The following is a 55974-nucleotide window of genomic DNA, read 5'->3' on the forward strand; positions in this document are numbered from 1 at the left end:
CGATATTTTTAAAACTTATTCAATCAACTTAAAAATTTAACTCTTTCGCTAAATCCTTGTTAATCAACAAGTTTTTATCTGCATCACCGCCGATGGATGTGCATTCTACAGCATTTCAGATCCGTTGCAACCCCCTTTTTTAACTTATTCTTCTGAGTGGACGTTTTTTAAACTAAAATGGGTTTTTTCTTTATTTTTTGAGCATAAAAGGTACAGAAGCCGCTAAATTATCCCATATTTTTTCATTTTGATTTTTCTCCTGCCACTTCAGCGCACGACAATCTACGTATTCACAATAGCCTGACTCACCGCTTTCTTCTCTCGCGTTAATTTTGATTTGGTATTGAAAACTGCCGACATAGCCCGCAGCCAAACCGAATTTAAAATCGCCACGACTTTGTGCCTGTACCTGAATTACATCTCCTCGCTTATTTTGATAATGCCATTCAAACTCACGCGGTAGATACATGCTCTGTCCATTTGGAGTCACAACTTTAGGATAAACACGATGCACATGAAATTGCACATTTGCATCAAACAACTCCGTACGTTCTACATTGGCATATTTGAGATACATACGTGATTGCACAATACGGTTAAAACTGTCCCGTGTTTGCGCCATCAGGAGTTGATCACCATTATGGAGTTGAATAATTTGATAGGTAAAGAATGCCAAGGGTAAATAGGGAAACTGGATGGCACGTGCAAATTCAAACACACCTTGATGTGCAATTTTATAGGTCTGCTCTTTATAGACCAGATGTCCTTCACAATAGCATCGTGTAGACCAGTGCTCTCCCAAGCCCATGCGCATTTTATTAAAGTAACTCACATGTTGAGTCGTATGCACTTGAAGCTGAAAACTTAATTCACTGTCTTCGCGTTGTATTTCTAAGTGTGGCAAATTTCCAGAGATATGCTCAACACTGGAAAATTGCAGTAAATTTTTAGTTAAAAAGCAATCTTGATCAATCGAGTAGCTACGTAACTGTCCAACCATATGCGGACTACAACTACTGAACAGGATGGCTGTATCTGCAATTGAGGTTTGAATAGCACTGTCATTGCGTAACATCGGTGCATGTGTGGCAGCAAATAAGCCAATGAAATTCAAATAATGTAAAGGAGCTGGCAGATTGGGAAGAATAACCCCGAAGTAAATGAGTTTGTATTGTCTGGTCGGGGCATGAAAATGAAGCTGCGGCTTTTTGAGAGCCAGATTCAATTGTTTGGAGCGATCTAAAAAATCTTGAAACAATTGCATAACCTAGCTCCTCATCACAGCTCAATCCATAATTAACTCACACTCTGCTTGCGAGCTAAAAAGGTGGTAACAAAACCTGAAAGTGCATAAATGATCGAAATCACTAAAATGCCCACAGGAATGTTATAGGTCATTGCCGCCAAAATAAAAACGGCTATCGGCAAGACGGCGAATGGCACTCGACGACGGTCTACTGTTTTAAATGAATAATATTTGATGTTAGAGATCATCAATAATCCAACAGACACAATAATGGCTGCATTCACAATCTGAACACCTAATTCATTCAAATTGAAAATTGCTGGGAAATCACGCCCGACCCAGACCATGGAAATAATCATCACGGCCGCCAATGGACTAGCAACCCCAATAAAATAACGTTTATCAACCACACCAATTTGTACATTAAAGCGCGCCAAACGGAATGCCGCACAAGCGGTATAAATAAAACAGCAGGCCAAACCAATACGGCCTAAATCATGCAGACTCCAGCTATACATCAGAATTGCTGGTGCAACACCAAATGCCAACAAGTCTGAGAGCGAGTCAAATTGCTCGCCAAAGGCACTTTGCGCACCAATAGCACGGGCGACACGACCATCTAAACCATCAAATAATGCGGCAAGAAAAATCGCATAAATGGCTTGGGTAAAATCACCATTCATACTGGCAATAATAGAATAAAAACCAGACAGCAATGCCGCAGTGGTAATTAAGTTAGGCCACAGATAAATACCACGACGCTTGACCTTATGCCCTTCTTGAGTATGCTCCTCCTCTACGACTTCAAAGGTAATCCCATCGTAGTCATGTTCCGGAGCATTTAACTCTCTTTCAGGTTTCGAGCTGTTTGTCATTGTTTTATATCCTAATCTGCAACCTAACTTATTTTATATTTAGTAATTATTCGCCAACTAACCAACGCACGGCAGCATGACCACCATGTTCTTGCATGCGTAGGTGTGGGAATAACCATTGTAATGCTTCATCGGCATCTTGCGAGAATTTCCATGGTGGGTTAATCACCAATAAACCACAACCATTTAGACCGACTGGCGTATCATCTGGCCATACGCAGACTTCACAGATCAACTGACGGCGAATACCCGTTTTGAACATTTTCTTCTCAAAACGATCAATCATGGCGCGGTCTTTAATTGGATACCAAACAGCGAACACCCCTGTTGGCCATTTTTTATAAGCCGCAACTAAGAGTTCAACCAATTGCGGGAAGTCTTTACGTTCTAACTCATAGGGTGGATCAATCATTACCAAGCCACGCTTTTCTTTCGGAGGAATGACCCCCAATAGACCTTCATAGGCATCGCGCTCATGCAAGCCTGCGCGTTTGTCATGAATGTTATGACGCAATTGCTGAAATACATCACGCTGCATTTCAAAAATGGTGGCTTTATCTATCTCACGCATGCCTTCCAGTGCAAACCACGGTGAACCAGGATATGCACCTTTACCAAAATTCCCCCGCATTTTTTCAACAATTTTTAAATATTGCTGCACGCCTTCAGGCGCAGTGCGTTTCACAGAGTCATCCAGCTTAACTAGACGGTGAATACCATTTAAGAACTCACCTGATTTTTGTGCTTCAGAGGTAGATAAGTCATATTTACCTGCACCACCATGCGTATCAACATAGCGATATGGTTTATCTTTTGCATTGAGTCGAGTCAAAAGCTGAAGCAATAACACATGCTTCATGACATCGGCAAAGTTGCCTGCATGGAAATGGTGACGGTAATTCATTGCTGTTTAATTCCTAAAATCAATGGGTATTTTAGCATGAAAAATAGTTTCATTCCGATGGATATGTTGTTCTAGAATAAAGCGGTTCTGTTTTCTTGTTTTGAGTTGTGCTTTTATGCTTGCTTCCAAGCTTCCTATCTCATGGAATATCGATCAAGTCCTAAATGATCTTGATCAACATGGTTTTGCACTGATTGATCAAGCCTACCCTGCTGAATATGTGGCTGATTTGGTGCAGGAATGCAGCTCACACTTAAATCAGTTTCGGGAGGCTGCCATTCAAAATGGCGTGGTCAGTAAAATTCGCAGCGATCATATTTTATGGATTCAACCCGAATTAAGCATTGCCCAACAACATGTCGATACGTTATCTCTCTTGTCTGAAGCACTGAACCAAGCTTTTTATTTCGGTATTCGCGAAGTCGAAGCCCATTTCGCTTGCTACCATGCTGGCGAGTTTTATGCTCTACACCGTGACAATCCACAACAAAAAAATGATCGTGTCATCTCTGTCGTTTACTATCTACATGAAACCTGGCAAGACGACTGGGGTGGTCAGCTACGCTTGCAAGATAAAAATGGCGAATGGCACATTATTCAACCTCAGCCGAATCGGATTGCGTTATTCCAAAGTGATTTGCTGCATGAAGTAGTTGAAGCCAAACATCAGCGTTTATCCATTACGGCATGGTTAAGAAGTGGTAACTCCATCTGGTAGACCTTTAAATTCTGCGCACTGACCACATATACCCAACTTAACCCAAGAGGACAGCACCAATGCTTAAAGATGCAAAGCAAATCATTGCACGAATTGGCGAAACTGACCAAATGTATTTGGAAGGTAATACCCCTGATTTAGCTTTAGAACGTGCAGATTTGCGTTTAGCATTAGTCACGCTGAGTCGTGTACGCCAAGAACAATTACATTTCTTACAAGAAGCTATTGTGTTACTAGAGCAAGGGCGGATTGAATTTGAAGAAATGCCATTACGCATGTATTTAAATTTGTCTTTGCATTTGGCCAAAGCCTATATGCTGTATTTTGAAATTACCAAAGAGCTGCGCTTTGCCCTCATTACCCAGCAGATTTTAAAACCGCTGACCGTGCATGAACATGGTGATGTGTATTTCTTCCTTGCTTATGCCAGTGCCTGTAAAAATGAAACGGCTTTAAGTCGTCATTGGTTAAAAAAATATAGCCAAACGGCTGAGTTTGATTCTTTCCTATTACATCAACACCCTGCATTTGAGCCGTACCGTGAAACCTTATGGTTTGTACAACTGACCCAGCAAAAATTGCATTAAAAAAACAACCCACTAAAAAGCGCCAATACAGGCGCTTTTTTTATCGGTCACGGGGCAATTAGATTCGCAATTTGCTGACTGTTTTAAGCCATTTGTAATTTAGAGGCATCCATATGCAGTTGTTGGTTGAGTTCATCAATCCAAATCGCCCAATCATCATCCTGAACCAGATGGCTGATCAGAAAATCGCGCTGTGACTTATTCCAAAACGGTGCTTCATGCAAGGACAAGTGTGCAGGAAGCTGATGTGTACGCACGTATAACTCTATTGCCGCCAAACTATTGGCTAAACCTAATTGTGAAAACAGTAACTCTAAGGATGGATTGTTCTTCATGATCGCCCTACCCCTTATCAATTCATCTGTAATTTATTATTTAATTAACTTATAAGAATTACACAGACAAAAAAAGAGGCTGTAGAGACTTTGTTGTAGCTTTTTGTGAACTACGAAAAATCACTACAGCCTGTATTAGCCACTAATATTCATGGTTCCAGTATCTTCATGCAGCTGTTCATTTAGGGTGTCAATCACAATGGCCCATTCATCATCTTTGTCCCAGTGACTGTGTAGAAATTCTCGCTGCGAATCTGTCCAAAAACTGGCTTGATGTAGCTCGACATCAGCGCCCAATTGATGCTCACGGATAAATTGATCGATATCACTTTCACTGGCACTTAAACCTAACTGTTCAAATAGCAGTTCTAGGGTGGGTTGTACATCAAACATTATTCTGCCCTCACATTGGTTCTTGTTCTCTTTTCAAAGTAACGGAATGGCACAATAAAATCATTCTGTATATTTTTTCAGCATGTTATTTTTTGTTGATTCTATTCAGCCATAAAAAAAGCACCCTCAAGGAGGATGCTTTTTTAACTTAATCAATGAAGATTAAATTAGTTCACCATGTCAGCAACTGCTGCACGCTCTTCTTCTAACTCATTAAGAGTGAAGTTGATACGCTCACGGCTGAATTCGTCGATTTCAAGACCTTGAACGATTTTGTATTCGCCATTTTCAGTTGTAACAGGGAAACCGAACATTACGCCTTCAGGAATACCATAAGAACCGTCAGAAGGAATACCCATAGTTACCCATTTGCCGTTTGTGCCAAGAGCCCAATCGCGCATGTGGTCGATTGCAGCGTTAGCAGCAGACGCAGCAGAAGACAAACCACGTGCTTCGATGATCGCAGCACCACGTTTACCCACTGTAGGAAGGAATACGTCTTTGTTCCAAGCCGCATCGTTGATTTTGTCTTTTAAGCTTTCGCCGTTTACAGTTGCAAAACGGTAGTCAGCATACATTGTTGGAGAGTGGTTACCCCAAACTGTCATGTTTTCGATGTCAGAAACAGCAACACCCGCTTTTTGAGCAAGTTGAGTTAACGCACGGTTGTGGTCAAGACGTAACATTGCTGTGAAGTTTTTCGCTGGAAGATCTGGAGCAGATTTCATTGCGATGTAAGCATTCGTGTTCGCAGGGTTACCTACTACAAGAACTTTAACGTCACGGCTAGCAACTTCGTTAAGTGCTTGACCTTGACCAATAAAGATTTCGCCGTTCACTTTAAGCAAGTCAGCACGTTCCATACCAGGACCACGTGGACGTGAACCAACCAATAACGCGTAGTCTGCATCTTTAAATGCAACTTTAGGATCATCAGTACCGATCATGCCAGCCAATAATGGGAAAGCACAGTCATCTAATTCCATCATTACGCCTTTAAGCGCAGCTTGAGCTTTCTCAAATGGAACTTCTAACAATTGCAAAATAACGGGTTGGTCTTTACCAAGCATTTCACCGCTAGCGATACGGAATAATAAGCTGTAACCGATTTGACCAGCTGCGCCAGTAACGGCAACGCGAACAGGTTGCTTCATGTAATTATCTCCAATTGAGGATCGTTAATATGATTAAACGGGTCTGTCCGTTTTCATCGAATTATCATAAACGGCAAAGATTGTACTCCAATCCTTAAGGATATGCATAAAAAAGAGCGTCAATTTCAACAAAAGTCTGATAGAAAATATAAATCGCCAGTCACAAAAAAATTAATACGACCCTTTAATCGTGATCTGGGTTGGGCAATTGCCAATCACGGCAGATGAGCATTGTTTATACTGTCCATTAGTTTTATAACAAACGTTGACTTTGGTCAGATAGTTTTCACCCCGATAACTCTGACAGCCTAACTGAATGCCGCCATTCGGCAAACGCGGATTCAGACGTAAAAATTGCAACTTGATATGATTTTGCGTCACCGTTTTTGTTTCAGGACTGGACAGTTCCGCAGGAATTTTTAGCCGTTCGGCATAATTAATAATGGTACGAAAATATTGACTGGCCCCCATCGGCACACAACCACCAATAGAACGCCAAAGTTGCACACGCGCATTTTCATCGGGCATGACTCTGGCCACCACCTTGGCTTGAAGCGGGGAAAGAGCTGCTGAGCTTGATGTTTCACAATTGCGTTGTGCTGTTTCAGGCAACAGTCCAACAATATTCAGTGAATAGCCTTCCAAGCATTTCCGTTTTTTGCTTCTTTGGCTATCCAACATACACATGGCCGGGGTCATTTGAATTTCCATGACATAGCCCAACGGCGTAGAGGGTGATGCGGCACTAGCTGCAAGTGAACAAACAGACCAGCCTAGACCACCGATAAACAGCAGTACTATTTGAATCCCTGTTTGTTGAACTTGTTTAAACCACATCAATGCTAAACCTTTTCGCACATCTATTTTATGGGGTACCACGATACGGGATCAGCTGCATACGATTGGTAATCGACTGTGCACCTTGACCTAACAACACACCATAATGGGTCGCATTGGTCATGACATGTTTGACATAGTCCCGCGTTTCATTCAATGGAATCGATTCAGTATATTGGTCTGCAGCCAGTGGACGATCATCCGGTTGCCAGCGACGAGCACGATTCGGCCCCGCATTATATCCCGCTGTTGCCAGCACAGGATTACCGCTTAATTGGCTATTAATCATCGACAGATAGAATGTCCCATAACGAATATTGGTATTCATATCCGTTAACGCGGCAGGATTATAGGTTTCCCCCATCTGCTTCGCAACCAGTCGTGCCGTATCAGGCATAATCTGCATTAAGCCCCCCGCTCCAACATGAGAGCGTGCGCTAGAAACAAAACGACTTTCCTGACGCATCAGTCCATAGGCCCAAGCTGGGTCAATACCTGCATTTTGACTGTGACTCACGACATAGCTTTGGTGCGGCATGGCATAACGGTAGGCGTAATTATGTTTACGCTCGGTACGGTCCGCCGCATAGATGGCCCGATCATACCAGCCCATATCCGTTGCCCGTTTAGCAGCAGCCAAAAGCAAACCATCATCATGTTTTAAATAGGCTTGTCGCACCGCCCAATTCCATTCGCGATTGACGTAACTGTCTGGAGCATTCACATTTCGCAAAGTAAAAGCACGATTAAAATGAATATCCTGACTCAAGCGTTGAATATCGCTATTGCTTGGCTGAACATTGGCAGGAATGGAGCTATAGCGCTGTCCAACATGATCTTTCGCCAACAAGTTATGATAATCATCGCCTTGGGCAAGCTTGTGAAATATTTCCTGTGCCGCACGCTTTGACTTGGCATCATTACGTTGCTCATAAGCACGTGCCAACCAATACTGCCAACGGTCTTCTTGTTTTTGATTGACACTCATGGCATCAATGGCACGAATCACACTTTCCCATGCACCAAAGCGAATGGCTTGACGTGCATAAATTTCAGCTTCTTCTGGGCTAAATGGCAATCCATAACTGGCATCCAGATTATTTAGTACTTCGCGTTTAAAATTATTTTTCATGACCGTGGTGCCACCCACATAACCCACCGCACGGTACAAAGCTTTTTGTGCCTGTTCGGGCATCCCTTGTGCCGCTCGCTGAACAGAGGAAATGGCCGCATCCAAATCACTATCAGCCATGCGACCCATGGCAAAAATTAGGTAGGCTTGATCTTCTGCTGTCGCTTTTGGTGCAGACCAAACATAATTTAAAGGATCGGCCTGAATTTGATTCAACTGTGCCAAGCTCAAATTCAGCCCGAGAGTCTGTGCGGTCGCAACAGCTTGTCCCGACTGTCCTGCCCGTAATAAAACCCATAAACGCTGCTGTTTGTCTTGTTCGGTCATTAACGGGCTAGACAGCATCATGCGTGCCAAGCCGGTACAGGACTCTGGTTGTGAATTGGTGGTAAGCCACACATCTTTATATTCAGCAAATACTAATGCATCCCCAGTTTTTGCCCGAACCTGTGCCACTGCACAGCTCTCGGCTTGATCGGCATTGGTGACATAAGGCAGTATAGGTTGTGCGCTATTAAAATCAGCCTGTTTAACTTTTTCTTCGACATAATCTGCCGCCAATTTTTCCGCCATAGCCGATTGCGGATAACGTCGCGCAAAGTTAATGATGTTATTGGCTGGCTGAAAACCTAGATTGGCATTCAAGGTCCAGTATTCTGGGTAATAGCCCAAAACATCATTTTGCATTGACGCTTGGTACTGTTGTAACAGTTCAACATTGCCCGAATTCGCGGCTTGTAAGGCATCATTGAATTGTTCATCTGCTGCATAGGCCTGACCCAGCAGACCCATTGAAGCCACACTCCATGCAAGTACGTGATAATAATTTTTTTTATCGAACCACTGATTTAACATACGTGTGCCTTCATCCTGTATTTTTACCTAGTCGACCTAATCTCAATGCGAACACCTCATTCTGCTGCTAGTGTAGATTATTCTCTCAGCATGCTGTTGTTGTGTTGTGTAACCTTCTGATAAGGCAATATTAATTTTCAAACATTTTTGCTTCATAAATCAATATTTTTGCGTTGATATTTAAAGCTGTCCGTTTTTCTGTAAATCCTGCTAAAATATGCGCCTTCATTAATTTTCATCGTGTTTTCTCCTGTTTCCCTGCTCGCCCGTGTTGAAAAACACCATGCCAGCTTAATTCAGAGACAGTGGATACACGTTTCTCCGCTTTACCCTTAGGAGCCTACATGACGGTTCAAACCTTCATTCCAGATGGTGCCAACGCTGCCTCAGAAAACACTGTTACCCAGCCACAGCACACCCCAGCCGACGGTTCAGTTAAAAAACTGTATATCGAAACGCAAGGGTGTCAGATGAATGAGTATGACAGTCATCGTATGGCAGATTTACTTGGCGATTCACATGGTTATGTGCTAACTCAAGATCCGAAAGACGCCGATATTCTACTCATGAATACCTGCTCGATTCGTGAAAAGGCCCAAGAAAAAGTATTTTCCAAGCTGGGTCGTTGGCGCAAACTGAAAGACAAAAATCCTGATCTGATTATTGGTGTGGGTGGTTGTGTTGCCTCGCAAGAAGGTGACAACATTCAAAAGCGTGCCAACTATGTCGACATGATTTTTGGTCCACAAACTTTGCACCGTTTGCCACAAATGCTCGATCAGCATTTTGCACAAATTGAAAAGCCCAAGAAAGACAAAATCAAACTGGTGGATATTTCTTTCCCAGATATTGAGAAATTCGACTTCTTACCAGAACCACGCGTTGAAGGTTACAAAGCCTTTGTGTCAATTATGGAAGGTTGTTCAAAATACTGTTCATTCTGTGTCGTGCCCTACACCCGTGGTGAAGAAGTTTCTCGCCCACTCGATGATGTATTGGCAGAAATCGCGACGCTAGCTGAAAAAGGCGTGCGTGAAATCAGCCTCTTAGGTCAGAACGTGAATGGCTACCGCGGTGAAACCTTTGAAGGCAATATCTGTACCTTTGCTGATCTGTTACGTCTAGTCGCAGAAATTCCAGGGATTGGTCGTTTACGTTATACCACCTCGCACCCGCTTGAGTTTAATGACGATTTAATTCAATGCTACCGTGACTTGCCGCAAATGGTTTCACACCTGCATTTACCAGTGCAAAGTGGCTCGAATGCTGTATTACAAGCCATGAAGCGTAACCACACCATTGACGTGTATATCGAGAAGATTGCCAAGTTACGCAAAGTTCGTCCAGATATGCATTTATCCAGCGACTTCATCATCGGCTTCCCAGGTGAAACGGATGAGAACTTTGAAGAAACCTATCAATTCATCCAAGATATGGACTTTGACCATTCCTATAGTTTCGTCTATTCAAAACGTCCGGGGACACCTGCGTCTGAACTAGAAGACACCACGCCTGAAGATGTGAAAAAAGAGCGTTTAGCCAAGGTGCAAAAGTGGATTAAGCAATCGAGTATTGAAAAGACTGATGCGATGCTGGGTACAATCCAACGGGTGTTAATTGAAAAAGTTTCGGATAAAGATCCGAACTTATTAATGGGTACAGCCGACAATACACGTTTCGTAACATTTATTGGTGATGCGGCGTGGGTCGGACGCTTTGCAGAGATTGAGATTACCGAAATTAAAACTTTGAATTTAGTTTATGGTGAACTCTTGAATCTTGAGCCTGACGTGGCGTAATGTAAGGGTATAGACCCAAGCTACCATAAAGGAACTCACTTGACTGCAGCGATTCGACGTACAGTAACTTTTCCTGGTATTTCAATGGAGCGTTTAAAGAGCATGCTCGGTGCTTATAACGGTCACTTGAAACAAATCGAACAACGTCTAGATGTCCAAATTTCCCATCGAGGTGATTATTTCTACATCGATGGGGAGATTGATGCAGTCGAGAGAGCCGAGACACTCTTGCAACGTCTGCATGAAGAAGCTGAAACCTCTCAACAAATTACTGCCGACGTCATCCACATGATGATTCAAGGCAGTCAGACTGACCGTGAAATTCAAGCAGATTTTTCTGACAATGAACACACGGGTTTAGAAGATGTCTATCTCCAAACCCGTAAAGGTCGGATTAATCCACGTGGTGCAAACCAACGCCGCTATGTGCAGCGGATTCTACAAAGTGATATTTCATTTGGTATTGGTCCTGCAGGGACAGGTAAAACCTATCTTGCGGTTGCTGCCGCTGTGGACATGCTCGAACGCAATGAAATTCAACGGATTTTATTGGTGCGTCCAGCAGTTGAAGCCGGTGAAAAACTCGGTTTCCTGCCAGGTGATTTAAGCCAGAAAATCGATCCCTACTTACGCCCTTTGTACGACGCCTTGTATGAAATGCTCGGTTTTGAAAAAGTGGCAAAGTTGATTGAACGTCAAGTGATTGAAGTTGCACCGCTAGCGTATATGCGTGGTCGTACCCTCAATCATTCTTTTGTAATTCTGGACGAAGCACAAAACACCACGCCTGAACAAATGAAAATGTTCCTGACGCGTTTAGGCTTTGGTTCGCGTGCCGTGATTACGGGGGACATCACGCAGGTCGACTTACCGCGTGGTCAGCAATCTGGCCTTGCACATACACTTCGTGTGATTGAAAACATTAAAGAAATTCATATTACCCGCTTCCATTCACGTGATGTGGTGCGTCATCAACTGGTACAAAAAATCGTAGAAGCTTACGAAGGTTGGGACAGCGAACAACAACGCCTGAGTGCTGAAGCACGTGCAGAGCGCAAAGCCCGTCAAGAAGCGTTAATTGCCGAAAATGATGCCGCTGCGGATGCACAAGATTAACCGCCTTAAGGACTCCTTTTGAAACTTAGCCTCTCCTTACAACAATCGTTTCAGTCACCCGAGTTGGTGCTGAAACGTGCTTATATCAAAAAAGTCGTCGAAACCAGCTTACGTCATATCGATACCCAAAGTGATTGTGAAATCGGTATTGCCTGTGTCGACAATGATGAAAGCCATAAACTGAATTTAGAATATCGTGGCAAAGACAAACCGACCAATGTGTTGTCTTTTCCCAGTGATTTGCCAGATGAGATGGCACAAGTCCTTGAGGCATTCCCGATCGGTGACTTGGTGATTTGTATACCTGTTGTGCTGCAAGAAGCGCAAGAGCAAAACAAGGCACCTCTAACCCACTTCACCCATATGTTGGTGCATGGCACGTTGCATCTGATGGGCTATGACCATGAAACCTCTGAAGCAGATGCGGAAGAAATGGAAGCCTTGGAAATCGAAATCCTCGCCAAACTGGGTTTTGAAAATCCGTATTTAGAACAAGACTAAATCTTAAAAAGCGAGCCTCGGCTCGCTTTTTTATGTCATCGGGCATCACAGTACTGAGCAAAATCAGAAGGGACAGCGATGAATTATGTGGTTATTTTTAAAGCTAAAACCAAAACCTTAGATCACGCATATTATGCAACCGCACAATTGCTACGAGAAAAAGCACTCACCCAGTTTAATTGCCAAAAATTTGAAACCATTTCAGAGCAAAATTTTGAAATCGCATTGTCTTATTGGTATAGCTTGAGTGACATTCAGGCGTGGCATCAAGATGCAGAACACCAAGTCGCACAGCAGTTTGCTAAAGAACACTGGTACCAATTCTTTAGTGTCGAGATTTGCAAGGTTGAGCGTCGTTATGCCTTTGTACCCTCCTAGGTGTGTATGAGACCCAACAAAAAAGCCCTCAGTGATTCACTTGAGAGCTCAATTTGGTTTAATGGTTTTTATTTAAATTAATGCACTTCAAACTCTGCTTCAGCAGGATCAAAACGCCAAGTACGTACAATTCTTAATTCCGAAATATCCTTCATCTGACTGTCAAAAGCTGTAAATGGCGCCGCCTTACGCACTGAAGCTTTCGCCGCCTCGTCTAGCAATTCATGCCCTGAACTTTCAATCAAACGGATCGCGCGTATGCCGCCATTACGATTCAGAATCACCATCAAACGTACCTCTCCCGCTAAACGCTGTTGCTTGGCCTGCTCTGGATAATAGCGGTTCCCGTAAAATTCGACTTTTTGTCTGAATTTTTCCATATAGGCTGCGGTCACATCTTGCTTGGCCTGAATTCCATCGACCGTTTTAATTTTCTGTTGGCGACTAAAGTTTTGCTGACGTTGCAGATACTGGGCCTCTAAACTAGCAACCATCGCGGCTTTGGCTTGAAACTGGCTATTGAGCTCTTCCATGGCTTTTTTACGGCGATTTTTCTCGGCTTGCTTTTGCCAGCTGAGCGTCGTCATTAAGACTTTTTCTTCAAAATTCAACTCACGCTTTTGTTGTGTCTTTTGCAACGTTTCCATTTGCTGCTCACCCGCACTTTGATCTAGCATAGGTGCAGGCATATCACTCGACATACGATGTGCTTCACGAAAAGTTCCCGAACCTTGCTGATCGGCCTGTGCCAAGAAGTCAGCATGTTCAATTTTCTGTTCGCTGGGGCGTAAAGTCACGGCGATTTCTTTGACTGTGGCATCTTGTTGTGTCGGTGCCGCGAATTGAATCGCCAAAATCAACACATGTAAAACCAGTGCCAGAATAACCGCTGTTGTAAAAATCGGATCTTTCCACCAAGCGCGCAATAAAGGCGTATAATTTATTCTATTCAGTATCATATGTAAGCGACAAACTGCCTTCCCCAAACTGCATGCACAGTAAAATTTTGACTTGGTTGCTATTATTTTGATAAAACCTGAAGTTCATCAATACAACAGAATCACTGCATTAAAATACTGAAAATGGTGCAATTAATTTTGCTAAACTGCAAGATTGAATTTTTGTATTTTAAATACAATTTGGCAAAATTAATCGAAAGCCTGTAGATTCACTTGCTAGGATGCCTTTATGCAAACGCTACTTTCCAATATTTCTAAACGGCTACATCAAGTGTACCAAAAAGCTGAGGGCTTTATTGAGGATGAGCGCGAATTTCCCCTGTCGCAAGTTTTCCTGAACGCCACCTTTCAGCGCTTTGTGACCGACAATGTGAAAATGCTGAAAGATTTACATGCCGATTTGCATGATGACTGGCTCCGACTATATGCCACTTTAGAATTTAAAGGGCTGTATACCACCCTGTCGGTGGATCTTAAGCTTGTGCAAATGGAAATGAATAAAGACATGCAGCTGATTGTGTTTGAGCAGATCAGTGACACGCAAGTGATCGAAGCGAAATTTCAAAATGTATTTCAAAAAATAGGCTTCAAAGCAGCCCTGTATTTTTATCAAAAAATTCTCAACAAAGATCCGTTGGGCATGATTTTAGAAAAATTGAATGTTATTAAAGTCAAAGATGATTTATTACATTTAGACTTAAACCGCTGGCTCGGCAAGCAACGTTCAATTATTGATACCTTAAGCAAAGTCCATGTCAATCATGCCGTGTTACGCGAAGCCGAATTGGTGGTTTTGGGTAATGTAAATCTGGCCGCCTTGTTTGGCAAAATGTCGGAAGATGAAATTGACGATTGGGCGCACCAAGGCATTCCTGAGACCCAAGTCACACCGATTAAACAAAAAAATAGATAAGCTGACGCTCTGTAAAACAATGTGCTGTAGCCATAAGTAAAAGACTACAGTACAGATACATTTTGCACTGAAAAGCAGATTTTATCTTCATAATGCTGCGGCATAATAAACTGGTGTAATCTTTAGATACACTTATTTCAAACTTCATAGGAACACTTTCAGCAATGGCTAACAATGTTTTAAAAACAATAGCAATGACCACAGGCATTGCCTCTACATTGCTATTTACAGGCTTCTCGAGCCAAGCATTCGCCATGAGTCCATTCCAAGCAAGTTATCAATTTAACTACAATGGCAAAAACATGGGCTCGGCAACTCGTACCTTAAGCAAGTCTGGCAATAACTGGACCTATGTTTTTGCGGCCAAAGCAGGTGCCATCGCCTCTGCTTCTGAAACCAGCCGTTTTAGCTTTAATGCCGGTAAAATCAATTCGAACAGTTTTAGTCGTACCAGCAAAATTTTAGTGCATAACAACACCATGAGCATTAAATTCAATCCAAGTGCAAAAACCATCAACACCAAAAAAGACGATAAAGCACGCTCTTTTGCTTGGAAGGCAGGTACTCTGGATGAACTCAATGCTGAATTGCAAATCCGTGAGGACTTAAAGGGTGTAGGCATGAAATCGTCATATTTAATTGCCGATGCCAAAGAAGTCGAGTCGCGCCAGTTTATTAAACAAGGTTCAGAAAAAGTCAAAACCGCTTACGGTACCTTTGATACCGTGAAAGTGGTGATGAAACATGATAAACCTGGCCGTGATACCACATTCTGGCTCGCACCGAAACTGGATTACCTCCCTGTTAAAGTCAGCCACCAAGATGGGAAGTCTTCTTATGGTTTATTGCTAACTGACTATAAAGGCCCCATGAATTAAGCCATTTTGATGATTTCTACTTGATTTTTTTCAGGTGCTTTTTAAAATACGCTTTTGCTTGAAAAAGCACCTGCCCCCGAGGATTCTCCCGTGCACGCACTAGAACAAAAAATCTTAGCAGAAGGTATCGTTCTCTCTGATCAAGTTCTGAAAGTCGATTCTTTCTTAAATCACCAAATTGACCCAGTTATGATGCAACAGATTGGTCAAGAATTTGCGCGTCTATTTAAAGATGCGGGCATCACCAAAATCATTACGATTGAAGCTTCAGGAATTGCGCCTGCGGTGATGGCTGGTTTAGAACTCGGTGTGCCTGTGATTTTTGCACGTAAGTATCAGTCTTTAACTTTAAAAGATGACTTATACCGTTCTAAGGTGTTCTCTTTTACCAAACAGATTGAAAGCACCATTGCGATTTCAAACAAACACATCAGTGCAACCGATAAAGTTTTAGTAATTGATGACTTCTTGGCCAATGGTCAAGCCGCTTTAGGTTTGGCTGATTTAATTCATCAAGCCAATGCAGAAGTTGTCGGGATTGGAATTGTGATTGAAAAATCATTCCAGCCTGGTCGTGCTTTATTGTTAGAAAAAGGCTATCGCGTAGAGTCTCTTGCTCGCGTGAAATCTTTAGCGAACGGTACAGTCGAGTTTGAACGCGACTAAGCCTTGCAAGCTGATTTAAAAAGAGCGCTGTTGCGCTCTTTTTTATGGCTACAATTTTAAGAATAACAACTCGATCTGCTTATCCTGACCGGTTTCACAATTTTCCTGAAAAAGTCACAAAAAACACTTACTATAAAAGCCGGGTTTAAGCTCGTTATGATCAACCTTCGTGATTCGCCCAGTCACTGACCATAACGCATGCCTGAGTACTGCAAAATAATACCCAATACTGACCATTTAATTCAGAGAACTATGTGTCAATGAACAACAATCACGATGCAGAGCGCGCCTATACCCCCAGTCAACTCAACCAACTTAGCCACAATCAATATATTCAGTTGCCTGCCAATTTTATTCACGACCTTGCACAAACAGATTCCCTACAAAGTCTTCTCGACAAAATCGCATTTTGGATTTCCCATGTATTTCAGGCCGAACGCACCAGCATCACCCTGTACGATGACCATGACTTTCTAAAACTCTATTCCATTTCAGGTAATCATGCGATTCCGCTCAATTTTCAAATGCCAATTCAGAATACCTTCGTTGGACGCGTATTTCGGACCGCCTGTTTGCGAATCTGTGACGATCTAAGCCAGTTTGAGGAACTAGATTGCCAAATACTGGCCCAACATGGCATGGGGTCTTGTATGGATGCGCCTTTACTGCATAACGGCATCTGCTTGGGAACCTTAAATGTTGCCGATCAGGCCAAGTTCCATTACAGCGAAGAGCAAGCCATGCGCTTACAATGTTTAGCCAACTGGATTGCCCTGAATATTAGATTACATCTGCAAATTCAGGATATGCAAAAACTCACCTCGACCGATGAGCTGACAGGCACATTCAATCGACGCATGTTTGCTCAGGAAAGCGACCAAAATATGCTGCTGTTTTTTAGCAACAATACCCCGTTCAGTATTGGAGTGCTTGATATTGATCATTTTAAAACCTTGAATGACTTTTATGGTCATCAGGCTGGAGATTATGTGCTACAGCGCATGTGTGAAAATATTCAAGCCTATTTGGGTGAACATGATTTTCTGGCGCGTATTGGTGGTGAAGAATTTGCCATTATTTTGCCAGCACGCTTACCGAAAGACGCTATTAGACTGTTTAAACAACTGCGGATGGCCATTGAAGCGATGCAGCTCCCCTATCAGAAAGAGGTCATTTGTTTTACCGTCAGTATTGGTGTTGCTGCCGCACAAACATCGGATCACGATGCAGAAGCCGTATTAAAACGCGCCGATAAAGCCTTATATCAAGCCAAACAAGCAGGACGTAATCGGGTTCATTTTGATCCTCCTGTGTTTAAGGATGCCATCGGACGACGATAAAACACATCAACAGATTTCATGCTCTCTTCATGATTGAGGTCGGTTTGGTTTATTTTTTACAACTCCTATAAACACATCAGTCTGTTTTTTATTTAGAATTTACTCTAGATCCATATACTTACCCTTTTTAGGATAAGTGCAAGCAATACAGGGTTGTCCTGCTTGCCTGTGTGATCTTCATAAAACTATGCTGTGACCCTTTATTTGAAGTTACAGTACGCAAAGGCAAATCATCTATGGAAAATACGATTCTCTGTCCCAAATGTGGCTCTAGCGAAATTGAAAAACGCGACCACGATCAACACCTGAAAAAAGCCAGCGGTCTTTTACTGGGTTCTGCGGGTGTCGCAGCGGGCACCGTGGGTGGAGCTGCAACAGGAGCTTCGACGGGAGCTGCAATCGGTGCCGTCGCGGGGCCACTCGGAGTAATTGTCGGAGGAACCGTCGGAACCTTTATTGGGGGTATCAGTGTCGGCATTACCGGCGGCTTTTTGGGCAACTATTTTGGCAAAAAAGCGGGCGTCGTGATTGATAAGAATATTTTTCTCGATTTTAAATGTTTAAAATGTAAACATCGTTTCAAAGCACAGGTAGAAAAGTCATAGCAAGCTTATTGCGATGACTTCTGGCAAATTTACATTTTTCTAGCTTAAGCAGACTGTAGTTGCTGCACCATGGTCGCCAAACGGCGGCCCTGCGCCTCACATAAGATTTTCTCATCCTGACTCAATTGCTGGTCATGGCGTGGTCCACTCACATGACTAACACCATAGGGCGTTCCTCCAGTTTTGGTATTCGATAAAGCCGCATGCGCATTGGTCAACCCCATAATCATCATGCCGTGATGAAACAGGGGGGGCAGCATAGTCAACAACGTACTTTCTTGACCGCCATGCATCGACCCAGAAGCCGTAAAGACACACGCAGGCTTGTCATGCAATGCACCACTTAACCATAAACTGGTGGTTTGATCCCAAAAATATTTCATTTCAGAGGCCATATTGCCAAAGCGCGTGGGCGAACCTAAAGCTAAACCCGAACAATATTGCAGATCTTCCAAACTACAATAAATATCCCCTTCAGCCGGAATACTCGCCTCGGCTTCGGTCACCACTGTGGCTAAATTGGGTACGGTACGAATCTTGACCGCCATCCCTGTTGACTCTACCCCGTTAGCAATTAAATGTGCCATTTCTTTGGTGGAGCCATATTTGCTGTAATATAAAACAAGGACATAAGGTTGCATAATCGTGATGTTCTAAGCAGAAAATGAAAACTATACGGTATTTTTCCAACTTTTTGGTTAAGCTTGGCCGTGAATACACTATAAAATGATGAAGAATTGAGACTAGAAACGCATGATAGAAAAGTATTTAGTACGACTGCCTTTTTACAGCAAGACTTGGTTTCAGTTTGTTTTATTTGTCCTTCGACGTTTTGAAGCAGACCGATGCCGCGAACAAGCAGGTTCTCTTACCTATACGACGCTGTTTGCAGTGGTACCCATGCTCACCGTTTTTTTGGTTATTATTTCATCAATAAAAGCATTAGAACCAGCTCGGCAACAACTTCAGCAGTTAATCTACAGTAATTTTTTACCCAAAACCACCATCGCATTTGACAAGGTCCTGTCCGCATTTACCGATAAATCCAGTAACTTAACCATCATCGGGGTTTTATTTCTCTTTATCACCACAGTGATGATGCTGACCAGCATTGAAAATGTCTTTAATCGGATCTGGCGGGTTAAAGAAAAGCGGGGGGGAATGATTGGTTTTATGCGCTACTGGACCATTATTTCACTGGGTCCGATTATTTTAGGCAGTGCCTTTGTGCTGTCCTCTACCGTGGCCTCCATGAATATTTTGAGCAATAACTTTGCGGGCTATGAAGTTGATGGCGCCTTTCTGCTTTGGCTGATTTCATTTTCGCTGTCTATTTTGGGATTTTTTATCTTGTATTGGACTATTCCCAATCGCAGTGTTCCTGTCAAAGCGGCAATGATTGCAGGCATATTTAGTGCCAGTATTTTTGAATTATTGAAAAACCTGTTTGGGTTTATCATGACCAATTTCACCAGTTACGAAATCATTTATGGTGCATTTGCTGCGCTGCCGATTTTTCTACTGTGGATTTTCTTGTCTTGGAACATTGTGCTGCTAGGGGTAGAAATTAGCTATGCCCTAACCGCCTTCTACACCGGTAAAGAACAGAAACGTCATCCCGTGATTATGCTGCTCGATTTACTCCAGTTGTTTTATCTAAAACAACAAAGTGGGGAAAGCATGTCCGACAAAGAAGCCTTAGATGTGCTTGGGCGTGAAGAAATTGGACATTGGCCAATTTATGTATTACTGCTCGAACAGCAAAACTTGGTCAAGCGCACCGACAATAATGAATATGTCTTGGTTCGTAATCTTACTCAGGTTGATTTCTGGAGCTTTTATAAACAGCTCCCCTACACCTTGCCACGCCGAACCGATGTAAAAAATATTCACCCCGATGATCATGAGTGGATGCAACGCATTGGCCCAGCCTTTGAAGAAGCGGATGACTATTTATCGGCAAAACTGGCCATGCCCTTAGCCAGTATTTTTGAACAACGCTAAGTGACTATAAAGATGACCGAGATCACTGCTATTGATCTCGGTACTTTTGCAACTGAACGCTGAACTGCTGCATTTTTTCGGCCGCTCCTCGCACCGGCTTTTGCAATTTTGATTACGTAATTCTCTCAATTCCACGCTATAAAATGATCAAATAAGCATCTAAAATAACAATTAAACCAAATGATAAAATGACTCAAACCACAAGATTTAAAACAAGAACCCCCACAAGTACTGCTTTTGTTAGCGTGATTCAGTTGAGAAATCGCCATGACAGACAAAAAAGAAACCCCAACCATCATTATTGATGAAGACAAGCCCCAACAGGAACAATTCGAGCATCTAAAAGAAAAGCTGCGCTATCAACAAGCGATGCGAGAAAATTCTAAAATTATCGACCATAAGCAGGTTCGTCTCAATATTCAAGCAGATGCTCTTCCGAGTAAAACCTTTTTCATTATGAATGCGTTGGCAGCCATTATTGCTGCCTACGGCTTACTCAGTAACTCTACAGCGGTGGTTATCGGTGCAATGTTGGTGGCGATGATGCTGGGACCGATTGCTGGGATTTCACTGGCCTTGATTGATAGCCGCTGGATATTGTTCAAAACCGCCTTTAAAACCTTGGCGCTCGGTATCATCATGATTTACGGCATTGGCTTTGTAATCGGGATTATTCACCCCAATATTGCCATTACCGATGAAATTTTGGCGCGTACCCACCCCAACTCACTTGATCTGATGATTGCGTTGGCAGGCGGTGCTGCCGGTGCATTTGCCTCGGTCTCACCCCGACTGTCCGTTGCCGTAGTTGGGGTCGCAGTGGCAACCGCTTTGGTTCCCCCTCTGGTGGCCAGCGGTATTTTATTATCCCGAGCTGAATTTACCCTTTCAGCCAATGCCTTTTTACTAACCTTTACCAATATTATTGCTATTCAAGTCAGTTCAGCCATGGTGCTGTGGATTGCAGGCTTTAGACGCGGATCAACCGAAGAAGTCCGAAGCAAATATCTTGAATTTGCGAAACGCAACTGGGTCAGTTTAATCATTCTGCTTATATTGGCCGTCTATCTGACTTTTAACTTAATTTATTCTGTTCAAAATGAACTGTATAAATCCAAAGTTTCCGACCAGCTGGCACAAGAGCTGAACACCGAAACCAATATTATTGATACCGTGCAATTTGACTCCCAACAGGATTTCACCTTAGCCCGAGTGTTCATTCGTGGTGTAGCACCGCCCTCCACCGCAAAAATTGACGAACTCAATCGCAGTATAAGTCCTGACCGAAAAGGACATCCCACCTATGTACAGATTCGCTTTATTCCGGTTCAAATTATTCAAACCCAGCCCACTAAAATTGTTCCCTTAGATATAGCGAAAGCAGAAAAGCCCTCCCTAAAAATATTAAAACAACAGGATGAATCATGAGCAAAGCTTTACTTTTCATGGCAACCATCAGCGCTGGCTTATTACTGGATACCTCTGTTCAAGCCTGCACCCGAGTGGTCTATCATGGTGATCATCAAAATGTCATGACCGCTCGCTCCATGGACTGGAAAGTCGACGTTGGCACCAATTTATGGATTTTGCCGCAAAACATTTCCCGAAGTGGCTTAGCGGGACCACAATCGATACATTGGAAAGCCAAATATGGCAGTGTGGTGGCTACAGGCTATGACATCTCCACCACCGATGGCGTCAATGAAAAAGGACTTGCTGCAAATTTACTTTGGCTGGTCGAATCGCAATATCCTGAAATTAAAAATAAAACTCAGCCCACCTTGAGTATTTCACTGTGGGCACAATACGTTTTGGACAATTTTACGACGGTCAAGGAAGCCATTCAAGCCCTAGAAAAAGAACCCTTTATTGTGGTGACCGACCATGTTCCTGGGGAAAATCGACTTGCCACCTTGCACCTGTCGCTTTCCGATGCATCGGGGGATAGCGCCATTATTGAATACATTAATGGCAAGCAAATCATTCATCATAGTCCTCAATATCAGGTCATGACCAATTCACCAATTTTTGCTGAACAACTCGCATTAAATGAATATTGGAAACAGATTGGCGGAACCACTTTCTTACCCGGCACTAACCGCGCCTCAGATCGTTTTGCCCGTGCTGCCTTTTATATTAACGCCATTCCGAAAAATGCCAGTAGCAAACACAGCCTTGCCAGCGTCTTCAGCGTGATTCGCAATGCCTCTGTGCCTTTTGGTCTAAATACCGAAGAAGAACCCAATATTTCATCAACCCGTTGGCGCACGGTTGTTGACCACAAGAATTTGCTATACTTTTTTGAATCGGCAGTTTCACCGAATACCTTCTGGGTCGATTTGAAGACGATTGATTTTAAATCTTCACCTGTCCTGAAACTCGATTTAGGTGCAGATCAAGCCAGAGTTTATGCTGGGGATGCCACGAGACACTTTAAGACAAGCAAAGCATTCCAATTTTTAGGAACAGAATAATGGGCTAAGTCAGTTCATTTTCTTTGGGGAAATACTTTAGCACGACAAACTATTTATATTTAAAAGGGTTAAACATGAAAAGATTAAACACCGCATTACTTGGATTTGCGACCATGCTAGGACTCGCAGGCTGTGCATCTACACCTTCAACACAAACGTCCAATATTGCCTCTACGGGACTCCTCATTTGTGCACAAAATGAACTTTGCCCTGCAATTAAAGTCACGTGGAACGAGCAAGAACGCAGTAACTTAAAAATTACCGCTTATCTGCCAAGTGCCAAGGAAGACTACGACATTCAGCAGTTTGTCTTCTTAATTGATCAGAAGCCGTATAGTTATACGCCAACGGCGGCCACCACGCATGAATATATCAACCGCATGGTTCCGCATCGTTCATCGAATTACATTGTGGTTCCGAGTTCATTCTTAAGCACTTTTAAAAATGCCAAAAATATTGAACTGAAATTAGTCACCGATAAAGGCAATATTACCCGTGCCGTCTATCGGAATGGACAAGAATCCTCTGCCTATCGTGCTTTCATCAATTTATATCAGCCTTAATCTGACGCTCAATCAACATAAAAAAGCCTGTCATATACAGGCTTTTTTATGTTATTAGCAAGCAAATAGCACACTCAAATTACGACGGGTCTGCTTTTAAGGCTTTGGAGAAATGACGTGACTGCACCCAACCTTGCAAACTCACCACCAGAATACCAAGCATCACCAAAATGGTCCCAATAATGAAATTCAATTCGATTGTTTCATCCAGCAATACCACACCAAATATCACGCCAAACAATGGGGTTAAAAAGGAAAATACCCCTAAGCGCGATGCTAAATAATGCTTCAGCAGCCAAAACCAAATTAAATAACTGGCAAAAGACACAATAATCGTGTGAAACAACAAACTCCCAATCGCAAAAGACGTCCAATGAATCGTCGCCTGCCCCATGGCAAATGCCAACGGGAATAACAGCAAAAATGCGATCAGCAATTGATAAAATAAAGTTTGTGTTGCTGGGGCTTCAGCCAGCTTGGTTAAACGCACAGCAATGGTGGTGGCAGCCCATAAAATACCGGCCAGCAAAGCCAAAGCATCGCCCCATAATGCCGTTGCAGAGGCCGCTTGCGATCCTGCGGGATGCAATAAAAATGCAACACTGATGCCGAGAAAGGCAAGTCCAATACCACTCCATTGAACAATATTGAGTCGCTCAGAAGGCAGTTTCCAGTGTAAACCTAGGGCCACAAAAATCGGGGCGGTATACAGCAGCACCACCGTATGTGAAGCAGAAGTAAAACGTAAAGCCTGCGCCACCAAAAAGAATTCCGACGCAAAGAGCACCCCCACCAAAATTCCTGCGGGTAGATAATCACGACTCCACAAAGAAGCCCCATCTGCCAACTTAATCATGGGGTAAACCATCAGTGCAGACAGACCTGAGCGCAAGGCAATTTGCATAACGGCAGAAATATCTGGTGCAGCCATTTTCAAAATCACTTGCTGCAAGCCCCAAATAATACACAGCACAAACATGATGCTTGCGGCCTTACTGTCTAGTGCCTGACGATTACTCACGCTCTACTCCACCTAAATTCAAGTGCAATCACTATAGCTCTGTCATTTTTATAAGATATACTTCAAAACAGACAAAATATGCTATTTTTCAGGCAAAATCTGGTGGAGGTGATCTATGCATACGCGTGCGCAACATGACTATTATCCAATGCCCACCAATGATGAAATACCCGCCCCACTCTGGTTGCGTATTTCCGATGCACCTGCGGAATCTTGCTATCCTGTGCATGAACACGCTTGGGGAGAGTTTGTCTATGCTTTGAATGGTGTATTGGAAGTTAAGGTTGATCAGCATCATTTTCTAACGCCACCGCCGTATGGTATTTGGTTGCCCCCAAATTTAAAACATGCAGGTATTAACCGGACTGATGTGACCCATTCCACCTTGTACGTGCATGAAAGCCTGTGTGCAGCCCTACCTAAACAGGCTGGTATTTTACTGACTTCAGCTTTAGTGCCGGCGTTGCTACATCATTTACGGCAGCATCCTCTGCCCGATCATGATCCAGAGCATTTACGTTTATTACATGTGCTTTTAGATCAGCTACGGCATGCTGAATGGGTTGGCAGTTACTTACCCACCACCCAACATCCTGCCTTACACAGTTTGTTAAGTTATCTGCAGCAATCTCCTGCCGACCAGAGTACGCTGGCACAGTTGGCGCAACGGATTAATATGACTGAACGCACACTGGCGCGGTATTGCCAGCAAGAGCTGGGCATGTCTTTAAATGAATGGCGACAGCGCTTTAAAGTCATGAAAGCCATGTCGATGCTGAATGAAAATAGAACCGTCGAAAGTATTGCGCTGGATCTTGGCTATGCCAATGCTTCCGCGTTTATTAATTTATTCAAACGCTGGATGCGTTGTACGCCCGATCAATTTCGTAAAGAATATGCAGCGGAGCATTCCCCAAAATAAAAAAGGACTGTATCAACAGTCCTTTTTTATCGTTATCTCACACTTAGGCTTGAACAAAGGTGTTCCAAACATAGTCTTGTTGCTGACCTTTGAGTGTCATTTTCAGCTGATCCCCTGCTTGTAGTGCCGCCACGCCTGCTGGTGTCCCTGTCATAATCACATCCCCCACTTCTAGGGTAAAGACTTGACTCATATCGGCCAATAATGTGCCGATATCAAAAATCAAATGTGAGGTATTGCCCTGTTGGCGCAGTTCATCGTTCACTTGCAAGCTGTAATGCACAACGTCCCAGTCTTGCACCACATCGGAAACTGGAATCCAATCTCCGAGCATACACGAGCCATCAAAGGCCTTGGCACGTTCCCACGGTTGACCTTTTGTCTTCAGATCATCCTGTAAATCACGCAAGGTTAGATCCAAACCTAAGGTCACTGCCCCGATGGCTTGCAAGGCTTTCAGCGGATCAGTCTCCGCTTTCAGTTCACGATCAATGCGCAGTGTCAGTTCACACTCATAGTGACAACTGCCCCAAGCCGAATTCCACGAAATTCCATCTTCCAATGCCTTTAAGCTGCTCGGTGGCTTTATAAACAATACCGGACGATCGGGAATGGCATTTCCCAACTCTCTCGCATGGTCTGCATAGCTACGACCCACACAGACAATTTTAGATGGACGTGTACTCATGATCTTCCCTTCGACTTGTTGTGACAATAAATCTTATTATTTAAAATGCTTAAAGGTATTTTCAAATATGCTTTGATCTTCAGGCGCTGCAAAAGCCCGTTTCGGTACAATCACTACGGTACGATTTTTTAATTCAAGCATATAGGTCAGTTTACCGACCGCAAAATTCTGTACTTCGTGGTAATGCACCACTTTTTTACGACCATTGGCATAAATATCCGCATGTTCCTGATACAAATCTATGCCTTGCTCGCTTTTTCCAAATTGATATTTCACAAACTGACGCTTAAACATCATCGGCAAAAACCAATAACGTAAAACCAGCTGCAACACCAAGAAAAATACGCCGAGTGCAACGTAATAGCGCCCCACGCCAGTCAACCCTAAATAAATGCCCCAACCAATAATTGCAATACTAATCAATGGGGTAATAAAACGGGTAAATAGTTTTTTACCGAAGGTGGCTAAGGCAAAGCCATCCTGAGATTCTTCAAGGTTTAAATAGTAACGTAAAGATAAGGCAGGCTTGCTGTCTGACATAAATCCATCATCAATCTGAAAACGAGACTGCACCATAGTACACCAAATTACAGCTTTTCTTTATGCTTTTCACCACGTTTCAGCGAGAACAGATTTGAGCGTTGTCATGAAATCGACATGCTTTTGAATTATTTTAGGCACAAAAAAACCGCAAAAAATGCGGCTTCTTTTTTGGCATAGTATTGTTTCAATATCTATGCAATCAAGTTGGTGCGCTCAGAGAGATTCGAACTCCCGACCCCTTAGTTCGTAGCCAAGTGCTCTATCCAGCTGAGCTATGAGCGCGGCGTCTTGATGGAGCGAATTATACGTGTTTTTTTCATTTTGATAAGTCTTTTTTCACAAAATTGCAAACATATGCCTAGATAATGGACGATTCAGGCCTAAAAGTGCAGTTTTAATACAGATCAGATTATGATGTAGTACATTGAGTCGCATCATTGCCAAAATTTAATTGACCGAAATGCTCTGTAAACGCTGTTGGCAACCAGAACATAACCAAACATATTCCTGACTCTGCATAATTTTAAACAAACCCGCTTCACCAATCAGTTCATCAAAGCAGGTATCGCAATCATGTTGCCCCATCCAATAGGCATTTTCTAGCCATAAATATTGGTAGTAACCATCACTGAATATCATGCTGCCTTCCTGTTCTTGTTATTTCACAGACTATACAAAGCCATGTGATTCAGGAAAAGAGTTCCGTGCAAGCATGACGACAACGGTTGTCGTATTAAAGAAATGCATTAAATTTCAGACACAAAAAAACCGCAACATGTGCGGTTTATTGTTCAAGTTGGTGCGCTCAGAGAGATTCGAACTCCCGACCCCTTAGTTCGTAGCCAAGTGCTCTATCCAGCTGAGCTATGAGCGCATTACTTGTGTGCCAATTCAGGCGATACGTTACATACAGTTTACTTATTGGTGCGCTCAGAGAGATTCGAACTCCCGACCCCTTAGTTCGTAGCCAAGTGCTCTATCCAGCTGAGCTATGAGCGCGACATAAGTAAAGTTGGCGGTGAGAGAGGGATTCGAACCCTCGATACAGTTGCCCGTATGCATCCTTAGCAGGGATGTGGTTTCAGCCACTCACCCATCTCACCGTAACGTGCCGCCATAATACAAACTTAACCCTAGTACTGCAAGCACAGCCGCTCTTTTTTTTTCATTTTTTTGCTCAATTAAATACTTTTTAAACAATTCACTCCAACTTGAACAGAATTTACCCTGTATCTGCGCTTATCACACGCAGAATTTCGTCTTTCACCGCCCATTGCCTGCGGAAAAACACATTATTGCAATCATTTACGTGCAGTCTGACGCAGCATGTCTTATGCTAATCCTATCTTCTGACACAAAACCAAATCCATGATGAAAAATTGGGTCGATCCTGAAGCCAAGGCAGAAGCCGAACGCTACGAAAATCCTATTCCGAGCCGTACGCTCATTTTAGAAACCATAGAACAATTAAACGCGCCACAATCTCATGCTGACTTAGTGGAACACTTCCAAATTGCCGATCAAAAAAGTATTGATGCCTTAAGTCATCGTCTCATTGCTATGGTACGTGATGGCCAATTGATGAAAGATGGCTTTAAATTCCAGCGTATGGCTGATCAACCGAGCCATGAAGCTACGGTCTATATTAATAGCAAGGGTTTTGGTACAGCCAACATTGCTGGACATGACGATTTGCTCCTGCCTGAGCGTGAACTGCGCCAAGTCTTTAATGGTGATCGCGTAAAAGTGCAGCAAACTTCGGTAGACCGTAAAGGTAAAGCTTGGGGCTTCATCTCAGAAGTCGTGCAACGTCGTGTGAAACAAATCATTGGTAAAGTTGCTCAACATGAGGGCGAATACTTTATTCAACCTGGCAATCCGAATGCGCATCAGCCGATTACTTTGGAAAAAGAGCTGATTGAGCATGCACAGCTGAAACTGGGGGATTCGGTCCGTGTGGCGATTGATGACTATCCAACCCGTGAAGAATTTGCGACTGGCCATGTAGTCCAGTCCATGGCTGACAAGGCAGATACGGAAATCATTATTCCGCAAACCATTTTAGAATTTGGTTTGCCGTATGAGTTCCCTGAAGAGGTACTCAAAGAAGCGGAAAGTTTTAAAGAGCCCAATGCCCAAGACCGCGAAGGTCGCATCGATTTACGTGATCTACCTTTAGTCACCATTGATGGTGAAGATGCACGTGACTTTGACGATGCCGTATATGCAGAGAAACGTGCAGGTGGGGGCTACCGTGTGGTGGTAGCCATTGCAGATGTCAGCCATTATGTGCGGATCGGTAAACCGCTAGATGATGAAGCACAAGAACGTGGGACTTCAGTCTATTTCCCACACTTTGTCTTGCCGATGCTGCCTGAAGCCCTTTCCAATGGACTGTGTTCTTTAAATCCACATGTGGACCGGTTGTGTATGGTCTGTGATTTAAAACTTTCCCGTTCAGGTCGCGTGACTGGTTTTGAATTCTATCCTTCGGTCATGCATTCCAAAGCCCGTCTAACCTATACCCAAGTGGCACAATATTTTGATGGTGACAGTGCTGCGGTGCCTGAAGATCGAGACGTCCGCAAATCCCTCAATACCTTATTGCAGCTTTATCAGGTACTGAAAGATTTACGTGGCAAGCGTCATGCCATGGAGTTTGAAACGGTCGAAACCTACATGACCTTTGATGACTTGGGCGGTATTAACGAAATTCTGCCGCGTACCCGTAACGATGCGCACAAACTAATTGAAGAATGCATGTTATTGGCGAATGTGGCTGCAGCTGAATTTGCACTCGAGCATGACATTCCAATGCTGTATCGCGTGCATGAGCCACCTGAGTTTTCACGCATTCAAAAAGTCCGCGATTTTGTCAAACTGTTGGGACTGAAATTCCCAGACCAGCCGACCCAAGTCGACTATCAGGCGGTAATTGAAGCCACCAAAGACCGTATTGATGCGCCAAGTATTCATGCCGTGTTACTGCGTTCCATGATGCAAGCCTATTACGGCGCCAAAAATGCCGGACATTACGGTTTGGCCTATGAAGCTTATACGCACTTCACTTCACCAATTCGTCGTTATCCAGATTTATTGTTGCACCGTGCCATTAAAGCTAAATTGGCTGGCAAACCGTTCCCGCTTTCAGGGGCGGCACTGGATGATGCAGGCGAGCATTTCTCTCAAACCGAACGTCGTGCTGATGAAGCCTCTCGCTCGGTGACCATGTGGTTAAAGTGCCACTATATGCAACAGCACTTGGGCGATGAATTTGTCGGTGTCATTTCAGCAGTGGCTGAATTTGGTTTATTTGTGACCCTGAAAGACCTCTATGTCGACGGCATGGTACATGTCAGCCAATTAGGGGATGACTTCTTCGTATTTGACCAAGTCAGTCAAAGTCTGGTTGGGCAAAATCGTGGTCAAACCTTTGGTTTAGGCGATGAAGTTAAAATTAAAGTGGCTGGGGTGAATCTGGAAGAGCGCAAAATTGATTTTGAACTCGTTCAGCAACTTACCCATGCCGGACGCGCTGTACGCAGCCGTGCTCCGCGGGTCGCTAAGACAGCACCGGCACAAGTGAAAGAAGAAACCTTTAACCCTCGTGCCGCAAAAGCCCCAACGGAAGCGCGAGAATCAGGCGATCAAGCTGTTGCGAAAAAGAAAGCCAAGCCTAAACCAAGCGCTTACGGCAAAAAAGCCGACAAGAAAACATCGGATAAGACCGATGTGAAAAGCAAGGATAAGGCCAAGAAAAAGAGCAAAGCCAAAAAGAAAAAAGCCAACGCTAAATCGCGGAATGAATAATATTGCATAGGTGTTAAGACCCAAGGTCTTAACACCTTTTATATCCACGCTTATGAATATTTTTCGATTATTTCTCAACAAACCCATCAGCCAGTATCATCCGCTGTTTTACTTTTTATCAACGCGTAGCCGACGTGCACTACGCTATTGGCAATGGAAAACCGATGGCAAGGCTTATGCCCAAGAAATCTGCCAAAACCCTTTACCCTATCGGGTTAAAAAACATCAATCGGTCTTGATCCGTAAATTAGGCGACAGCGAACAACACTGGCAGCACAACAAAGTCATCAACCTGAAAATTGCCAGCCCCTGTATTTCGGGCATCTTGATTCATCCCCAGCAAACCTTTTCCTTCTGCCAATTGGTCGGACAGCCCACACAGGCCAAAGGCTATGTTGAAGGCATGGAACTCAGTTTTGGACAAGCCCGTGGCGGGATTGGCGGTGGCATTTGTCAAATTGCCAATCTGATACATTGGTTGGTGCTACATAGCCCCTTGCAAGTAGTACAACGGGCACAACACTCCTTTGACCCCTTCCCCGATCAAGGGCGGGTTTTACCGTTTGGCAGTGGGGCGGCCATCTTTTATAACTATATCGATTATCAATTTTATAATCCAACGCCACATAGCTTTCAAATTCGATTGTGGTTTAGTGGAAAATGTCTGGAAGGTGAACTGCGCTGCTCGGTAGATTTGGGCTATGTCTATCATGTGTTTGAGCAGAATCATGCTTTCCTGAGCATCGGTCAAGATTATTATCGTCAGAATGAAATTTGGCGGCATCGCAAAGAAAAGTACAAAAGTGGCGAGATTCTCTCGATCGAATGTATGACCAAAAATTTTGCCAAGGTTCTATATACCCCGCAGCAGATTGACCAATCTTATGCCTCTTGGGCTGAATTTGAGTCAGATGTGAAAACTAAAGCAATTAAACCTTGATTTCCGCGCTCATCATCCCTACATCTAGAGATAAGTTCAAAATCATATGGCGATTATAAATGCACTTAGATCAAGCAACCCTTCCTGTTCCTCAGTTTGATCACATTCAGCTTAGCGAATTAAAACAAAAAATCGAACAAGCCATTCAACACGGTCAGCAGTTTTTAGCAGAATTAAGTACGGTTCCCGCTCAGCATCAAGCGCAACTTGATGTCTTAACTGAAGTTGATGAACTGGAAAATAATATGAGCGAGTCATGGGGTATTTTGTCCCATCTCAATGCGGTAATGAACAATACTGAAACGCGCGAGCTGTATCAGTCCTTACTCCCTGCCCTCAGTGAATATTACACGGCTCTAGGACAACACACCGTACTGTATCAGACCTATCAACATGTGCATGATGCCCCCGAGTTTGCGCAACTTGCTGTAGCACAGCAAAGTGCCATCAAGCTGGCATTACGTGATTTCAAACTGTCAGGGGTGGCGTTAGAAGGTGAAGCGAAAAAACGCTATGCTGAAATTTCAGCTCGCTTATCGCAACTGTCTTCCGACTTTTCCAATCATGTCTTGGATGCTTCTCAAGCCTATTTTAAACCTTTAACCGAAGAACAGCTTAAAGGTTTACCTACAAGCAGCATTGAACTATTAAAACAGTATGGTCAGCAACGTGAGCTCGATCAGGCCGTAGCCACTTTGGATATTCCCGCCTATTTGGCGATTATGACTTATGCGGAAGACCGTGCCCTGCGGGAAGAGTTGTACCGTGCCTACACCACGCGTGCCTCAGACCAAGCCGAGCAAGCTGAATTTGACAATACTCCAGTGATGGAAGAAATCCTGAGCCTGCGTCAGGAGATGGCACAATTGCTCGGTTTCAACAACTATGCCGAACTCTCCCTCGCCAGCAAAATGGCACCTGATGTCGATAGCGTAGCCCAATTTTTGGTTGAGCTGGCACAACATGCCCGCGCACCTGCAGAACGTGAAATTGCAGAATTAAAAGCCATTGCCCTGCAAGATGGCATTCAAGCATTACAGCCATGGGATACCAGTTACTATTCAGAAAAACTCAAGGTGCAGCAATTCAATCTTTCGCAAGAAGATTTAAAACCGTATTTTCCAGCCCCGAAAATCATTCAAGGTTTATTCAGCATTGTCGAACGTTTGTATGGCATTCAAATCATTCAACGTGAAGCCCCTGTCTGGCATCCTGATGCCCAGTATTTTGAATTAGAAGACCAAGGCAAAGTGCTGGGTGGCTTCTATTTCGATTTATACGCACGCAATGGCAAACGTGGTGGTGCATGGATGAGCGGCTTCCGTTCCCGTATGCAAACCGCACAAGGCTTACAAAAACCGATTTGCTACATGGTCTGTAACTTTACCCCTCCGATTGCAGATCAGGCAGCCTTACTCACCCACGATGAAGTCACGACTTTATTCCATGAATTTGGACACGGCTTACACCATATGCTGACTGAGGTCGACCAGATCTCTGTGGCAGGGACCCATGGCGTGGCTTGGGATGCAGTGGAATTGCCAAGTCAGTTTATGGAATTTTGGACATGGGACAAGGAAAGCTTAGATTTACTCAGTGAGCATATTGAAAGCAAAGCGGTTTTACCGGACTCGTTACTCAAAGCGTTACTCGATGCCCGCTTCTTCCAGTCAGGTATGCAGACTCTACGTCAAATCGAATTTGCCTTATTTGATCTCAATATTCACCGCGCCCATCTGGCCCTGAATGCTGCTGGGATTCAAACAACGCTCGATCAGATTCGACAGCAATATGCCGTTGCTCCGACTACGGCTTATAACCGCTTCCAGCACAGTTTTAGTCACATTTTCGCAGGTGGTTATGCAGCGGGCTATTATTCTTATAAATGGGCGGAAGTTTTAGCCAGCGATGCCTTTGATCGTTTCGAACAAGAAGGCATTTTTAATACTGCGACTGGCAAAGAGTTCCGTCAGTTTATTCTAGCAGTTGGCGGAAAAGATACAGCACTTGATGCATTTATCAATTTCCGCGGACGTGAACCAAAAATAGATGCATTATTACGTCATCAAGGTTGGACGAACGCTGATAAAACCGCTTAAACTACGTCATTATTGTTCACAGGGTGTAATTAACTGACATGAAAAGACAGTTCATCGCGGGCGCAAAATGCCCTAAATGTGGTGCGTTAGATCGTGTGGTTAAGTTCACTACTGTGGATGACGAGTGGATTGAATGTATCGACTGTGCATATTCAGAAAAGCGTCCGACCCATGTCGAACCTGCTGAGCCTGAACATCCAGACGAAATTGGGGTCATTCAATTCCAACCTCGTCAGCCCAAATAACGACAAGGTTTCAGTCATGACGCTAGATCAAAGACAAAATTCAAAACTTTTAATGGGGATCATTGCAGGACTCACCGCAGTGGTGGCAATTTTTTTAGCCTACCAGTGGATGACTTCGGCTCAACCAAAGCATGAAATCGAACAGCCACCTGTGGCTAGAGCCGCTCAGCCCGCCGAGAAACAAGCTGTGCCTGTAGCGGAACAGGCTGCGTCTACAGCAAGCGCAATAGGAGCTGAACCTCCTGCTCAATTGGTCGATGAAGCCATTCTCAAACAAGATATTCCGCAAAATACGTCTTTAGCCAAAGAAGAAATCGCCAAACTGGATGACATTCAGGTCCAACTGAATGAGCAAGAACAAATGCTCAAAGCTCAACATAAAGATGCTGATGATCTGATTGCCTTAAAAGAAGAACAAATTAAATTGCTGGAAACACAGCTGGCACAAGCCCAGTAACCTCCCTTCAAAATTCGGTTAGCTTTGCATAGAGCTAACCGAATTGAAGCCAAAAATCGGTCTGAGATCGCTTTCAATACCAGTCCCTCCTTAAGTCACCCACACACCTGTTTTTACCTACTTGCTTTACAGACCAGTCTACTAATCAGGATGGCTGTTGGAAATATGCCGACATGCAGCGGTACGCAACCGCTTCAATCCATTGGTTAAAGTTCATTTAAGCTTGGTCACTATGCTTGATTTAGAGCTGGCCGTTATAGCCAGAAAGCATTTAAGATCGGTACAAGGATAGACACAAGTTCACTTCCACCAATAGTCTAAGTGCATGTCTTAACTCTCGACTTTTTCTATACCAATCACTGCTGAGCATTCTTTGCCCATGCTTTTGCATCAATTGAGGACTTGAAAACCGAGCTAATGTTTTTAAGCGCCATTTTTTTTAAAACCTCAAAAAAATAAAGCACCCTAGGGTGCTTTATGGCATCGCAATTGACTTTTACTGATACCAGCCAAACAGTTTAAATAGGTAAGGCACATAGGCAATAATCAGCATGGCAGGGAATAACACCAGCAATGGCAAGATCCAGCGTTCATAACGATAATAGAAAGATTGATGTCGTACTTCTGCATCTGCCTCTGCTACTTCTGCATCACCAATCGACTGACGTGCCAACAAATGATTGAGAGCTACAGGCGGGGTCACATAGCCCAGCTCAAAACCAATTAAGGTAATCATCCAGAAATGCACTGGATGAATGCCATATTGATAAGCCACAGGAGCAACCGTTGCCGAGATCAGAATCACGGCGCCAAACGGATCCATAATCATCCCCACCACAATCATCAGCACCACAATCAGGCTAATCACCAAATAGATACTGGCAATATCGGTTGGGAACATACTCATGACTTCTATGCGTTCCAAGAAGCCTCCCACACTAACCGACAACGCCATCAGAATGACTAACGCGCCAATATGTCCAACTGTCTCGCTGGTGGAAATATGCAAAGCTTTCCAGAAACCAACTTGACGCATTGGATCAAGTTTTTCTGAATGGGCAACCGCATGATTAACAGCGAGTTCATCTGCCGTGGTCGCCGCATGCATACTTTCACGATACTCAACGCTCCCTGATAATGCTGCCCCAGCCAATGCTGGTGGAGTTTGCGTACGATAAGGAACATCAAGCGTTTCATCCCAATGTCCCACGGCCTGAATAGGTGCAGGTTCATGACGTAATTTATCGTAGAGCACCATAATCAATAAAATAATTGGCATCATCACAGGCGCGGTAAATTCATTGAGATCTGTAGATAATGCATATTTATAAAACAGCCAGATCAGTACAAAAATCAAAATATACGGCATGACTGGTGCAAGCGCACGGAATGATTGAGGTGCTGCTATAGACAACGGTGCAATCCGGAACTTTTGTTCCGCTAGGAATAATGACACCACTAAAAATAAGGTAGAGGTTAATAAGAAGGTATAACTACCGTACTGATAGAGCCAATCTGTAGTGACTTCCTTGTTCAACGAAGCCACCACCACAATGAGTAAACATGGTCTTAACACCACGCCCAGTGAACCCGACATTGCCGTCGCTGCCAAAGCAAATTGGCGACGTCCACCCGCATTCCAGACTTCTTTATAAATAATTGCCCCGGCTGCAATCACGAAAATCCCAGATGCACCGGTATAGGCGGTCGGGAGTGCGGCAGCAATCAGGATTAACCACGTCAGAGTTTCAGGTGCCAGATTCCATGGACGAAGAATATTTAAAAACAGATCCACAATTCGTGTTTGCTTTAATAGCATCCCTGCCCAGATGAATAAGGCAAGATTCAGAAAAATACTGGAGAACTCAACCAGTTGTCCCAAATAAATCCCTTGCCCCATCGGGTAATCCATAAAAAAAGTAAAGGCCACACCGGTAATCACGGCCATATAGGCATACAGCGGCACACTCAGAAAAGCCATGCCCAAACGACCACCATCTTGCGTTACTTGAGGCGGTTTAAATAACTGGAACACACTGATGATCGTCAACAGGCTAAATAAAACCATCCACATCCAGTAAATACTGAACATCTCAGCAGTCATCGGTACACCCGAGTTCTTAACGGAAGAGTACTGACTCAAACTGGAACTCACCAAAAACCCATTGGCCAGTAGCATCAAGACACCATAAACACGGAAATCGATCTTGGTGGTCGGGCTGCGCAAGCCAATATGATGGGTTTTTAAGGTTGTACTGATCGCAGCGAAGACCACCATCAACACCAATAAGATGGCACGATTTTCACTGCCGAATTTGAAAACACCAAAAAATGTGGTCTCAACCGTGCGGTATGCCCTTAAGGTTGGATGTTCTTGCATATGCTGCTGAGCTTTATCATAAAACTGATACTTTTCTTCGCATAAGCCCTGCGCGGCAACAATTGAAGCCCGGACATCCGACTCAGAAGCCGTGCCAAAAATATCTGCAAATTCATCTGCTGCATTGGTTTGCATTTGTGCTTGTACTAAAGCATCAATATTGGGCTGCCGATTACAATCAGGTGGTGTGGGTTCCGCACGAAGAAAAGAATATTGCATGCCTTTTGCTGGGTCACCGTACAGGCTTTCCCCCATACGCAGCAATTGACCATGAATCATTTCTCCTGTGCCGATAATCAGTGTCAGAATCAGCAACACCAAGATCACAAAGGCGGAAATCCATTCAGTCCAAATATATTTAATCTGATCTAGTCCAGATCGTTTCTGTCCGGCATCGTACATGTGCGTTCCTATTTTTTATTTTAATCATCTTCAACAGTGATGTTGTCTTCCTGAATGAATAGGACATCTCCATCTCCTATTCGTATCTTTATTTTCTTTTTCACTCTGCATGTTTTCTGGACAGAAAATAATGACTACTTTGTTTTTCTTTCTGCTTAAAATGTCAACTGCTTAAGGTCGGTGCTTCACAGCCAGTAAATAATACAACCCAGCAATCAACGCCCCCCAAACCGCCCCTAAAAGATGTGCTTCAACCAATACTGGACTGCCGATCAGCTCTGCGGTTCCCGTATTACCGATGGTATTTTCCCAGACCAACTTGATGAAAATTAAGCCTAAAACCCCAGCAGCAAATTTGCGTTCTTTACGGTAGCAGAGATGAATGATGGCAACCGCAACATAGGCCCCATGCAGTACGCCAGATAACCCTGCATAGGCTTCAATGCTGGGATAAAAATAATAAAAGCTCAGACTCATACAGATAGGAAGCAGCAAAAGTAATGCAGCAAAATGCCACACCCTGACATGTGGAAAAATAAAGGGGAAACAAGCAAAGGCCAGCATATTCAACAGATAATGCACCCACCCTACATGCACCCAATGGGCAGTCCAGAGTCGCCAGAATTGAGCCAGCAAGTCGGGACGCCAATAAATAAAATAATCAGAAAAAATCTGTAAACTGGCTGATATTGAAGCGACTAGCGCAATAAAAACCACTTTCCGGGTTAAATCTGGATCATGCATTTTCTTACCCCTCTATGCTTACTTCATTTTAGGGAATAGCAAATATCACATTGATAGATTAGTGATCCGTGGTGCTCGCGGTATCTTCGCTGGCATTAAATAAATCGTCTAATCCTGTGGCATCCTCCTGCTCATCCCAGAAATGGCTCATGCCCTCATCACCAGTGCGTTTACCTGTATGTTCAGTCCAGTAGCGATCGGAAATCCCTTGCACCATACTGGCGGCCATACTATCAATCAGCTTGAATTGAGGGTTGACTGGTTTTTCATCTGAACGAGCGGCTGCAAATTGTTTTAACGCATCTCGAATTTTGGCATCATCCCCACTCGCTTGGGCTGCAACCGCATACAGGGCATGAGGTAATCGCACCCCTTTTTGTTCTCCAATTCGCATGGATTGTTTCAAGGTTTGATACGGATCTGGTTTGCCATCACCCGCGCCTGGCAATAAAGTCCAAATTGCGGCACGTGTTGCTTCGGGTGTTCCCCAGAATTTTTCATTGTTTAAACACACCATACCACGCTCAACAATCGCCGCAATATCTTTAGGTACATTCATCGCACCACCTGAGTTAATGTCATTGGTCATGGCTTGCAAACCACTGAGCATCCCCAGCAAATACACGGTCTGATCTAAATCACTTTTCATTTTTGGGCAGCTTTCACCCAAAGCTTGCTGATACTTCGCTTGCCAGCGCTTTTCTAGCAACTGATAGCCTGTATATTGACGTTGAGCGGCAACCGCAGACCAGCGCTTTTGTTCAATCCGCGCATCTTGTGCTTCCGTAACCTGGCCCGATTTTGATGCCCGTAGATAACGCAATTCTGCCTCAAGCGCTTTATTTTCAGCACATGTTCCAGCCGCAGAATATAATAAAATGGCAATACGGGTTGGATCTGCTCCCATATCTTGGGTAGCCATAATCGCAGGGGTTAAAGCAGTGCCTGAATTGCACACCATGTCTGCATCATCCATGGCTAAAATGGGTGGTACAACGTGCTTTTCACTGAAGCCTAAAGCGACATTTGCACCCGACTTCACCACATGAGAACATCCTGTAAAAACGGTAGTTGTAATCATTAAAATCGCCATACCTTGGCCAATTTTCTGGACTTGCGACATTTTCCTGTCCTCTATCTTTTATTGTTTGTGTCCTTCGCAGTAAACATAGCAGAAGCAATTTGCGAATTAAAGAGTATTTACTCTAATAACAATCTGTACTTTGCCATGAAAAATAAAGAGAAAAATTGACTGTACTCAAACGATTCAGAAATTTTAGGCAAAAAAAAGTAGCATTGCGACGGTTCAGCACATGCTACCTATTAAATGAACGCCCGTAGGGGCTTTATGTTTGTGCAAATCGATCCTTCAGCACTGTTCCTAAATGTCCTATCACAATTGCCAAAACAATCGCGACCATTAGAAACATCCACGTTGGAAACATCATCTCAATTTCCTCGTTTGCTGTTTGGTGGTTTTAATGTACAAAGAAAAGCGAAGGGATGACCAGAAAATTGTCTAACAATTTATACTTTACGCCAATTAATTCAGAAGCTGTCTAACAATGAATTTTATTAATTATATTAATATATTGATTTTTATAAACTTAAACCAAAGTAAACAATCACAAGCTGTCTAACAATCAGAGCATTTTTGCCAATACTTTTAATCTTTTCCAGTCCTGTAAGGACAATTGATCACGCCAAATTACACAGGAATTCGAATGATTCGCTTGAAAATACAAGACAATGTAGTAGTGATGATCCACCACGCGTTGTAAATTGAAACGCTGGACCTCATGTTGCAGATACCCCACTGACCACTCCGTCATCGAATAGGGTTCGAGATAATACAGCCGTGGCTGTTTAAAATGAAATCGCGTTGAAAGCAGCAATAGCATGACAGCGAGCACTGCAAGCCACACTGGCAACAGCATTAGGCAAAAACTCAAAATCAAACTGAGCAGCCCCATTTGAACCGCAATCGCTATACGGCTGCGGTTCAAATAAAAGGCATTCTCAGCCATGTACATAATGCTTTAATTTTACAATCAGGCTTTTAATTTCTGGGCGTGGCGGTTCACCCACTTCCATGAACCAGTCCAATAAATCAGGATCTTCTTGATCAACCAATTCAGCAAATAATGCCTTTTCTTCAGGAGATGCTTTTAAGTAGTAATTTCTGACATAGGGGTCAAAATACACATCAATTTCTTTTAAGCCACGACGCGCACGATAAATTACTTTACGCTCTTCTAGTGTCATTTCTTCGCTCATTGTTAACCCCTTTAGCCAAACAAAACTGACCTAGTTTAACCGAATCACCAATCCTTTTTCGAGCCTTTTGCATGGAATGACGAAATCTATCATTTTTAATATGGAATTGAGCATTCAGCACATTGTTCCCGCCAGCGCATTCTTTTAATTTCAATCTCACAATTATAATTCAAGGATATTATTCACATGCAATCTGCCGCGATTCGACCTTTAGCCCATATGCTGCCACGCCAGTTATTTAACTCAGAACATGAGGCATTTCGTGACACTGTGCGTAAGTTTTACCTGCAAGAAGTCATCCCAAACACTGAAAAATATGAGCAACAACAACATGTTGATCGTGATCTTTGGAACAAGGCAGGTGCACTGGGCTTATTATGTGCCACAATGCCAGAAACCTATGGTGGCTCAGGTGTCGATCGCCTCTACAGCATGATTCTGATTGAAGAACAAGCCTATGCCATGGACTCTGCAACAGGTTTTTCCCTCCACTCCGATATTGTTGCCAATTATATTTTAAACTTTGGCAATGAGGCTCAAAAACAGCATTGGCTCCCTCAAATGGCATCTGGTGAAGTGGTTACTGCGATTGCCATGACCGAGCCAGGTACAGGTTCCGATTTACAGGCTGTACGTACCACCGCGCTATTGGATGGTGACGATTATGTCATTAATGGTTCCAAAATATTTATCACCAATGGCTACCTGTGTGACATGGTGATTGTGGTCTGCAAAACCGGAAACAGTGACAAAGGCTCGGCCAATTTATCGCTGCTACTGGTCGAAGCAAATCGTGCAGGTTTTAGTAAAGGCAAACCGCTGAATAAGATTGGCATGAAAGGACAAGATACCTGCGAATTATTTTTTGATAATGTCCGCGTCCCGAAAGAGAATTTATTGGGTACTGCAGGCATGGGCTTTATGATGTTGATGAAAGAATTGGCATGGGAACGTATGCTGGTCGCGATCATTTGCCAAGCTGGTACTGAAGCCGCTTTTGCGCATACTGTGCAATACACCAAAGACAGACATGCGTTTGGTCAACCGATTGCCAGCTTTCAAAATACCAGATTTAAGCTAGCCGAACTTCGTACTGAAATTGATATTTGCCGTGCCTATTTGGATGGATGTATGCAACAGCAATTACAAGGACAACTCGGGGTAGATGCCGCAGCAGCAGCCAAATACAAGATTTCAGAGCTGTATTCCAAAGTGGTCGATGATTGCTTACAGCTGCATGGCGGCTATGGCTATATGCTGGAATATCCAATCGCACGTGCCTATATTGATAACCGTGCTAATCGCATTTATGCCGGCACCAATGAAATTATGAAAGAACTGATTTCCCGCACCCTGTAATTTTTCTAACCGCATAAAAAAGGAGCTTGAGGCTCCTTTTACTTTCATCATCCACTAAGAGACCAATTTCGGCTTCCGCTGATCATGAGGCAATACTTTTTGAAATTTCAATACCGAATCTTCAAAAGTGGCCTGCTTCAACGCCTTACGGTCTGCCAGATAATTATTGCTCACTTTCCAAGGTGCATGTTTGCCTTGCTTAGGCATCACATTGGCGGCACGCGCAATATATCCAGAAGTGAGACTTCCCATCACAGTGTCTTCCAACAGTTCGGACTGATCTCCTTGAGGAATGACCTGTACATAGCCTTTCTGATCCATGTAATTTATTAAACGGCAAATATAGTCCGCAGCAATATCCACTTTTAAAGTCCATGATGCATTAATATAGCCAATAATCATCGCCATGTTCGGTACATCACTGACCATCACGCCCTGATAAAGCATATGTTTCGACGTATCGATCGGCTGACCATCTAAAGTGACTTTAATGCCGCCCAGAATCTGAATCTCCAGTCCTGTCGCAGAAACAATAATATCCGCCTCAATCTGTTTACCCGATTTTAACAACACCCCAGTTTCAGTGAAGCGTTCAATTAAATCCGTTTCAACACTCGCTTGACCTGAACGTAAAATCTTAAATAAATCACCATCAGGCACCACACATAAGCGCTGATCCCAAGGATTATACGTCGGAGTAAAGTGCTTCATATCCACTTTACCCTTGAGTTGGTATGCAATCGACTTTAATAAGAATTTACGCAGTAATTTGGGTTGCTTCTGGGCTAGGGCATAAATACCTCGTTGCATGCCGATATTTCGGGCACGCGTGAGTTTGTAGGCAACATCCTCAGGCAGGTATTTACGCATCTGATCATAAACAAAATCAACAGAAGGTACAGAAGCAATATAAGTCGGTGAGCGTTGTAACATGGTCACATGGGCGGCACCACCTTTGGCCATAGCAGGCACCAAAGTAATCGCTGTAGCACCACTACCGATAATCAGGACCTTTTTCCCGCGATAATCCAACTTTTCAGGCCAATGCTGTGGATGAATAAATTCACCTTTAAATTCAGGCTGATTTGGGAATTTAGGCTGATAACCATGTTCATAGTTATAGTACCCCGTACAACCTAAAATAAAATTCGCGATCCAAGTCTGTTTCTTTTTCTTATGGTCTTCAATTTCAACCACCCATTTCTGGATCTCAGAATCATAATTAGCTGAAAGCACGTTATGTTGAAAGTGAATTTTAGATAAGAGACGAAACTCCTCGACTACTTCGGACAAATACCCCTTGATTGCGGCACCATCAGCCAACACACTGGATTGCTGCCAAGGCTTAAAATTATAGCCAAAGGTCGACATATCCGAATCAGATCGAATGCCTGGATATTTAAATAAGTCCCAAGTGCCACCAATACTGTCACGACGCTCAATAATTTCGTAAGAGCGATTTGGATTATTTTTAGATAAATGGGCTGCTAAACCAATGCCTGAAATACCAGCACCAATAATCAATATATCAATTTGCTTTTCCATGTTGTTTTTATAACCCTACGAATAATACATTTTTATTAAAACACAATTCTGACAATGATAAATGTCAAGTTGAGTTAAAACATCGATAAAACGTATCATTTCGGGACATCATTCAATTTTGTCTAACAACAGACATTAAAAAAGGTCGGTTAAAAACCGACCTTTTTTTAAGAACAACTGAATAGCTCTACGAAATTATTTAACTTCGCGATCTACTAGTTCAACGTAAGCCATCGGTGCAGCATCACCCGCACGGAAGCCCGCTTTAAGAACACGTAGATAACCGCCGTTACGTTCTTTGTAACGAGGGCCAAGAACGGTAAATAATTTACCAACAGTTGCTGCTGAACGAGTACGAGCAAACGCTAAACGACGGTTTGCAACAGTATCGTTTTTAGCTAAAGTGATTAAAGGCTCAGCAACGCGGCGTAATTCTTTAGCTTTAGGAACAGTAGTTTTAATTAACTCGTGTTCGAACAAAGAATTAGCCAAGTTTTGGAACATCGCTTTACGATGACTGCTTGTACGGCCTAATTTCACACCACTATTACGATGACGCATGGTGATAGTCCTACTAAATTAACGGCTACGATAGGCGAAACGATCGTCCATACGGAGACTAGCTGGTGGCCAGTTCTCTAAACGCATGCCGAGTTGTAAGCCTTTAGAAGCCAGAACATCTTTGATCTCAGTAAGCGATTTCTTACCAAGGTTAGGAGTTTTGAGTAACTCAACCTCAGTACGCTGTACAAGATCACCAATGTAGTAAATATTTTCTGCTTTTAAACAATTCGCAGAACGAACAGTAAGCTCTAGATCATCTACTGGACGAAGCAAAATTGGATCAACTTCTTCACGAGGTTCTTGAGCAACAGGAGCTTGATCTTTCTGAAGGTCAACAAAAATTGCAATTTGTTGTTGCAAGATTGTTGCCGCTTTGCGGATCGCTTCTTCAGGATCAACTGTACCATTAGTTTCAAGATCAATGATCAGCTTATCAAGGTCAGTACGTTGTTCTACACGCGCATTTTCTACGATGTAAGACACACGTTTGATTGGGCTATAAGAAGCATCTAACTGTAAACGACCCACTGGGCGAGTTTCGCCTTCTGGGAAACGTGAGTCAGAAGTCTCATAACCACGGCCTTGAGCAACCTTAAGGCGCATTTTTAATGAGCCAGTTGCACTTAATGTACCGATCAAGTGTTCAGAGTTAACCACTTCAACATTATGAGGTAAACGAAGGTCAGCAGCAGTTACGTCGCCAGGACCTTGTTTTTCTAATGTCAAATAAGCTTCATTTTGATCGAACAGCTTAATAGACAATCCTTTCAGGTTCAGCAAGAGCTCGACGATGTCCTGCTGCAAGCCTTCCAAGGTACTGTACTCGTGCTCGACACCTTCAATTTCAACTTCAACCACAGCTGCGCCAGGTAAAGAAGAAAGAAGGATGCGACGTAAAGCATTACCAAGAGTATGACCAAAGCCACGCTCTAATGGTTCTAGAATAACTTTTGCCGAGGTCCCGCTAACCGCTTCGACCTTGATCGCTTGCGGAGTTAGAAACTCATTTGCAGTACGCGTCATATTGCTACCTCAAGGATTATTTAGAATACAATTCTACAATCAAGCTTTCGTTGATTTCAGCAGGTAAATCAGAACGATCAGGTGCAGCTTTGAACGTACCTTCTAGCTTAGAATGATCAACTTCCATCCAAGCAGGAATACCACGTTGAGCAGCTAATTCAATTGCGTTTTTGATACGTAATTGTTGTTTAGCACCTTCGTGAACTGCAATTACATCACCCGCTTTTACTTGGATAGACGCAATGTTAACACGACGACCATTCAAAGTAATGCTACGGTGAGATACGAGCTGACGAGCTTCTGCACGTGTAGAACCAAAACCCATGCGATAAACAACGTTATCAAGACGGCTTTCAAGCAATTTCAACAAGTTTTCACCTGTTGCGCCTTTAACACGAGCAGCTTCTTTATAGTAGTTACTAAATTGACGCTCTAAAACACCGTACATACGACGTACTTTTTGTTTTTCACGTAATTGTAGTGAATACTCAGATTGTTTTGCACGGCTCTGACCATGTTGGCCAGGAGCTTTAGCATGTTTTTTAGTCTTAACGTCAAATGGTTTAACGCCAGATTTTAATTGCAGGTCTGTCCCTTCGCGGCGAGAGAGTTTGCATTTTGGACCAATATAACGAGCCATGAATGTTTCTCCTTACACGCGACGTTTTTTAGGTGGACGGCAACCGTTGTGCGGGATTGGAGTCACATCGGTAATGCTGTTAATTTTATAACCCACTGCACCTAATGCACGAACCGCAGACTCACGACCAGGACCAGGACCTTTTACAAGGACGTCCAAGTTTTTCAAACCGTAATCTAAAGCAGCTTTACCAGCAACTTCAGCAGCTACCTGAGCAGCAAACGGAGTTGATTTACGTGATCCACGGAAGCCTTGTCCACCTGAAGTAGCCCAAGCCAATGCATTACCTTGACGATCAGTGATCGTTACAATGGTGTTATTAAAAGAAGCGTGAATGTGTGCGACACCTTCAGAGACGGTACGAGTGACCTTCTTGCGTGCGCGAGTATCTTTAGCCATCTTTTAGCTTCCAGAAATCTTATTTCTTAATAGGTTTGCGCGGACCTTTACGGGTACGTGCGTTAGTTTTGGTGCGTTGTCCGCGGACAGGCAAGCTGCGACGATGACGAAGACCACGGTAGCAGCCTAAATCCATTAAACGTTTAATGTTCATGGAAATTTCGCGACGTAAGTCACCTTCGGTAGGAACCTTAGTAACTTCTGCACGAATCGCATCAAGCTGAGCATCATCTAATTCACGAATCTTTGTAGTTGGCGCGATACCTACAGCAGCTAAGATGTTCTTAGCAGTGTGGCGACCAATACCAAAGATATAAGTGAGAGAGATAACAGCATGCTTGTTATCCGGAATGTTTACACCGGCAATACGAGCCATTCAATTTTCTCCAAAAAGGCAGTAGAGATAATCAACCGCCCCACAAAAATCTTGAGGGGCGGATAATAACCTAATTAGCCTACTGAAATCAACAGGTCTTGATCAGATTAACCTTGACGCTGCTTATGACGAGGTTCTGCGCTGCAAATTACGCGAATAACCCCATTACGACGGATAACTTTACAGCTACCACAAATTTTCTTTACAGAAGCTTGTACTTTCATGATGAAACCTCTAAGTGCGCTTATCCCTTCGGATGAGCAGTCGTTTTTCTCATTAACGTTTGACTATCATATTGATGAGATGTGAGGTGTGCTTGCAATTGCGCCATGAAATCCATAACCACAACAACAACGATCAGCAAAGAAGTACCACCTAAATAAAAAGGTATACCAAAAGAGCTTTGCAAAATCATTGGCATTAAACACACGATCGTAATATAAATCGCACCAATAAATGTCAAACGATTGAGAATATGATCTAAATAACGAGCAGTTTGCTCACCTGGGCGAATACCAGGCACATAAGCTCCGCTGCGTTTTAAGTTTTCTGACACTTCTTTAGGACTAAATACTAGCGCCGTATAAAAATAACAGAAAAAGATAATTAACGCACCAAAGAGCACCAAATACAACGGCTGTCCAGGCGACAATAAAAGTGCCAAATCTTGTAGACCGCGCTTGATTACACCTGCACTCGGATCTGAACTACCTACCCATTGTCCCAGACTGGCTGGAAACAACAATAAAGAGCTCGCAAAGATCGCTGGAATCACACCTGCCATATTAATTTTTAATGGCAAATGCGTTTGCTGTGCAGTAAATACACGACGACCCTGCTGTTTTTGGGCATAATTTACTGGAATGCGTCGTTGCGCTTTCTCAATAAATACAATTGCTGCTAACACCGCCAATGACAACAAGCCAAAAATTACCAAGCCAATTAGACTTGTTTGACCGTTATCTACCGATGAAATGGATTGCATAATTAAATTAGGTAATCCAGCAACAATACCAGCGAAAATGATCATGGAAATACCATTACCCACTCCACGCTCAGTAATTTGTTCACCCAACCACATTAGGAACATGGTACCTGCAACCAATGAGGTTACAGCAGGCACATAGAAAGCCAAACCAGATGACAGGGTAATTCCTTGACTGATCAGACCTGCACACATACCTGTCGCCTGCACTAAAGCTAACAGCAACGTACCTTGACGTGTATATTGGTTAATCTTACGCTTCCCTTGCTCACCTTCTTTTTTCAAAGCTTCTAGTGATGGAATCACTGTCGACATTAACTGCACAATAATGGATGCAGAAATATACGGCATAATTCCCAAGGCAAGAATAGACATTCTTTCTAATGCACCACCTGAAAACATGTTAAACAAACCAAGGATCGTACCTTGGTTTGCATTAAAAAGATTTTCAAGTGCAGCATTATTAATGCCCGGTACTGGAATATGCGCTCCTAGTCGAAAGACCAACAATGCACCAAATAAAAACATCATTCGGCGAATAATTTCACGGTATTTCACGTAAAATGGTTGCCCTTTCATCATGTGAACATGACCTGAAGAACTAGGAGACATAGACACTCGCGATTACTCCTCGACTTTGCCGCCAGCAGCTTCAACAGCAGCTTTAGCGCCTTTAGTCAATGCAACACCTTGAACAGTGAATGCACGAGTAATTTCACCAGAAAGTACGATACGAGCACGAAGCATATCTTTACGTACAACATTCGCTGCTTTTAAAGTTTCAAGTGAAACGATATCACCTTCAACTTTAGCAAGCTCTGATAAACGTACTTCAGCAGTTTTTAAAGCGATTTGGCTAGTGAAGCCGAATTTAGGCAAACGACGATATAACGCAGTTTGACCGCCTTCAAAGCCTGGACGAGTACCACCACTTTTACGTGAGTTTTGACCTTTGATACCGCGACCACCAGTCTTACCAACGCCAGAGCCGATACCACGACCAACGCGAAGATTTTCGCGTTTAGCACCTTCTGCAGGTGCAAGTTCATTTAAACGCAGAGTCATGGCTTATTCCTCTACACTAACCATATAGTAGACTTTGTTGATCATACCGCGGTTAGAAGGCGTATCTTGCACTTCTACAGTATGACCAATACGACGCAGACCTAAACCTTGTAAGCAAAGCTTATGATTCTTCAAGCGATGCGAAGCAGATTTAGTCTGGGTAACTTTAATCGTTTTCATGATTATTACCCTTGAATTTGTTCTACAGAAAGACCACGTTTAGCAGCTACTTTCTCTGGAGAAGTCATATCACGCAAACCTTTGAAAGTTGCGTTTACAACGTTCGCAGCATTTGTAGAACCGTAACATTTAGCAAGTACGTTTTGTACACCAGCAGCTTCAAGAACAGCACGCATAGCGCCACCAGCAATTACGCCAGTACCTTCAGAAGCAGGTTGCATGTACACACGGCTTGCACCATGACGAGCATTCACAGGGTGTTGTAAAGTAGTACCAGCAAGGTCTACAGTAATCATGTTACGACGTGCAGCTTCAAGTGCTTTAGAGATAGCAGCTGGAACTTCACGCGCTTTACCACGACCGAAACCTACACGACCATTACCGTCACCCACAACAGTTAATGCTGTGAAAGAGAAGATACGACCACCCTTAACAACTTTGGCAACACGATCAACGGCTACCAGCTTTTCAACAAGACCTTCGTTTTGTTCAACTTTAGCCATGATTAGAACTCCAAGCCGTTTTCACGAGCAGCATCAGCCAAGGCTTTGATACGACCATGATATTTAAAACCAGAACGGTCAAACGCAACTTTAGTAATACCAGCTGCTTTAGCACGTTCTGCGATTAAAGCACCTACTTTAGTCGCTGCTTCGATATTACCAGTTGCACCAGCACGTAAAGTAGCATCTAAAGTTGAAGCTTGCGCTAAAACTTTGCCACCATCTGCTGAGATAACTTGAGCATAGATGTGACGCGGAGTGCGGTTTACACACAAACGAGTCGCACCCAATGCACGAATGTGCAAGCGTGTGCTTTTCGCACGACGCAAACGGGATTGTTTCTTTTCGTTCATAAGAACCTCGCGCCTTATTTCTTCTTAGCTTCTTTACGAAGTACAACTTCGTCAGAATAACGAACACCTTTACCTTTATAAGGCTCTGGCGGACGGTAACCACGGATATCTGCAGCAACTTGACCTAAAGCTGCTTTATCAGCAGATTTAAGGATAATTTCAGTTGCCGTAGGAGTTTCAGCAGTTACACCTTCAGGAAGCGTATAGTCGATCGGGTGAGAGAAACCAAGGTTAAGGTTAACAACGTTACCTTTAACCGCAGCTTTATAACCAACACCGATAAGTTGTAACTTACGTTCGAAGCCTTCGCTAACACCTTTTACAAGGTTGTTAAGCACAGCGCGAGCAGTACCAGCCTGCATCCAAGCGTCTTTCGACTCAGCTTTTGGAGCAACAGCTACAATACCGTCTTCCTGTTTAAGCTCGACCAGCGCATGCAGGTTGAAAGACAATGTACCTTTACTGCCTTTCACTTCGACCTGCCGGCCGTTCTGAGTAACTGTAACACCGTTAGGTACAGTTACTGGGGCTTTAGCCACACGAGACATGAGGAATCACCTATTAAGAAACAAAAGCAATAACTTCACCACCAACGCCTGCAGCACGTGCAGCGCGATCAGTCATGATGCCTTTGCTTGTAGAAACAATTGCAATACCTAAACCTTGCTTAACGCTCGGAAGTGCATCTTTACCGCGATATTGGCGAAGACCTGGACGGCTTACGCGCTTCACAGTTTCGATAACTGGCTTGCCTTCGAAATATTTTAAAGTGATGGTCAAAGTAGCTTTGCCTTCAACTTCAGCAACTTCTACGTTTGAAACATAACCTTCTTGTTGAAGTACGTTAGCAATTGCAACCTTCAACTTAGAATTAGGCATAGAAACTGCTTGTTTCTTAGCCATTTGTGCGTTACGAACACGAGTTAACATGTCGGCAACGGTATCTTGCATACTCATTTATAGTCGCTCCTTACCAGCTTGCCTTAACAACGCCCGGTACATCACCTTGCATTACTGTGTCACGTAATTTGTTACGGCTTAAACCGAACTTACGGAAGTAACCATGAGGACGACCAGTTAAACCACAACGGTTACGAAGACGCACTGGAGACGCATTACGTGGTAATGCTTGTAACTTCATCATCGCTTCGAAACGCTCTTCGTCGCTTGCATTTACATTTGCAATCGTCGCTTTTAATTCAGCACGTTTTGCAGCAAATTTAGCAACTGTCTTTTCGCGTTTCAATTCGCGATTAATCATACCTTTCTTAGCCATATCGACCTCTTATTTGAACGGGAAGCCGAATGCACGCATAAGCGCACGGCCTTCGTCATCGGTGCGAGCAGTCGTAGTAACGGTAATATCCATACCACGAATACGATCAATCTTATCGAAATCGATTTCAGGGAAAACGATTTGCTCTTTAAGACCCATAGAGTAGTTACCACGACCGTCAAATGATTTCGAAGAGAAACCACGGAAGTCACGGATACGAGGGATCGCAATAGAGATCAAACGGTCTAAGAATTCGTACATGCGTTCGCCGCGTAAAGTAACTTTACAACCGATCGGCCAACCATCACGGATTTTGAAACCAGCGATTGATTTACGAGCTAATGTAAGCACTGGTTTTTGACCAGCAATTGCTTGCATATCAGCAAGAGCACCATCAAGGAGTTTCTTGTCAGCAGCTGCTGCACCAACACCCATATTGATCGTGATTTTAGTGATGCGTGGAATATCCATCACATTTTTAACGCCTAAAGTCTCTTGTAACTGAGCTTTAAGTTCGTCATTGTAACGCGTTTTAAGTCTGGCCATTGCCTTCTCAACCTATTACTTCGCTACCGCCACTGATTCACCATTTGATTTGTAAACGCGAGTTTTCACGCCTTCAATCACTTGGTAACCAACACGGTCAGCCTTTTGGGTTGTAGCATTAAAAATTGCCACATTAGAGATATGAAGCGAAGCTTCTTGTGTAACGATAGCGCCTTCAGCGCCTGTTGCACGGTTCGGCTTTTGATGCTTCTTAACCAAGTTAAGGCCTTCAACCATAACACGGTCATTAGAAACTGACAGAACAGTACCCTGTTTGCCTTTTTCCTTACCTGCGATCACAATTACTTGATCGCCTTTTTTAATCTTAGCCATGAGTGCCTCTTATAGAACTTCAGGAGCCAATGAAATGATTTTCATGAACTGTTCAGTACGAAGTTCACGAGTCACTGGTCCGAAAATACGAGTTGCAATCGGCGCTTTGTTGTTGTTCAAAATAACAGCTGCGTTATCGTCGAAACGAATCACAGAACCATCTGGACGACGGATACCGAATTTTGTACGAACTACAACAGCATTCATCACGTCACCTTTTTTAACACGTGCGCGCGGAATAGCTTCTTTTACAGTAACTTTAATAATATCGCCAACTGAAGCATAACGACGATGCGAACCACCAAGTACTTTAATACATTGTACGCGGCGGGCACCACTGTTGTCTGCTACGTCGAGCATAGTTTCGGTTTGAATCATTGCCCTACTCCAAAACCGTGCATCACCGGTCGCAATTTCGAAAGGCTCAAAGAGTACTCGAAATTGACCGATGATGCAAGAACGTTTAATTACTCAGCAGCTGCTTCAACAACTTCAACTAAAGTCCAAGACTTAGTTTTAGAAATTGGGCGGCTTTCTTTGATTGTCACAACGTCGCCTAATTTAGCAGTGTTGTTCTCATCATGAGCATGTAATTTAGTTGAACGGCGGATTGATTTGCCATACAACGGGTGTTGAACACGACGTTCGATAAGCACAACAATAGACTTGTCCATTTTGTCGCTTACTACTTTGCCGGTTAACGTGCGGACTGTTTTTTCACTCATTGTCCGTTCCCCTGTTTTTCGGTAAGGAGGGTCTTAATACGAGCAATTGTCTTGCGAGTAAGTGCAACTTCGTGCGACTTACCCAATTGACCAGTTGCTTTAGCCATACGAAGACGGAATTGGTTAAGCTGTTGCTCATCAAGCAAAGCTGTCAACTCTTCTACCGACTTTTCACGTAGATCTTTAGTTTTCATTACATTACCGTCCGAGTCACGATAGTGGTTTTAAACGGAAGTTTAGCAGCAGCAAGCTTGAAAGCTTCAGTTGCTAATTCATCGTTCACACCTGCCATTTCGTACAGGATCTTACCTGGTTTGATTTCACAAACCCAGTATTCCACGTTACCTTTACCGTTACCCATACGAACTTCTAATGGCTTTTCAGTAATTGGTTTGTCTGGGAATACACGGATAAAGATCTTACCACCACGCTTAACACGACGGCTAATGGTACGACGCGCAGCTTCAATTTGACGTGAAGTCATACGACCACGTTCAGTTGCTTTAAGCGCGATTGAACCAAATGATACTGTACTACCACGGTGCGCAAGACCAGTGTTACGGCCTTTTTGCACTTTACGGAATTTGGTACGTTTAGGCATCAACATGGATTATTCTCCCTTGTCAGCAGCACGGTCGTTACGACGTCCACGACGTTGTTCTTGACCTTCACCACGACCACGACCGCGTTTAGCTGGACGCTCTTCAGCTGGAGCTGGGTTCATGACTTGTTTCATGCCACCCAAGATCTCACCACGGAAGATCCAAACTTTAACACCAATCGTACCGTAAGTAGTTTCAGCACGCATAGTTGAGTAGTCGATGTCTGCACGAAGTGTATGCAAAGGTACACGACCTTCACGATACCATTCAGTACGAGCGATCTCTGCACCACCTAAACGGCCAGAAACTTCAACTTTAATACCTTTAGCACCAGCACGCATAGAGTTTTGTACCGCACGCTTCATAGCACGACGGAACATCACACGCTTTTCTAATTGAGAAGCGATTGCTTCAGCAACTAAACGAGCATCTAAGTCTGGACGATCGATTTCATTGATGCTTACTTGCGCTGGAACACCCATAATGTTGGTAAGTTCGCGCTGTAATTTCTCAATGTCTTCGCCTTTTTTACCGATTACGATACCAGGACGAGCAGTGCTAATAGTAATTTTAGCAGCGCCTGTTGGACGTTCGATAAGAATATTGCTCATCATTGCGTTCTTAAGTTTTTTAGTCAAAAACTCACGAACTTGCAAATCTTTAAGCAAGTATTCAGCGTATTGTTTCGGATTCGCATACCAGTTAGCGTTATGACGTTTCACAACACCTAGGCGGATACCGATTGGATGAACCTTCTGACCCATATCAAACCCCTACCTTAACGGTGATGTGACAAGTACGCTTAGTAATACGATCTGCACGGCCTTTAGCACGTGGCATAATACGTTTAAGGCTCATGCCTTCATCAACGTAAATCGTAGAAACTTTAAGGTCGTCTACATCTAAACTGTTATTGTGTTCAGCATTCGCAATTGCAGATTCCAATGCTTTCTTAACTAAAACTGCAGCTTTCTTGTTGCTGAAGTTTAAGATATTAAGCGCGTGAGCAACTGATTTGCCACGGATAAGATCTGCAACCAAACGAGCTTTCTGTGCCGAGATAGCGGCACCGCGTAATTTAGCAGTTACTTCCATCATAGCACCTATTAACGTTTAGACTTCTTGTCAACACCGTGACCACGATAGGTACGAGTTGGCGCGAATTCACCTAGTTTGTGACCAACCATGTGTTCAGTAACAATTACTGGAACGTGGTTACGGCCATTATGTACAGAGATTGTTAGACCAACAAAATCCGGGAGGATCATCGAACGACGTGACCAAGTCTTGATCGGCTTACGGTTGTTAGCAGCTACTGCAGCTTCAACTTTAGCGAACAAGTGCGCATCGACGAATGGACCTTTTTTCAATGAACGAGGCATTAGTCAGATTCCTTTACTTGACGCGACGATCGCGAATAATCATCTTAGTCGTACGCTTGTTGGTACGTGTCTTGTACCCTTTAGCTTTTTGACCCCATGGGCTTACAGGTTGAATACCTTTGTTACGCCCTTCACCACCACCGTGTGGATGGTCAACTGGGTTCATCGCCATACCACGTACGGTAGGACGAACACCACGCCAGCGTGCAGCACCAGCTTTACCTAGTGAGCGAAGGTTGTTTTCTTGGTTAGAAACTTCACCTAATACAGCGCGACATTCAACGTGAACTTTACGCATTTCACCTGAACGAAGACGGATGATCGCATATGAACCGTCACGACCCAACAACTGAACAGAAGCACCAGCAGAACGTGCTAATTGAGCACCTTTACCGATTTTAAGTTCGATGTTGTGAAGAGTAGAACCGATAGGCATATTACGAAGTGGCAAGCAGTTACCTGGACGAATTGGAGCATCGTTACCAGATTGTACTTTATCGCCAGCACGCAAACCTTTAGGTGCGATGATGTAACGACGTTCACCGTCAGCATACTTCAACAATGCGATGTGTGCAGTACGGTTAGGATCGTATTCGATACGTTCAACTACAGCAGGAACGCCATCTTTGTTACGTTTAAAGTCAACAAGACGGTAGTGCTGCTTATGACCGCCACCAACGTGACGAGTCGTGATGTGACCGTTGTTGTTACGACCACCAGTACGTTTTTTAGCTTCAACCAACGGAGCATATGGAGCGCCTTTGTGAAGGTGGTCATGAACCACTTTCTCAACAAAGCGACGTCCTGGAGACGTTGGCTTACATTTTTGAATCGGCATAATTTTCGTCCTTATTCCGCTGCGCTTTCAGCGGTATCGCCCAAGTCAGCCATTTCTACATCTTGGCCAGCTTTCAGGGTGACGTATGCTTTTTTAACATCAGAACGACGTCCTAATGTTTTACCAAAGCGCTTAGACTTACCTTTAGTGATAGTCGTGTTTACTTTAACCACTTCTACACCAAAGAGTTGTTCAACTGCTTTTTTGATTTCAAGCTTATTTGCATCAAGTGCAACTTTGAATACTTGAACACCAGCAGTCTCACCTAAAACTTGTGCTTTTTCTGAGAATACAGGTCCTTGGAGGACTTGATAGATACGTTCGTTGTTCATCCGAGTTCTACCTCAATTTTCTTAGCAGCAGCAACAGACATAACAACTTTATCGAACGCGATCAAGCTCACAGGATCGATTGCAGTAGCATCAACCACATCAACGTGTGGAATGTTGCGAGCTGCGAGATATAGATTCTCATCTACAGCATCAGTAACGATCAATGCGCGAGTTGCATTCAAGTCGTTAAGTTTTGCAAGCAATTCTTTAGTTTTTGGAGCTGCAACAGCAATCTCTTCAACTAATACAAGACGATCTTGGCGAACAAGTTCAGCTAAGATACATTGCATTGCACCGCGGTACATTTTGCGGTTAACTTTTTGAGACCAATCTTGTGGACGAGCGGCAAAAGTTTTACCACCACCAACCCAGATTGGGCTACGAATAGAACCAGCACGAGCGCGACCAGTACCTTTTTGACGGAATGGCTTTTTACCACCGCCAGATACGTCAGCACGTGATTTCTGAGCTTTCGAACCTTGACGACCACCAGCTAAGTAAGCTGTAACAACTTGGTGTACAAGAGCTTCGTTAAATTCACGACCGAAAGCAACTTCAGACAATTCAACAGCAGAGCCGGAAACAGTTTTTAAATTCACGTTATTTCCCCTCAGGCCTTAATCGTAGGACGAACGGTAACGTCACCACCGGTAGCACCAGGAACCGCACCTTTAACTACTAGAACTGAACGTTCAGCGTCAATAGCAACGATCTCAAGACCCTGAGTAGTTACGCGTTCAGCACCTAAATGGCCAGCCATTTTTTTGCCTTTGAATACGCGACCAGGTGTCTGGTTTTGACCAGTAGAACCTAAAACACGGTGAGAAACCGAGTTACCATGAGTAGCATCTTGGGTACGGAAGTTCCAACGCTTAACACCACCTTGGAAACCTTTACCTTTAGACGTACCAGTAACGTCAACGATTTGACCAACTGTGAATAGATCAACAGTTAGAACACCACCAACTTCACGACCTTCAAGATCAGCTTCTGTAGCGCGGAATTCTTGAACTAGACGACCAGCAGCAACACCAGCTTTCGCAAAGTGACCTTTCTGAGCGTTAGTTACGCGAGATTCGCGACGTTCACCAGTAGTGATTTGAATCGCTTGATAACCATCAGTTTCAAGCGTTTTGATTTGAGTGATGCGGTTAGGATCAACCTCAATCACTGTTACAGGTACAGAAA

General features: G+C 43.5%; 68 protein-coding genes, 4 tRNA genes and 1 pseudogene (1 of these 73 only partly in view). 22 read left to right on the forward strand and 51 right to left on the reverse strand.

Annotated elements, in window-relative coordinates:
* Positions 1 to 190 precede the first annotated feature (190 nt).
* The 3 genes from ACX17N_RS05740 to ACX17N_RS05750 are packed head-to-tail and all read right to left on the reverse strand — an operon-like array spanning position 191 to position 3025.
* A complete protein-coding gene (locus tag ACX17N_RS05740) occupies positions 191 to 1264 on the reverse strand; it encodes a DUF6670 family protein (RefSeq protein WP_458891622.1) in 1074 nt (357 codons plus the stop codon).
* Between the two features lie 32 nt (positions 1265 to 1296).
* Positions 1297 to 2121, reverse strand: coding sequence for a CDP-diacylglycerol--serine O-phosphatidyltransferase (gene pssA / locus ACX17N_RS05745; RefSeq protein ID WP_458891623.1), 825 nt, complete (start codon positions 2119 to 2121; stop codon positions 1297 to 1299).
* Positions 2122 to 2167: 46 nt separating this feature from the next.
* Positions 2168 to 3025, reverse strand: coding sequence for a 23S rRNA (adenine(2030)-N(6))-methyltransferase RlmJ (locus tag ACX17N_RS05750; RefSeq protein WP_458891624.1), 858 nt, complete (start codon positions 3023 to 3025; stop codon positions 2168 to 2170).
* A gap of 115 nt (positions 3026 to 3140) precedes the next feature.
* On the opposite strand from ACX17N_RS05750, the gene ACX17N_RS05755 reads away from it, so the two are divergent.
* Together ACX17N_RS05755 and ACX17N_RS05760 are read left to right on the forward strand one after the other, a co-directional pair.
* Complete coding sequence (locus ACX17N_RS05755) at positions 3141 to 3743, forward strand: 2OG-Fe(II) oxygenase (RefSeq protein ID WP_458891625.1); 603 nt, start codon at positions 3141 to 3143, stop codon at positions 3741 to 3743.
* Positions 3744 to 3802: 59 nt separating this feature from the next.
* Positions 3803 to 4330, forward strand: coding sequence for a hypothetical protein (locus ACX17N_RS05760; protein ID WP_458891626.1), 528 nt, complete (start codon positions 3803 to 3805; stop codon positions 4328 to 4330).
* Positions 4331 to 4413: 83 nt separating this feature from the next.
* Here ACX17N_RS05760 and ACX17N_RS05765 read toward each other — a convergent pair whose 3' ends face one another.
* From ACX17N_RS05765 to ACX17N_RS05785, 5 genes are all read right to left on the reverse strand, one after another.
* Complete coding sequence (locus ACX17N_RS05765) at positions 4414 to 4665, reverse strand: DUF2789 family protein (protein WP_458891627.1); 252 nt, start codon at positions 4663 to 4665, stop codon at positions 4414 to 4416.
* Positions 4666 to 4800: 135 nt separating this feature from the next.
* Positions 4801 to 5058: a DUF2789 family protein gene (locus ACX17N_RS05770; RefSeq protein WP_458891628.1), complete on the reverse strand. Its 258-nt coding sequence runs from the start codon at positions 5056 to 5058 to the stop codon at positions 4801 to 4803.
* 167 nt (positions 5059 to 5225) lie between these two features.
* Complete coding sequence (locus ACX17N_RS05775; protein ID WP_016168548.1) at positions 5226 to 6212, reverse strand: malate dehydrogenase; 987 nt, start codon at positions 6210 to 6212, stop codon at positions 5226 to 5228.
* 171 nt (positions 6213 to 6383) lie between these two features.
* The gene (locus ACX17N_RS05780) at positions 6384 to 7049 is read right to left on the reverse strand and encodes a ribonuclease T2 family protein (protein WP_458891629.1); all 666 of its coding nucleotides are present in this window, start codon (positions 7047 to 7049) and stop codon (positions 6384 to 6386) included.
* Positions 7050 to 7077: 28 nt separating this feature from the next.
* A complete protein-coding gene (locus tag ACX17N_RS05785; protein ID WP_458891957.1) occupies positions 7078 to 8973 on the reverse strand; it encodes a lytic transglycosylase domain-containing protein in 1896 nt (631 codons plus the stop codon).
* 407 nt (positions 8974 to 9380) lie between these two features.
* On the opposite strand from ACX17N_RS05785, the gene miaB reads away from it, so the two are divergent.
* The 4 genes from miaB (at position 9381) to ACX17N_RS05805 (ending at position 12830) form a co-directional block, all read left to right on the forward strand.
* Complete coding sequence (gene miaB / locus ACX17N_RS05790) at positions 9381 to 10835, forward strand: tRNA (N6-isopentenyl adenosine(37)-C2)-methylthiotransferase MiaB (RefSeq protein ID WP_458891630.1); 1455 nt, start codon at positions 9381 to 9383, stop codon at positions 10833 to 10835.
* Between the two features lie 39 nt (positions 10836 to 10874).
* Positions 10875 to 11951, forward strand: a complete 1077-nt coding sequence (locus tag ACX17N_RS05795; RefSeq protein ID WP_100243262.1) for a PhoH family protein — start codon at positions 10875 to 10877, stop codon at positions 11949 to 11951.
* An 18-nt stretch (positions 11952 to 11969) separates the two neighbouring features.
* The gene (ybeY, locus tag ACX17N_RS05800) at positions 11970 to 12452 is read left to right on the forward strand and encodes an rRNA maturation RNase YbeY (protein ID WP_458891631.1); all 483 of its coding nucleotides are present in this window, start codon (positions 11970 to 11972) and stop codon (positions 12450 to 12452) included.
* Between the two features lie 78 nt (positions 12453 to 12530).
* Positions 12531 to 12830: an antibiotic biosynthesis monooxygenase family protein gene (locus ACX17N_RS05805; protein ID WP_458891632.1), complete on the forward strand. Its 300-nt coding sequence runs from the start codon at positions 12531 to 12533 to the stop codon at positions 12828 to 12830.
* A gap of 77 nt (positions 12831 to 12907) precedes the next feature.
* Here the strand turns inward: ACX17N_RS05805 and ACX17N_RS05810 are convergent, their stop codons facing one another.
* The gene (locus ACX17N_RS05810) at positions 12908 to 13789 is read right to left on the reverse strand and encodes an energy transducer TonB (protein ID WP_458891633.1); all 882 of its coding nucleotides are present in this window, start codon (positions 13787 to 13789) and stop codon (positions 12908 to 12910) included.
* Between the two features lie 229 nt (positions 13790 to 14018).
* Between ACX17N_RS05810 and ACX17N_RS05815 the strand changes: the two genes are divergently transcribed.
* From ACX17N_RS05815 to ACX17N_RS05835, 5 genes are all read left to right on the forward strand, one after another.
* Entirely contained in the window at positions 14019 to 14702 is a 684-nt protein-coding gene (locus ACX17N_RS05815) for a hypothetical protein (protein ID WP_458891634.1), read from the forward strand.
* A gap of 164 nt (positions 14703 to 14866) precedes the next feature.
* Positions 14867 to 15580 carry a DUF3108 domain-containing protein gene (locus ACX17N_RS05820; RefSeq protein ID WP_458891635.1) on the forward strand — a complete coding sequence of 238 codons (714 nt, stop codon included), beginning with the start codon at positions 14867 to 14869 and terminating at the stop codon, positions 15578 to 15580.
* Between the two features lie 90 nt (positions 15581 to 15670).
* Positions 15671 to 16246 carry a xanthine phosphoribosyltransferase gene (locus tag ACX17N_RS05825; protein WP_458891636.1) on the forward strand — a complete coding sequence of 192 codons (576 nt, stop codon included), beginning with the start codon at positions 15671 to 15673 and terminating at the stop codon, positions 16244 to 16246.
* Positions 16247 to 16506: 260 nt separating this feature from the next.
* Positions 16507 to 17586, forward strand: a complete 1080-nt coding sequence (locus tag ACX17N_RS05830) for a sensor domain-containing diguanylate cyclase (protein WP_458891637.1) — start codon at positions 16507 to 16509, stop codon at positions 17584 to 17586.
* Between the two features lie 236 nt (positions 17587 to 17822).
* Entirely contained in the window at positions 17823 to 18191 is a 369-nt protein-coding gene (locus tag ACX17N_RS05835) for a hypothetical protein (RefSeq protein ID WP_458891638.1), read from the forward strand.
* Between the two features lie 44 nt (positions 18192 to 18235).
* On the opposite strand, the gene wrbA is transcribed toward ACX17N_RS05835, so the two are convergent.
* Positions 18236 to 18832 carry an NAD(P)H:quinone oxidoreductase gene (gene wrbA / locus ACX17N_RS05840; RefSeq protein ID WP_458891639.1) on the reverse strand — a complete coding sequence of 199 codons (597 nt, stop codon included), beginning with the start codon at positions 18830 to 18832 and terminating at the stop codon, positions 18236 to 18238.
* A gap of 112 nt (positions 18833 to 18944) precedes the next feature.
* Here wrbA and ACX17N_RS05845 point away from each other — a divergent pair, with 112 nt between their 5' ends.
* The 4 genes from ACX17N_RS05845 (at position 18945) to ACX17N_RS05860 (ending at position 23232) form a co-directional block, all read left to right on the forward strand.
* Positions 18945 to 20195 carry a YihY family inner membrane protein gene (locus tag ACX17N_RS05845; protein ID WP_458891640.1) on the forward strand — a complete coding sequence of 417 codons (1251 nt, stop codon included), beginning with the start codon at positions 18945 to 18947 and terminating at the stop codon, positions 20193 to 20195.
* Between the two features lie 267 nt (positions 20196 to 20462).
* Positions 20463 to 21623 carry a TIGR00341 family protein gene (locus tag ACX17N_RS05850; protein ID WP_458891641.1) on the forward strand — a complete coding sequence of 387 codons (1161 nt, stop codon included), beginning with the start codon at positions 20463 to 20465 and terminating at the stop codon, positions 21621 to 21623.
* Complete coding sequence (locus tag ACX17N_RS05855) at positions 21620 to 22669, forward strand: linear amide C-N hydrolase (protein WP_458891642.1); 1050 nt, start codon at positions 21620 to 21622, stop codon at positions 22667 to 22669. The genes ACX17N_RS05850 and ACX17N_RS05855 overlap by 4 nt, the downstream gene beginning before the upstream one ends.
* A 74-nt stretch (positions 22670 to 22743) precedes the next feature.
* On the forward strand, positions 22744 to 23232 hold the full coding sequence (locus ACX17N_RS05860; RefSeq protein WP_458891643.1) for a hypothetical protein: 489 nt from the start codon (positions 22744 to 22746) through the stop codon (positions 23230 to 23232).
* Positions 23233 to 23311: 79 nt separating this feature from the next.
* On the opposite strand, the gene ACX17N_RS05865 is transcribed toward ACX17N_RS05860, so the two are convergent.
* On the reverse strand, positions 23312 to 24253 hold the full coding sequence (locus tag ACX17N_RS05865) for a DMT family transporter (protein ID WP_458891644.1): 942 nt from the start codon (positions 24251 to 24253) through the stop codon (positions 23312 to 23314).
* 115 nt (positions 24254 to 24368) lie between these two features.
* Here ACX17N_RS05865 and ACX17N_RS05870 point away from each other — a divergent pair, with 115 nt between their 5' ends.
* On the forward strand, positions 24369 to 25175 hold the full coding sequence (locus ACX17N_RS05870; RefSeq protein ID WP_458891645.1) for an AraC family transcriptional regulator: 807 nt from the start codon (positions 24369 to 24371) through the stop codon (positions 25173 to 25175).
* Positions 25176 to 25218: 43 nt separating this feature from the next.
* Here the strand turns inward: ACX17N_RS05870 and ACX17N_RS05875 are convergent, their stop codons facing one another.
* The 7 genes from ACX17N_RS05875 to ACX17N_RS05905 all read right to left on the reverse strand — a co-directional run bounded on the left by ACX17N_RS05875 (position 25219) and on the right by ACX17N_RS05905 (position 27509).
* Positions 25219 to 25866: a fumarylacetoacetate hydrolase family protein gene (locus ACX17N_RS05875; protein ID WP_458891958.1), complete on the reverse strand. Its 648-nt coding sequence runs from the start codon at positions 25864 to 25866 to the stop codon at positions 25219 to 25221.
* Positions 25867 to 25899: 33 nt separating this feature from the next.
* Positions 25900 to 26403, reverse strand: coding sequence for a YcxB family protein (locus tag ACX17N_RS05880; protein WP_458891959.1), 504 nt, complete (start codon positions 26401 to 26403; stop codon positions 25900 to 25902).
* Positions 26404 to 26611: 208 nt separating this feature from the next.
* Positions 26612 to 26688: transfer RNA gene (locus tag ACX17N_RS05885), tRNA-Arg, on the reverse strand.
* 165 nt (positions 26689 to 26853) lie between these two features.
* Positions 26854 to 27045 (reverse strand): hypothetical protein, encoded by a 192-nt coding sequence (locus ACX17N_RS05890; protein WP_458891646.1) that lies wholly within the window; start codon positions 27043 to 27045, stop codon positions 26854 to 26856.
* A 158-nt stretch (positions 27046 to 27203) separates the two neighbouring features.
* Positions 27204 to 27280 (reverse strand) — tRNA-Arg (locus tag ACX17N_RS05895).
* 48 nt (positions 27281 to 27328) lie between these two features.
* Positions 27329 to 27405, reverse strand: a tRNA-Arg gene (locus tag ACX17N_RS05900).
* Between the two features lie 14 nt (positions 27406 to 27419).
* Positions 27420 to 27509: transfer RNA gene (locus ACX17N_RS05905), tRNA-Ser, on the reverse strand.
* Between the two features lie 265 nt (positions 27510 to 27774).
* Here ACX17N_RS05905 and rnr point away from each other — a divergent pair.
* The 5 genes from rnr to ACX17N_RS05930 are packed head-to-tail and all read left to right on the forward strand — an operon-like array spanning position 27775 to position 33957.
* Positions 27775 to 30216, forward strand: coding sequence for a ribonuclease R (gene rnr / locus ACX17N_RS05910; RefSeq protein ID WP_458891647.1), 2442 nt, complete (start codon positions 27775 to 27777; stop codon positions 30214 to 30216).
* A gap of 52 nt (positions 30217 to 30268) precedes the next feature.
* Positions 30269 to 31156 carry a VanW family protein gene (locus ACX17N_RS05915; protein ID WP_458891648.1) on the forward strand — a complete coding sequence of 296 codons (888 nt, stop codon included), beginning with the start codon at positions 30269 to 30271 and terminating at the stop codon, positions 31154 to 31156.
* Between the two features lie 59 nt (positions 31157 to 31215).
* A complete protein-coding gene (locus tag ACX17N_RS05920) occupies positions 31216 to 33255 on the forward strand; it encodes a M3 family metallopeptidase (RefSeq protein ID WP_458891649.1) in 2040 nt (679 codons plus the stop codon).
* 38 nt (positions 33256 to 33293) lie between these two features.
* Positions 33294 to 33500: a YheV family putative metal-binding protein gene (locus ACX17N_RS05925; RefSeq protein WP_458891650.1), complete on the forward strand. Its 207-nt coding sequence runs from the start codon at positions 33294 to 33296 to the stop codon at positions 33498 to 33500.
* A gap of 16 nt (positions 33501 to 33516) precedes the next feature.
* Positions 33517 to 33957 (forward strand): hypothetical protein, encoded by a 441-nt coding sequence (locus ACX17N_RS05930; protein WP_458891651.1) that lies wholly within the window; start codon positions 33517 to 33519, stop codon positions 33955 to 33957.
* Between the two features lie 496 nt (positions 33958 to 34453).
* Here the strand turns inward: ACX17N_RS05930 and ACX17N_RS05935 are convergent, their stop codons facing one another.
* The 5 genes from ACX17N_RS05935 to ACX17N_RS05955 form a co-directional block, all read right to left on the reverse strand.
* The gene (locus ACX17N_RS05935) at positions 34454 to 36739 is read right to left on the reverse strand and encodes a TRAP transporter large permease subunit (protein WP_458891652.1); all 2286 of its coding nucleotides are present in this window, start codon (positions 36737 to 36739) and stop codon (positions 34454 to 34456) included.
* Between the two features lie 171 nt (positions 36740 to 36910).
* The gene (gene rrtA / locus ACX17N_RS05940) at positions 36911 to 37483 is read right to left on the reverse strand and encodes a rhombosortase (protein WP_458891653.1); all 573 of its coding nucleotides are present in this window, start codon (positions 37481 to 37483) and stop codon (positions 36911 to 36913) included.
* A gap of 58 nt (positions 37484 to 37541) precedes the next feature.
* Positions 37542 to 38606 carry a hypothetical protein gene (locus ACX17N_RS05945; RefSeq protein WP_458891654.1) on the reverse strand — a complete coding sequence of 355 codons (1065 nt, stop codon included), beginning with the start codon at positions 38604 to 38606 and terminating at the stop codon, positions 37542 to 37544.
* 520 nt (positions 38607 to 39126) lie between these two features.
* The gene (locus ACX17N_RS05950; protein WP_458891655.1) at positions 39127 to 39510 is read right to left on the reverse strand and encodes a protein YgfX; all 384 of its coding nucleotides are present in this window, start codon (positions 39508 to 39510) and stop codon (positions 39127 to 39129) included.
* The gene (locus ACX17N_RS05955) at positions 39503 to 39760 is read right to left on the reverse strand and encodes an FAD assembly factor SdhE (protein ID WP_458891656.1); all 258 of its coding nucleotides are present in this window, start codon (positions 39758 to 39760) and stop codon (positions 39503 to 39505) included. The genes ACX17N_RS05950 and ACX17N_RS05955 overlap by 8 nt, the downstream gene beginning before the upstream one ends.
* Positions 39761 to 39946: 186 nt before the next feature.
* Between ACX17N_RS05955 and ACX17N_RS05960 the strand changes: the two genes are divergently transcribed.
* Positions 39947 to 41119, forward strand: a complete 1173-nt coding sequence (locus tag ACX17N_RS05960; RefSeq protein WP_458891657.1) for an acyl-CoA dehydrogenase family protein — start codon at positions 39947 to 39949, stop codon at positions 41117 to 41119.
* A gap of 54 nt (positions 41120 to 41173) precedes the next feature.
* On the opposite strand, the gene ACX17N_RS05965 is transcribed toward ACX17N_RS05960, so the two are convergent.
* The 28 genes and pseudogenes from ACX17N_RS05965 to rplC form a co-directional block, all read right to left on the reverse strand.
* Entirely contained in the window at positions 41174 to 42664 is a 1491-nt protein-coding gene (locus tag ACX17N_RS05965; RefSeq protein ID WP_458891658.1) for a flavin-containing monooxygenase, read from the reverse strand.
* A 195-nt stretch (positions 42665 to 42859) separates the two neighbouring features.
* Positions 42860 to 43225 carry a 50S ribosomal protein L17 gene (rplQ, locus tag ACX17N_RS05970; RefSeq protein WP_004974746.1) on the reverse strand — a complete coding sequence of 122 codons (366 nt, stop codon included), beginning with the start codon at positions 43223 to 43225 and terminating at the stop codon, positions 42860 to 42862.
* 18 nt (positions 43226 to 43243) lie between these two features.
* Entirely contained in the window at positions 43244 to 44251 is a 1008-nt protein-coding gene (locus tag ACX17N_RS05975) for a DNA-directed RNA polymerase subunit alpha (RefSeq protein WP_458891659.1), read from the reverse strand.
* Between the two features lie 16 nt (positions 44252 to 44267).
* Complete coding sequence (gene rpsD, locus ACX17N_RS05980; protein ID WP_038346085.1) at positions 44268 to 44891, reverse strand: 30S ribosomal protein S4; 624 nt, start codon at positions 44889 to 44891, stop codon at positions 44268 to 44270.
* 12 nt (positions 44892 to 44903) lie between these two features.
* A complete protein-coding gene (gene rpsK, locus ACX17N_RS05985; RefSeq protein ID WP_004281491.1) occupies positions 44904 to 45290 on the reverse strand; it encodes a 30S ribosomal protein S11 in 387 nt (128 codons plus the stop codon).
* A gap of 19 nt (positions 45291 to 45309) precedes the next feature.
* Positions 45310 to 45666 (reverse strand): 30S ribosomal protein S13, encoded by a 357-nt coding sequence (gene rpsM / locus ACX17N_RS05990; protein WP_016168588.1) that lies wholly within the window; start codon positions 45664 to 45666, stop codon positions 45310 to 45312.
* 107 nt (positions 45667 to 45773) lie between these two features.
* On the reverse strand, positions 45774 to 45890 hold the full coding sequence (rpmJ, locus tag ACX17N_RS05995; RefSeq protein ID WP_000867907.1) for a 50S ribosomal protein L36: 117 nt from the start codon (positions 45888 to 45890) through the stop codon (positions 45774 to 45776).
* Between the two features lie 20 nt (positions 45891 to 45910).
* Positions 45911 to 47230: a preprotein translocase subunit SecY gene (gene secY / locus ACX17N_RS06000; RefSeq protein WP_458891960.1), complete on the reverse strand. Its 1320-nt coding sequence runs from the start codon at positions 47228 to 47230 to the stop codon at positions 45911 to 45913.
* A gap of 45 nt (positions 47231 to 47275) precedes the next feature.
* Entirely contained in the window at positions 47276 to 47716 is a 441-nt protein-coding gene (gene rplO / locus ACX17N_RS06005; protein WP_458891660.1) for a 50S ribosomal protein L15, read from the reverse strand.
* A 3-nt stretch (positions 47717 to 47719) separates the two neighbouring features.
* Positions 47720 to 47896, reverse strand: coding sequence for a 50S ribosomal protein L30 (gene rpmD / locus ACX17N_RS06010; RefSeq protein WP_004985357.1), 177 nt, complete (start codon positions 47894 to 47896; stop codon positions 47720 to 47722).
* A gap of 5 nt (positions 47897 to 47901) precedes the next feature.
* Positions 47902 to 48399: a 30S ribosomal protein S5 gene (rpsE, locus tag ACX17N_RS06015; RefSeq protein ID WP_273778400.1), complete on the reverse strand. Its 498-nt coding sequence runs from the start codon at positions 48397 to 48399 to the stop codon at positions 47902 to 47904.
* Between the two features lie 2 nt (positions 48400 to 48401).
* On the reverse strand, positions 48402 to 48752 hold the full coding sequence (gene rplR / locus ACX17N_RS06020; RefSeq protein WP_016168591.1) for a 50S ribosomal protein L18: 351 nt from the start codon (positions 48750 to 48752) through the stop codon (positions 48402 to 48404).
* Between the two features lie 14 nt (positions 48753 to 48766).
* Positions 48767 to 49300 (reverse strand): 50S ribosomal protein L6, encoded by a 534-nt coding sequence (rplF, locus tag ACX17N_RS06025; RefSeq protein ID WP_458891661.1) that lies wholly within the window; start codon positions 49298 to 49300, stop codon positions 48767 to 48769.
* Positions 49301 to 49313: 13 nt separating this feature from the next.
* Positions 49314 to 49709 (reverse strand): 30S ribosomal protein S8, encoded by a 396-nt coding sequence (rpsH, locus tag ACX17N_RS06030; RefSeq protein WP_016168593.1) that lies wholly within the window; start codon positions 49707 to 49709, stop codon positions 49314 to 49316.
* A 13-nt stretch (positions 49710 to 49722) separates the two neighbouring features.
* Positions 49723 to 50028: a 30S ribosomal protein S14 gene (gene rpsN, locus ACX17N_RS06035; RefSeq protein ID WP_004754234.1), complete on the reverse strand. Its 306-nt coding sequence runs from the start codon at positions 50026 to 50028 to the stop codon at positions 49723 to 49725.
* Between the two features lie 9 nt (positions 50029 to 50037).
* Positions 50038 to 50574 carry a 50S ribosomal protein L5 gene (gene rplE, locus ACX17N_RS06040; RefSeq protein WP_016168594.1) on the reverse strand — a complete coding sequence of 179 codons (537 nt, stop codon included), beginning with the start codon at positions 50572 to 50574 and terminating at the stop codon, positions 50038 to 50040.
* A gap of 15 nt (positions 50575 to 50589) precedes the next feature.
* The gene (gene rplX, locus ACX17N_RS06045) at positions 50590 to 50907 is read right to left on the reverse strand and encodes a 50S ribosomal protein L24 (protein WP_044739623.1); all 318 of its coding nucleotides are present in this window, start codon (positions 50905 to 50907) and stop codon (positions 50590 to 50592) included.
* A gap of 9 nt (positions 50908 to 50916) precedes the next feature.
* Entirely contained in the window at positions 50917 to 51285 is a 369-nt protein-coding gene (gene rplN / locus ACX17N_RS06050; RefSeq protein WP_001982634.1) for a 50S ribosomal protein L14, read from the reverse strand.
* 89 nt (positions 51286 to 51374) lie between these two features.
* Entirely contained in the window at positions 51375 to 51632 is a 258-nt protein-coding gene (gene rpsQ / locus ACX17N_RS06055; RefSeq protein WP_016168596.1) for a 30S ribosomal protein S17, read from the reverse strand.
* Positions 51629 to 51826, reverse strand: coding sequence for a 50S ribosomal protein L29 (gene rpmC / locus ACX17N_RS06060; protein WP_004650482.1), 198 nt, complete (start codon positions 51824 to 51826; stop codon positions 51629 to 51631). Before rpmC ends, rpsQ begins: the two co-directional genes overlap by 4 nt.
* Positions 51826 to 52239 (reverse strand): 50S ribosomal protein L16, encoded by a 414-nt coding sequence (gene rplP, locus ACX17N_RS06065; RefSeq protein WP_458891662.1) that lies wholly within the window; start codon positions 52237 to 52239, stop codon positions 51826 to 51828. The genes rpmC and rplP overlap by 1 nt, the downstream gene beginning before the upstream one ends.
* A pseudogene (rpsC, locus tag ACX17N_RS06070) lies at positions 52233 to 52998 on the reverse strand (30S ribosomal protein S3). The gene rplP and the pseudogene rpsC overlap by 7 nt, the downstream one beginning before the upstream one ends.
* A 1-nt stretch (position 52999) precedes the next feature.
* Positions 53000 to 53329 carry a 50S ribosomal protein L22 gene (gene rplV / locus ACX17N_RS06075; RefSeq protein WP_001982638.1) on the reverse strand — a complete coding sequence of 110 codons (330 nt, stop codon included), beginning with the start codon at positions 53327 to 53329 and terminating at the stop codon, positions 53000 to 53002.
* Between the two features lie 11 nt (positions 53330 to 53340).
* The gene (gene rpsS, locus ACX17N_RS06080) at positions 53341 to 53616 is read right to left on the reverse strand and encodes a 30S ribosomal protein S19 (RefSeq protein WP_004775885.1); all 276 of its coding nucleotides are present in this window, start codon (positions 53614 to 53616) and stop codon (positions 53341 to 53343) included.
* 13 nt (positions 53617 to 53629) lie between these two features.
* Positions 53630 to 54454, reverse strand: a complete 825-nt coding sequence (gene rplB / locus ACX17N_RS06085) for a 50S ribosomal protein L2 (protein WP_100241839.1) — start codon at positions 54452 to 54454, stop codon at positions 53630 to 53632.
* A gap of 11 nt (positions 54455 to 54465) precedes the next feature.
* Entirely contained in the window at positions 54466 to 54786 is a 321-nt protein-coding gene (gene rplW / locus ACX17N_RS06090) for a 50S ribosomal protein L23 (protein WP_100241840.1), read from the reverse strand.
* Complete coding sequence (gene rplD / locus ACX17N_RS06095) at positions 54783 to 55385, reverse strand: 50S ribosomal protein L4 (RefSeq protein WP_016168601.1); 603 nt, start codon at positions 55383 to 55385, stop codon at positions 54783 to 54785. Before rplD ends, rplW begins: the two co-directional genes overlap by 4 nt.
* An 11-nt stretch (positions 55386 to 55396) precedes the next feature.
* Positions 55397 to 55974: the 3' portion of a 50S ribosomal protein L3 gene (gene rplC, locus ACX17N_RS06100; RefSeq protein WP_458891663.1), read on the reverse strand. 61 nt of this gene lie beyond the right edge of the window; 578 of the gene's 639 nt are visible here — the last part of the coding sequence; its start codon lies beyond the right edge, outside the window; its stop codon occupies positions 55397 to 55399.

The organism is Acinetobacter sp. GXMZU3951 (assembly GCF_054457875.1).

Coding starts and splice junctions, on each gene's coding strand:
- ACX17N_RS05870 (WP_458891645.1), top strand. CDS start 24,369: ATGCATACGCGTGCGCAACATGACTATTATCCAATGCCCACCAATGAT.
- ACX17N_RS05880 (WP_458891959.1), bottom strand. CDS start 26,403: ATGTCAGACAGCAAGCCTGCCTTATCTTTACGTTACTATTTAAACCTT.
- ACX17N_RS05890 (WP_458891646.1), bottom strand. CDS start 27,045: ATGATATTCAGTGATGGTTACTACCAATATTTATGGCTAGAAAATGCC.
- ACX17N_RS05920 (WP_458891649.1), top strand. CDS start 31,216: ATGCACTTAGATCAAGCAACCCTTCCTGTTCCTCAGTTTGATCACATT.
- ACX17N_RS05860 (WP_458891643.1), top strand. CDS start 22,744: ATGAAAAGATTAAACACCGCATTACTTGGATTTGCGACCATGCTAGGA.
- rplN (WP_001982634.1), bottom strand. CDS start 51,285: ATGATTCAAACCGAAACTATGCTCGACGTAGCAGACAACAGTGGTGCC.
- miaB (WP_458891630.1), top strand. CDS start 9,381: ATGACGGTTCAAACCTTCATTCCAGATGGTGCCAACGCTGCCTCAGAA.
- rpsD (WP_038346085.1), bottom strand. CDS start 44,891: ATGGCTCGTTATATTGGTCCAAAATGCAAACTCTCTCGCCGCGAAGGG.
- ACX17N_RS05955 (WP_458891656.1), bottom strand. CDS start 39,760: ATGAGCGAAGAAATGACACTAGAAGAGCGTAAAGTAATTTATCGTGCG.
- rplW (WP_100241840.1), bottom strand. CDS start 54,786: ATGAACAACGAACGTATCTATCAAGTCCTCCAAGGACCTGTATTCTCA.
- rnr (WP_458891647.1), top strand. CDS start 27,775: ATGATGAAAAATTGGGTCGATCCTGAAGCCAAGGCAGAAGCCGAACGC.
- ACX17N_RS05740 (WP_458891622.1), bottom strand. CDS start 1,264: ATGCAATTGTTTCAAGATTTTTTAGATCGCTCCAAACAATTGAATCTG.
- ACX17N_RS05915 (WP_458891648.1), top strand. CDS start 30,269: ATGAATATTTTTCGATTATTTCTCAACAAACCCATCAGCCAGTATCAT.
- ACX17N_RS05835 (WP_458891638.1), top strand. CDS start 17,823: ATGGAAAATACGATTCTCTGTCCCAAATGTGGCTCTAGCGAAATTGAA.
- rpmD (WP_004985357.1), bottom strand. CDS start 47,896: ATGAAAACGATTAAAGTTACCCAGACTAAATCTGCTTCGCATCGCTTG.
- ACX17N_RS05935 (WP_458891652.1), bottom strand. CDS start 36,739: ATGTACGATGCCGGACAGAAACGATCTGGACTAGATCAGATTAAATAT.
- ACX17N_RS05820 (WP_458891635.1), top strand. CDS start 14,867: ATGGCTAACAATGTTTTAAAAACAATAGCAATGACCACAGGCATTGCC.
- ACX17N_RS05775 (WP_016168548.1), bottom strand. CDS start 6,212: ATGAAGCAACCTGTTCGCGTTGCCGTTACTGGCGCAGCTGGTCAAATC.
- rpmJ (WP_000867907.1), bottom strand. CDS start 45,890: ATGAAAGTACAAGCTTCTGTAAAGAAAATTTGTGGTAGCTGTAAAGTT.
- ACX17N_RS05975 (WP_458891659.1), bottom strand. CDS start 44,251: ATGACGCGTACTGCAAATGAGTTTCTAACTCCGCAAGCGATCAAGGTC.
- ACX17N_RS05815 (WP_458891634.1), top strand. CDS start 14,019: ATGCAAACGCTACTTTCCAATATTTCTAAACGGCTACATCAAGTGTAC.
- rplX (WP_044739623.1), bottom strand. CDS start 50,907: ATGGCTAAGATTAAAAAAGGCGATCAAGTAATTGTGATCGCAGGTAAG.
- rpsE (WP_273778400.1), bottom strand. CDS start 48,399: ATGGCTAAAGTTGAACAAAACGAAGGTCTTGTTGAAAAGCTGGTAGCC.
- ACX17N_RS05845 (WP_458891640.1), top strand. CDS start 18,945: ATGATAGAAAAGTATTTAGTACGACTGCCTTTTTACAGCAAGACTTGG.
- rpsS (WP_004775885.1), bottom strand. CDS start 53,616: ATGCCTCGTTCATTGAAAAAAGGTCCATTCGTCGATGCGCACTTGTTC.
- rplQ (WP_004974746.1), bottom strand. CDS start 43,225: ATGCGTCATCGTAATAGTGGTGTGAAATTAGGCCGTACAAGCAGTCAT.
- ACX17N_RS05950 (WP_458891655.1), bottom strand. CDS start 39,510: ATGGCTGAGAATGCCTTTTATTTGAACCGCAGCCGTATAGCGATTGCG.
- ACX17N_RS05810 (WP_458891633.1), bottom strand. CDS start 13,789: ATGATACTGAATAGAATAAATTATACGCCTTTATTGCGCGCTTGGTGG.
- rplB (WP_100241839.1), bottom strand. CDS start 54,454: ATGCCGATTCAAAAATGTAAGCCAACGTCTCCAGGACGTCGCTTTGTT.
- rpsN (WP_004754234.1), bottom strand. CDS start 50,028: ATGGCTAAGAAAGGTATGATTAATCGCGAATTGAAACGCGAAAAGACA.
- rplE (WP_016168594.1), bottom strand. CDS start 50,574: ATGGCCAGACTTAAAACGCGTTACAATGACGAACTTAAAGCTCAGTTA.
- ACX17N_RS05765 (WP_458891627.1), bottom strand. CDS start 4,665: ATGAAGAACAATCCATCCTTAGAGTTACTGTTTTCACAATTAGGTTTA.
- wrbA (WP_458891639.1), bottom strand. CDS start 18,832: ATGCAACCTTATGTCCTTGTTTTATATTACAGCAAATATGGCTCCACC.
- ACX17N_RS05855 (WP_458891642.1), top strand. CDS start 21,620: ATGAGCAAAGCTTTACTTTTCATGGCAACCATCAGCGCTGGCTTATTA.
- ACX17N_RS05755 (WP_458891625.1), top strand. CDS start 3,141: ATGCTTGCTTCCAAGCTTCCTATCTCATGGAATATCGATCAAGTCCTA.
- ACX17N_RS05830 (WP_458891637.1), top strand. CDS start 16,507: ATGAACAACAATCACGATGCAGAGCGCGCCTATACCCCCAGTCAACTC.
- rplO (WP_458891660.1), bottom strand. CDS start 47,716: ATGACTCTGCGTTTAAATGAACTTGCACCTGCAGAAGGTGCTAAACGC.
- rpsM (WP_016168588.1), bottom strand. CDS start 45,666: ATGGCTCGTATTGCCGGTGTAAACATTCCGGATAACAAGCATGCTGTT.
- rrtA (WP_458891653.1), bottom strand. CDS start 37,483: ATGCATGATCCAGATTTAACCCGGAAAGTGGTTTTTATTGCGCTAGTC.
- rplR (WP_016168591.1), bottom strand. CDS start 48,752: ATGAACGAAAAGAAACAATCCCGTTTGCGTCGTGCGAAAAGCACACGC.
- ACX17N_RS05965 (WP_458891658.1), bottom strand. CDS start 42,664: ATGGAAAAGCAAATTGATATATTGATTATTGGTGCTGGTATTTCAGGC.
- ACX17N_RS05785 (WP_458891957.1), bottom strand. CDS start 8,973: ATGGGTCTGCTGGGTCAGGCCTATGCAGCAGATGAACAATTCAATGAT.
- rpsQ (WP_016168596.1), bottom strand. CDS start 51,632: ATGAGTGAAAAAACAGTCCGCACGTTAACCGGCAAAGTAGTAAGCGAC.
- ACX17N_RS05930 (WP_458891651.1), top strand. CDS start 33,517: ATGACGCTAGATCAAAGACAAAATTCAAAACTTTTAATGGGGATCATT.
- rplP (WP_458891662.1), bottom strand. CDS start 52,239: ATGTTGATGCCTAAACGTACCAAATTCCGTAAAGTGCAAAAAGGCCGT.
- rpmC (WP_004650482.1), bottom strand. CDS start 51,826: ATGAAAACTAAAGATCTACGTGAAAAGTCGGTAGAAGAGTTGACAGCT.
- rplF (WP_458891661.1), bottom strand. CDS start 49,300: ATGTCTCGTGTGGCTAAAGCCCCAGTAACTGTACCTAACGGTGTTACA.
- secY (WP_458891960.1), bottom strand. CDS start 47,230: ATGAAAGGGCAACCATTTTACGTGAAATACCGTGAAATTATTCGCCGA.
- rpsK (WP_004281491.1), bottom strand. CDS start 45,290: ATGGCTAAAGATACTCGCGCACGCAAGAAGGTCACTCGTACCGTCTCT.
- rplV (WP_001982638.1), bottom strand. CDS start 53,329: ATGGAAGTAACTGCTAAATTACGCGGTGCCGCTATCTCGGCACAGAAA.
- ACX17N_RS05770 (WP_458891628.1), bottom strand. CDS start 5,058: ATGTTTGATGTACAACCCACCCTAGAACTGCTATTTGAACAGTTAGGT.
- ACX17N_RS05850 (WP_458891641.1), top strand. CDS start 20,463: ATGACAGACAAAAAAGAAACCCCAACCATCATTATTGATGAAGACAAG.
- pssA (WP_458891623.1), bottom strand. CDS start 2,121: ATGACAAACAGCTCGAAACCTGAAAGAGAGTTAAATGCTCCGGAACAT.
- ACX17N_RS05780 (WP_458891629.1), bottom strand. CDS start 7,049: ATGTGGTTTAAACAAGTTCAACAAACAGGGATTCAAATAGTACTGCTG.
- ACX17N_RS05925 (WP_458891650.1), top strand. CDS start 33,294: ATGAAAAGACAGTTCATCGCGGGCGCAAAATGCCCTAAATGTGGTGCG.
- rpsH (WP_016168593.1), bottom strand. CDS start 49,709: ATGAGTATGCAAGATACCGTTGCCGACATGTTAACTCGTGTTCGTAAC.
- ACX17N_RS05945 (WP_458891654.1), bottom strand. CDS start 38,606: ATGTCGCAAGTCCAGAAAATTGGCCAAGGTATGGCGATTTTAATGATT.
- ACX17N_RS05760 (WP_458891626.1), top strand. CDS start 3,803: ATGCTTAAAGATGCAAAGCAAATCATTGCACGAATTGGCGAAACTGAC.
- ACX17N_RS05805 (WP_458891632.1), top strand. CDS start 12,531: ATGAATTATGTGGTTATTTTTAAAGCTAAAACCAAAACCTTAGATCAC.
- ACX17N_RS05750 (WP_458891624.1), bottom strand. CDS start 3,025: ATGAATTACCGTCACCATTTCCATGCAGGCAACTTTGCCGATGTCATG.
- ACX17N_RS05960 (WP_458891657.1), top strand. CDS start 39,947: ATGCAATCTGCCGCGATTCGACCTTTAGCCCATATGCTGCCACGCCAG.